The sequence below is a fragment of the Hallerella porci genome, assembly GCF_003148885.1.
GTDB classification, from domain to species: Bacteria; Fibrobacterota; Fibrobacteria; order Fibrobacterales; family Fibrobacteraceae; genus Hallerella; species Hallerella porci.
Window position 1 is genome coordinate 1 of sequence record NZ_QGHD01000004.1, and the last position, 57671, is coordinate 57671.

Genomic DNA, 57671 nt, shown 5'->3' on the forward strand with positions numbered 1-57671 from the left:
CTGTCCGGTAAAAAACGGCCGAACTTTTCGTAGAGCGACTTGTAGACGGCCTCGAAGAACTTGCAGGGGCGTCTGTTGTTCGCGTCGGAAAAAGTGCTCATCTTCAGCGGTCCCGTGAACCCGGCGTGCCACAGGTGCCTCGCTTCCGTGTTCACTCCCGTAAGGATTTCGCGCAGGGACCTGTAATTTTTGAATACAGCGAACAACAGCACGAGCAGGTGCTGGAACCCGTCGAACTTCTTGACATAGCGTTCCCCGCCAACGCTGCGGGATTGCCTCAGAATTTCGCCTTTAGAGAGGTATTTTGTGATTTGTGCGTATATCGGCTGTCCGGTAAAATTTCTACTTTCCATGGTGCTTTTGAGCTTGTTTTTGATTGCAAACTGAACAATAGTCAAAAGTGGCGACTCCCGGAAACGGAAGTCGCCTTTTTTTGTTAGATTTCAGGTTGAATTAAAAAGTTTTACCGGACACTAATAATTCATAACAAATTCTCTTTCGCATAACATCAAACGAATCAGAATCTTCTATGAGTTTTTTTTCTAGTCCCTCGTTAACTATATAAGTAAAAGCTTTTTTTGTATAACAAGTTTCTCCATTAGCGATAATATATTTTTCAATTGTTCTAGACTTAGCCAATAAGCAGCACAATTGATAATCTGGATTGATAGTATTAAAATTGCTATTTACATGAGCTCGTTGACGATGTTGGCTACTTGTTAAAAGAATCAAATTTTCTAAATACGCAGCAAGAAGGGGATATTTTGACTTCGGAAAAATGTGATGAACCTCTGTAGCTTTTCCTGCAGCAAGATCATCATTAACTTCACTAATTTCACCATGCATCTGTTTGATTAAACGGATAGCTTTCTTCACTTGATAATCAAGATAAAAATTCTCATTGATATTTTTTATTTTTGTTTTTTCTGATTCTTCTCGTGTTTCTGACTTTTTCTTTCCGGTATCACGCCAATTTAATCGATTATACATTAAATCGTACCAATTCAAAATTTTGCCATTACTTCCAGGAAGACCTTTAGAAAAAGCAAATATATTAAATACTTTATGAAACATTCTATCACAATCTATTTTGGACTGAGAAGGAGTATTTGCCGAAATAAATTTGTGGTATCGAGAGTAGATTGTATCTTTCGCTAAATTTGGATTTTCTTTACACATTGATTCATATTCATCAAAAAATCTTTTTATACCACTTTGTTCAACTACTGCTTTGAAAAAAAAGTAAAGAAATTGAAAAGCGTTTCGTTCTTTGATGGATATAAATTCAAGTACTTTTTGTTCAGCTACTTTAAATATTAGATTACGCCCTTGATTGACAACATTTAACACATGAGCGTATGCTAGCAATTTTAAAGGCTGACTCAAAACCTTATTATATTCATTTCTCGCTTTTGGGTCTGTAGGAGAAGGTTTGCCAAAAACTACTCGGCAATTTTGTTCAAAAAATGTTTCTTCCCATAAATCATTAATCGAAAATGATTTATTTGCACAACTAGTATTAAGAATACAATCTGCAATGAAGCATACAATATCAGGTGTGCATTTTTGATCTACATAACGAGCATCATGATTTATCCGAATATCAAAATCATTAAACCGATTGAAGAATATTTCTAAATCCATTTTTATTCCCCCTGTTTTATTTTCCCAAAAAAGAAAACCGCATTAGAATCAATATTTAGAGATCTAGTTCCAAAATTTCTTGCGATTCTATAAAATTGCGAAAATTCATCTGTAGCAAAATATGCCAAGTCTTTTTTTGTAATGACTATTGTTTTATCTTTTGTTTCAAGAATAGCAACAGAGCCATCTGCAATACAATTTTTAGGCAGAAAACAAGCTCTAGGTTTATATGTAAGGTTTGGAACAAGTATGCAATTATTCTTATTCAAAAAAGAGCCAACAGCAAGACCAGAAACATCATCGATATAACAGTCGTATCCTTCAATATTTTTTATTTCATTATTCCCAATATTTCTCGATTTTAATACACGAATTTTCCCTACATTTTTCGTAATCTTTTTTGTTATCGTTCGATCTCTAAAAGCACTAAATATTCCAAAAGTCATTTTTCTAGCAATTTCATCAAATTCAAGATTACGGTAAAGAAGCCAATATGGGTAAACCTTATCTGTGATATAAGATTGTTTTTGCTGAAAAATTGCATCCGTGATATAAGATTCAATGATTGTATTTTCTGCTATTTGATTATGCCATACTACAAATGCAACCGTTTCAATTTTAACACCCTTAAATCCATGTTCTCCAAAATCAATAACTTTTTCAATTTTATGATTTGCAAGAATTTTTCTCGTTAAATTGAATTCTGGTGCGCTAATTAAACTCTTTGGAACAATAAGCGAAACCAATCTTCCACAGTCTAATGATTTTTCAATAAAGAAAGAAAAAAGATTATTTGTATCCTTGTTTACCACAGTATTCTTATACATGGATAAAAGTTTTGGATTTCCCGTCAATTTTTTATACGGAGGATTTCCTACAATGATGTCGTAGATTTCTTTATTCTGATACGTCAAAAAATCTGCAACAATAAAATTGATATGTACATTTGAAGGAACATCTATAATTTTCAATAATTCTTTAACAATTGAAATACTATTTGAATCAATATCAAAGACATCTATGCAAACGTTTGGAACATCCCTATATTTTTCTATTAAGCCTGGAATAAAATTTCCAACACCTGCAGAAGGCTCCATTATTTTTAGCGATTTAAAATTCTTTGAATCAGGAAGAGATTTTAGTATTGAATAACAAATATTAGATCGTGTATAAAAAGCTTCATTATTTTCACGAAGTGCGTTTGCATATTCCGCAATTTTTGAAAGATTGATAAAGCCAAGAGTATGATGTTTACGAATGTAACACAGAATAGATTCATTATTAGATATGTTTTCATCTTGAATTAAATGAAGAATTTCGCCATCAGAATAAAGATTTTCTATTGCGAATTTGATCTTAAATGCAATCTGTTGAAATATAATTGTGGGGACAGCTTCGCCTAAATTTTGTCGAATATTGATGCTCATCTTGGCGAGATATTCTTCTTTTTCTTGCAATGGCAATGCGTTTAGTTGCACATAAGGAATTCGATTCCATTCAAAATCCTTTGGGACTGACATCATCAACATCACTTCCCTAATGCTGAATACACGATTATCAACTGGATGAATTGTATTCTGACTGGCTAAAATATCATTTCTTGTGTGGATACATGGAGGAACTTTATCCCAAAATTGCCTTGTATATTTATCGCCATTTTTTTCCACATTGAATACTTTCTTTCCATTTTCAATATGATATGGACGACGATTAATTTCTTCATTTTCAAAAGCGCCCTGCCCCTCTTTGAGATTTTCAATCCAAGGTACCATTATGGGATTATATTTTCTAAAAGCGTGATATATATCTTCTTTAGATATTTCACCCATTACCTTTAGCGAAGGTAAATGCCCTATTACTTGGCGTAAAGTTTTTTCCTTTTGACGATTAGGAAAAATATCGTATGGAGAAACATCAAGAATGTCTTTACGAACGCCTAATACCAAAGTGCGAGTTCTGCTAGATGGACAACCATAATCTTTAAAATTAACGACTTTATAAAGAATATTATAGATGCCTTCTAAATTCTGAGAAATCGCGTCAAAGATTGATTTAAAATTTCCATCTACATCTAAGCAAGATGTTCCAAGAAACGCTTTGACATTTTCATATACAAAAAATTTTGGTTTCAAATCCTTAGTCATTTTTATTGATTCTATCACTAAGGAGTTTCGTTTCATTTCCTTTTTTTCATCATTTTTCTTATGATTGATATAAGACATTCCTTGACAAGGAGGAGTTGCAATTAAAACATCTAATTCATCAACATTATGCTTTTTTCTCCAAAAACTAACCTCAGAAAATATTTTTTCCTTGGTTTCATCCAACGTCATATCCCCACAAATGTACCCAGAATCATAGCGACATTTCTGATTACATTTTTGAACCTCCAAACGACGAGCTAACAATTCAACCGTGGCTACGCAATCAAAACCTTCTTTTTTAAAACCGAAGCACCCTACACCTGCACTACTAAATAAACTGATATAGGTTTTAAGTTTTTCAGTCACTCTCGTTCCTCGAGTTGAAGGTGAACGAGTTCACCCTCGGTCGGGAACAAGAAACCGCAATGTCAAAACAAGTCAAGAAAACGCCCGCAAGCGCACGCGTGTACGTGCGCAAATTCCTCTGGGAACTGAATGGCTACAGCATGCCCAGGGTGCACCATGACCTATGCAATCATAAGTCAACGAACGTTTGTCTTATTCTAATGTTCTGAAGTTGTCGAAGTTTCAGGAGCGAACAAGAGCAAACCCAGCAAGAGTTTTTCTTGCCGCATTCCCCACAACGCGATTTAAAATGAAAAAGGCGTGAGGTTGAATGCGCTTACCCACTGAGGCCTTCGACTGCCCGGACATAATAAACGCAAACAACCCACGCCCCATAAGGTCGCAATGCGCACAGGCAGATCTAAAAAAGTATGCATGTAGCAAAACGATGCCGCTAAGTAAAGCTTAGCAACAAGCGTGAGCGTTGCCTTATTCCTTATCCGTGAAATTGTCGAAGTTTCAGTGAGGAACAAGAACAAAACTCTTTATGTACAAAAGGAAATATAGATAATCGCATTTGACGCCAAATGTCAAATTGATTAAAGAATGTGAATTTTTTTGAAAACGGAAAAGGACGATTAAAAAATGAGGGAAAAAGGAACCGCTTGCGCGGTTCTTTCTTACAAGACTTTGATTTCGTTGATAGAGAGGCCGGTGCTTATACGAATGCCCCGTTCAACTCCTCGATGACTTTATCGTCCAAAAACTCTTTCAAATAGAATGAAATTTTTTTCAAAAGGTCTTTGGCCTCGGCGGGCGGCAACTTTTGAAAGCGACTTTTAAATTGCAGCAATGCTTTGAGTAATTTTTCGCGGTCAAATGCATATTTCATCGCGGTCAAGCCCATCGCCGTTGCAACATCGTCGCAGCCGGTGCAATCTTCGTCGGAAATCATTTTCATATCGATGAAACTGCATTGACAAGGCAGCGCAGAACTCAAAAAGTAATCGCTATACCTTTCACGCAAAATTTTCATCGGATCCCACGAACCTTTTCCGTTGTAAAAAACGAAAGCCCATGTCGGCAGCAGTCCATACGGATTATCTTTAGTGTACAATTCCATCCCCATATCATTCTGCACTTCCATCACCATATCGGCATAGCGAGAAATTTGTGCGAATACAGATTTATATGAGCCCGATTTGTGCGCCAAAAGCATCCCGATCAATCCGGGAAGCCCTTTCGCATTTTTCACACGGAAAGCCAAATCGGCTTCGCCCGTTTCGTCTACTTCGGAATACGAATCCGGAATCCGCTCAAGCGAATTCAAATCGAAAAAATTCAAAAACTCAGCACTTTCCGGATTCTGCTTCGCACACAGTTTCAATAACGCTCGCGAATGATTTTCATCGGCAAAAAGCCAGCGGAAAAATGCATCGTGACTGCGATGAGATTTTTGATTTGTCATTTTGTTCTCCATTGGGAACGCCCCCAAAAAAGCGAATAGAAAAATTTTTTTCTATCTAAGAGTATAGACGTTTTTTTTGGGAAAAATATTCTAAAAGTAAAGAAGATTTTACTTAAAATCGAAAAAAGTGGAAAGAAAGATCTTAGAACTTAGATTTTAGAGCTTAGAATTCCTAAGATAATTGATCATTCACAATTCAAAAGTGAGCCGGCGTATACGCCCGCATCCTTTTTTGTCATCCTGAACGGAGCCGCAGACACATCCGCCGTGTCATCCTGAACGGAGCCGAAGGCGAAGTGAACGGATCTAGCTTTTTTTTCGCAATGAGAACAGCTAGATCCTTCACTGCGTTCAGGATGACACGCAGGGCATTGCGAAGGGATGACAAACTCTGTGTCATTCTGAGTGGAGCCGAAGGCGGAGCGATATATGAAACTTGGAACTTTAGTTCCTTAGTTGAATTAAGCCCTTTGGGGTAGAATCTAGCAGTAATTTTCAGCGTTAAAAATTAAAAGAAGATATTTTTCGTTCAAGATTTGCCCAAAAATTTTTAAAGATGACTTCCCGCACTCAAAATATGTCCAAAAATTTTTTAAAATGAGTTCCCGCCGCCCAAATATTGGCAAGAAATTTCATTTGAACCCTCCATCCCAAAAAATATTGGCTAGAAATTTCATTTGAAACCTCCATCTGAAACTTTGGAGGCTAGAAATTTCATTTGCTTAGAGCTTAGAATTTCTAAGTTCAAAGATCTCAGCTCTAAGTTCTCAAAAAAACTCGCGCCTACGCCGCGCCAAATTCTACCTTCCTCATTTAATTCATTTTAAGAAAAGTCCGATTTTTTCAATATCGAGAAATGTGATGAAAACAAATAAAGCGATAAAAAGCGACATGGCGATTTTTTGAATGAGCGCCTGCTTTTCTTGCGAAACGGGTTTACCGCGGATTGCTTCGATCAAAAGGAATAAGAGGATGCCGCCATCGGTAATAGCAAGCGGGAGTAAATTCATCACGCCTAAATTGATGCTGATGAGGGCAAGCATCATCAAAAATTCTTGGAAGCCCGCCATCCAAACATTGCCCATGACAGCGACAATTGTCACCGGTCCCGACATTGCATCAACTTTCACTTGACCTTGGAAGAGACGCTTAAAATAACGGAAAACGCTCGTCGTCAATTTCCAACTTGTCGCACTTGCTTTGACGACTGCATCCGGCAAATTGCGCTTCACAATATGCGTTTCACGGAACATCACATATTGCATCCGAATGCCAATCATGTAGCGTTTATATTCTTCATTGTAAACGGGCGAAACTTCTTTATAAAGGGTATCTGCGCCGCGGTGAATGGTGAGAGTCAGAGGATTCCCTTCGGAGCCGCTGATAAATTTGACGACGCTTTGATAATCGTAAAGCCATTGATGATTGATTTCGGTAATCGTATCGCCTTTTAAGACGCCGACTTTTTCGGCAACGCTTCCGGCGAACGGAGTTTCTGCGACCACAATTCGATGCCGCGGATAAATTCCCGCATCGCCAACTCCCATGTGAATATTTTCGTCCGAAGAATCCTGCGCCGGAATAATCATTTCTTGAGGAATTAACATCGTCGAAATCGTATCGCCGCCGCGAGTGAGTTTAATCGAAACATTCGCTCCGATTCGCACGCCGATTTGTTCCCGAAAATCATCCCAGCCCGCAGTCGCTTTTCCATCGACTTCAAAAATCGTATCGCCCGGTTGAATTCCCGCTTGAGCCGCAGCGCTTTCAGGGACGACGAGTCCGACGATTAACCGCGAAGATTCCGGTTCTTCGACTCCCCACATGTAAAGTCCGACCAAAAGGAAAAACGCAAAAACGATATTGACAAACGGCCCCGCAAAAGCAATCGCCGCCCGAGCGCCCACACTTTTTTTAGCAAATCCACGCGGGTCATCGGATTCGGGCGAGTCCGGATTTTCGCCTTCCATCGCCACATAACCGCCGAAAGGAATGAGCGAAATGCAATATTCCGTTTCCCCTTTTTTGAACCGCAGCAATTTTTTGCCAAAGCCAATGGAAAATGTGTTGACTTTTACCTTATTCCATTTGGCGACGATAAAATGTCCGAGTTCATGTATGAAAACCAAAAAGCTTAAAGCAATCAGCCCAAGCACAAACATCGCCACATTGGAGAAGAGGTGTTCCATAAATTGAATTATAAAAATGAAGAGTTAAAAGTTCGGAATGAGGCTTTGCGCCAACTTTCTTGCTTCGGCATCGGCAGCGAGGATAGTTTCCAAATCGAGTTTGCCCGAAACCGTCGGCGTTTTCGCGATGACTTTTTCGACTCCCGCAGGAATATCCATAAAGCCGATTTTCTTTTCGAGGAAAGCGTTCACCAAAACTTCGTTTGCAGCGTTCATCATCGCGGTATAAAGTCCCGCTTTTTTGCCGCATTCGATAGCGATTGCTAAGCAACGGAATTTTTCTAAATCCGGTTGGAAGAAAGTAAATTTCCCGACTTCGGCGAGATCCAAACGATCCGTTTTGAGCGGGATGCGTTCTGGCCAAGTAAGTGCCACCTGAATAGGAATTTTCATATCCGGAGCACCGAGCTGCGCCATCAAATTGCCATCGCGGAATTGCACAAGAGAATGCACGCGACTTTGCGGATGCACAACGACTTTAATTTGTTCGTAAGGAATGTCAAACAAGAAATGCGCTTCGATGACTTCGAGGCCTTTATTCATCATGCTCGCCGAGTCGATTGTAATTTTTCGACCCATGCTCCAGACAGGATGATTGAGCGCATCTTCAACGCGGATGTCTTTGAATTTTTCGACAGGCCATTCGCGGAAAGGTCCACCCGAAGCGGTAATTTGCAAATTTTCAACTTCGACTTTGGGGCGGTCGGCGAGGCATTGGAAAATCGCATTGTGTTCCGAATCAACCGGAGTCAAATACGCTTTCGGATTTTCGCGAAGCGCTTCTTTGATAACTTCGCCCGCCATCACCAAGGTTTCTTTGTTCGCAAGAGCGATATGCTTTGAAGAACGAATTGCAGAAAGTGTCGGAAGGCATCCGACAGAACCCATTAAAGAATTGAGGACGATATCGGTTTTCGGATCGCTTGCTAATTCGCAGAGTCCGTCCATTCCCGAAAGCACCGGTTTACCGAGTTCTTTTTCAAGAGCCTTGGCTGCGGTTTCGTCAAACATGCAGAAACGTTCCACGTCCATTTCGCGGGCAATTTCCGCCATTTTTTTCCAGTTGCTGTTTGCCGCAATCGCGTAAAGTTTAAAACGATCTGGATGCTGTTTTAAAACGCCGATGGTCGAAGTTCCAATCGAACCCGTTGCTCCCAAAAGACAAACCTGTTTCATCAAATCGCTCCGTTAACAAAATACATCACCAGCACAACTGTCGGCGCCGAAAGGTAGAACGAATCTGCGCGATCGAGAACGCCACCGTGACCGGGGAAAATTTGGCTCGCATCTTTTGTTCCGGACCAACGCTTCAAAGTCGATTCTAACAAATCGCCGACTTGTCCCGAAATCGCAAGAACAATCCCGAGAATCGCTGCGCGCGCATAATCCAAGCCGAAGACAGATGGAGCAAAGAACATGACCCAAGCGACTGCAAAAAGCGTTCCGCAAATCGCGCCTTCCCATGTTTTCTTCGGGCTAATTTCCGGAGCAAATTTATGCTTGCCGAAAAGGCGTCCGCCAAAGTAAGCCATCGTATCGCAGACCCACATCGCTGTCATTACGATGACGAGTTTATAAGAATGTTCAATCGAAAAACTGCCCGAGCCGAGCAAATAAATATTCAAGCCTCCCCATAATCCTAAATAAAGCGGAGCGCCGAGCTGCATCATTAACCACGGAAAAAGATGATCAATTGAAACTTTTGAAAATGCAATTCCGATGTAAATGGCAAAGACGCAGACAAAAACAAGCCCGACTAAATGCGGAACCGGAGCAAGTCCAAAGAAATGTCCCGATTGGAAAATCCACGCAAGAGTTAACGCCACCGCAGTGACAGGCGCCACCACTTGCATCGACGGACCTTTATACATTTTCGAAGCCATCCGTGCCCATTCCCAAGCGCCCGCTCCGCAGAAAAAGCTCATTAAAGCGAGCCGAGAAATATCGTTCAGCCACAAAAGCACAAATGTAACTGGGATAGCAATCGCCGCAAAAAGAATGCGAAGAGTTAAATTACTCATCAAGAACCTTGCCGAAACGGCGTTCGCGCGTATTGTAAAAATCAATCGCTTTTTGAAATTCTTCGTTCGTAAATTCGGGCCAAAGAGTCGGCGTCACATAAAATTCACTGTAAGCAGCTTGCCACAAAAGATAATTCGAAAGGCGGAATTCTCCGCCGGTGCGAATCACCAAATCCGGATCGGGTGCGCCCTTTAAATAAAGATGTTCAGCGAAAACAGATTCGTCAATTGCATCTAACGCAAGAGTTCCCTTTTGCACTTTCTCTGCAATCGCTTTGCAGGCATCGACGATTTCTAAACGTCCGCCGTAAGAAATTGCAAGATTTAATTGCATCCCCGTATTATTCGCAGTTGTATCGATAGCGTGCTGCAGTTGCTTGCGCGGAGCATCGGGCAAACGGTTAATGTTTCCGATGACCACGAGCTTTACATTTTTTTCCATCAAATCTGGAAGTTCCTTGTGAACCATTTCCACAAGGAGCTTCATCAAATAATCCACTTCTTTCGAAGGGCGTTGCCAGTTCTCGGAGCTGAACACATACAAGGTCAAATGTTCCAAGTGCAAATCACACCCGAATTTTACCGCATCAATAGTCGCCTGAGTTCCTTTGCGGTGTCCCAGAAAACGTTCTAAGCCGCGGCTCTTTGCCCAGCGACCGTTGCCATCCATAATGATGGCAACATGTTTCAGCCCGTTCGCCATACCGACTACACCTCGAGCAAGTCAGCTTCTTTGACTTTCAGAATTTCATCGATTTTTGCAATGTAGCTGTCGGTGATTTTCTGAATTTGATCCTGACGCTTTTTGGATTCGTCTTCGCCGAGTTCTTTATTTTTCTTAATCGCATCGTTGGCGTCGCGGCGAATGTTGCGAATTGCGACCTTGCCTTCTTCGGCATGTTTGCGCGCAATTTTTGCGAGTTCAGCACGACGTTCCGATGTGAGAATTGGAATCGAAACGCGGATGCCGTTTCCTTCCATAATCGGCGACACACCGATATTTGCCATTTGAATGGCGCGATTAATCGGTTCGACCATTTGCTTTTCCCACGGGGTCACGAGAAGCATACGCGGTTCCGGCACAGTGACCTTTGCCACCTGCGGAATCGGAGTCGGCGTTCCGTAATAGTCCACGCGGATGTTGTTCAAAATAGCGGGAGTTGCAACGCTTGTGCGGATTTTGGAAAATTCGCGTTCGGTTGCTTCGATCGCCTTTTGCATTTTTACTTCATATTCTTCAGCCATGAAATCCTCTTTCAAATTCGGTACAAGCGATTAGCAATGTACAAGTGTACCTAAATTACCTTCAACAGTCGCCTTGGTCAAGTTCCCTTTTTCCATTTTAAAGACCAAAATCGGCATTTTCTGTTCTAAGCAAAGCGCAACTGCAGCAGTGTCCATCACTTTTAAGCCGCGGTTAATCACTTCGGTGTAGGTAATGTCGTCAAAACGTGTTGCCGCCGGATTTTTCACCGGGTCATCTGTATAAATTCCATCGACTTTAGTCGCCTTCATAATCACATCGCATTCCGATTCAATCGCACGAAGTGCTGCGGCGCTATCTGTCGTAAAGTAAGGGTTTCCGGTTCCTGCGGAGAAAATCACAACAGTTCCCGAAGAAAGGAGAGACAGAGCCCGTCTGCGATTAAAGAATTCGCAGATAGGTTCCATCCGAATTGCAGACATCACGACGCACGGAATGCCCTGCTTATCGAGAGCATCCTGCATCGCAAGTCCATTCATGACAGTTCCGAGCATTCCCATGGCATCGCCTTGAGCACGATTCATGCCGCCAGCCGATGCCGAGATGCCGCGCACCAAGTTTCCGCCGCCGATCACCAACGCCACTTGAACTCCCGACTTCACAACGGATGCGATTTCGGAAGCCATCGTAGTGAGGATTTCGGAGTCGATGCCGTGACCTTTTTCCCCAGCGAGAGCTTCGCCAGAAAGTTTTAAAAGAATACGGTTAAACTTGGTGCTTGCCATAATTAGTTACCTCTTTCGAAACGAACGAAGTCAACGACCTTCAAAGAAGAAAGACCGAATTCGGCGGCCTTGCTCTGGAGGTAATCCTTCACATTGAGTTTCTGCGGGTTCTTGTCGCTCATGAAGAATTCTTGATCTTCGAGGACGAGTTCCTTCAGAACCTTTGCCACGCGGCCATCGATCTGACGTTCCACGAATTCCGGCTTTGTCTTCTTGCCGGTTTCCGCAGCTTGACGTTCGATCTGTTCGCGAGCAATTTCGCGTTCCTTTGCAATGCGATCTGCTGGGATAGCAGCGTTATTCACCGCTTCCGGAGCAAATGCGGAAGTCTGCATGGCGATGTCTTTTGCGACAGCCTTCAAACCTTCTTCATTGTTCAAAGAACCTTCGAATGCGAGCTTCACGATCACGCCGACCTTACCATTCATGTGATTGTAAGAGCCGAGGATTTCGTTTGCACCGCAAGTAATGACGCGGAGTTTGCGGAAGTCGATGTTTTCCTGGATCTTCACGAGAACATCCTGGAGCTTGTCACCGATTTTCACACCGTCAACGACAGCGTTCTTCAAGTCATCCACCGAGTTGATGTCTTGAGTTTCGCAAGCCTTCACTGCGAGATTTGCAAGAGCGACGAAGTCTTGGTTCTGAGAAACCGGTTCGGTTTCGCAGCCGAGTTCGAATGCGACAGCGCGATTTGCAGCCATCACGAGGAACACGCGACCTTCTTTCGCAGCCTTGTCCGCACGCTTTGCAGCGACAGCAGCACCCTGCTTACGGAGAAGTTCGAATGCCTTTTCCTGATCGCCTTCAGCTTCGGTCAAAGCCTTCTTGCATTGCATCATACCCACGCCAGTCTTCTGACGGAGTTCGTTTACCATTGCGGCAGTAATTGTAATCGCCATTGTTACTTTTCCTCAGCGGTTTCGGACTTTTCTTCGGACTTCGGAGCAGCCTTGCGCGGCTTGAAATTGCGCTTGCGCGGAGCGTCATCAAACTTCTTTGCTGCAGATTCTGCATCCGCAGTCTTTGCCACTTCAGAACGAGTCGTCACGTTTGCTGCGATGTAGTCCACGATGAGCTTGATAGACTTCACAGCGTCATCGTTTGCCGGAACCGGATAATCCACGAGGGTCGGATCCACGTTCGTGTCGCAAATGCCGATGATAGGAATGTGCAAACGACGAGCTTCAGCCACAGCGATGTGTTCGTGATGGAGGTCGGTGACAACGACGAGACCCGGAAGGGTTGCCATTTCACGGATACCGCCGAACACGCCGAGCATCTTTTCGCGGAGACGAGTCTTGTCGAGAACTTCCTTCTTGGAGAGTTCTTTGAAGAGTCCGTCAGCTTCCATTTGATCAATCTTATCGATTTGCTTAATGGACTTGCGAACAGTCTGGAAGTTGGTGAGCATACCACCGAGCCAGCGGTTCGAAACGAAGAAATGATTCGTCTTCTGAGCAGCTTCTTCCACGATTGCGCGTGCCGTGGGCTTTGTACCGACGAAGAGAACGCTCTTGCCTTCGCTCGAAATACGAGCAGCGACCTTGCCTGCTTCTTCAAGCATCTTGATCGTCTTGTCGAGATTGATGACGTAGATGTCATTCTTCTTCGCCAAGATATACGGCTTCATTTTCGGGTTCCAGCGCTGAGCCTGGTGACCAAAGTGAGCGCCAGCAGAGAGGAGTTCTTCAACGGAAGGCAGATTAGCCATGATAATTTTCCTTTTTTCGGTTGTTCTTCCCGGCGGAAAAATCGCAAAGCCCAAAGGCCACCGAAGCGATTTTTTGAATAGGCCGGTGCTTGTTATGCCCAAACGAAATTATTTGAGCGCGGAAAATTTAGAAAAATTCATCTTTCTAAGAAAAAATGCAAACGCAAATTGCCCCCAAAAACCATTCCGATTCCCGTGAAAATGAAGCACAAAAAAAGCCCCCGAAAACGGGAGCTTTTTTGCAAATTTCTTTGCCAAGCGATTAACGCTTGCTGAACTGGAAGTGCTTACGAGCCTTCTTGCGGCCGAACTTCTTACGTTCCACAGCACGAGAATCACGGGTCATGAGACCTTCTTTCTTGAGAGCGGACTTGTCTTCGGCGTTGTTTGCAACGAGAGCGCGAGCAATGCCCAAGCGAACTGCACCCATCTGGCCAGCGATTCCACCGCCATGAGCGTTCACTTCAACATCCCACTGGTCTGCATTGTTGAGAACTGCAAACGGAAGGTTTGCAATCATATCTTGCACGTCAGAGTGGAAATATTCCTTAAAATCGCGACCATTGATGGTACGCTTGCCGGAACCCGGCTTCAAGATAACAGCAGCGATGGCGTTCTTGCGACGACCGGTGCCACGGTAGATCTTCTTAGATTTTGCGGTAGTAATAGAGATATCCTCCGTCCTAGAAATCGATGCTTACGGTTTCGAGGTGTTGGGCCGCGTGCGGCTGTTCCGCACCAGCGTAGATTTTAAGTTTCTTCAGCATCTTCTTGCCGAGAGAGCTGTGCGGGAGCATGCCCCAGATCGCTTCCATAAGCGGTTCTGTCGGGTGCTTTTCCATCAAAGCTTCGTAAGAAATCCAGCGTTCACCGCCAATGTGACCGGTGTGGTGGAAGTACTGCTTCTGTTGAGCTTTCTTGCCGGTGGTTGCAACCTTGCCAGCATTGATAATCACCACGAAGTCGCCAGTATCGACGTTCGGGGAATAGATAGCCTTGTGCTTGCCCATCAAAAGGCGGGCAGCAGCGGTGGCGACGCGACCGAGAGGCTTGCCTTCGGCGTCGATGAGCTTCCACTGACGAGTGACCGTCTTGGGGTTCACCATAATGGTTTTCATGTAATCCTCTAAAAGTTGCTGCAGACACAGAACCGCGCCGCAGTGCGAAGCAAAATTAGAAAGTCCAATACAAAAATCAAGGGCAAAAAAGGAAATTTTTTCCATTTTCCGCGTCATTTTTGACTTTTTTATTCTATCAATTATAATAATTAAAACAATTAACACAATCAAATTGATGAAAGAATCGTGCGCATTCTAGAAAAATTCAAAAATTGAAGGCGTTAGAATTCGCGCTGAGAAATTCCTTGAGCCATTTTCTCATTTTCCATTTTTTGCAATAATTATACATAGAAAATCGTCAATTATTTTATTAGATTTACACAAAAATTTACAAGGAATCGTAATTTATGGATTACAAAAAACTTTTTGGAGTTGCAATTTCTAGCGCATTTTTGATGAATGCGTGTTCCGATGATTCTTCGTCTAGTTCGCAAGGTCCATCGAATCCCGATATCGATATTTCGGCTTGCGTGGATATTGAAGACGCAAACCTCCGCGCGCAAATTGACGATGCGAACAAAACCGTTTTGCAAGCAATTGAAAATAGAAACAATTACGAAAATCTCAAATTCTACGTCGCCAATGCCGAAGAGACTTTTCACAAAGCGCTGAACGCTTACCCGAATAGTTGCGAAGCGCAATTTGGTTTAGCAGTTACTCTTCTCGCCAATACAATCAACAATTCCTTAGTCGATTCGATTTACAGAGTTTATGAGTCCGGCGATGAAAATTTAAAACTCAATTTATTCAATGTCGATGTTGGAAATTACGCGGGTGCAATCGTCAATTTGTCGGCAAACAAATACGGCTTGATCAATGACCGCGTTCAATCCACGGTGGTAAATACTTTTATCCCGAAAACCGATTCGGCCATTGCCCTTTTGCAAAATGTGAAAAGCGCGGGCAATTTCTTGTATTCGTTGGATAACGACGGCGAACGTTTGGATATTGATGAAGGCGATTTAGATGTCGCCATCGGCGCGGTTCAAGCGGTTAATGCACTTTTAACGGCTGTCGCTTCTTTTAATTTAGATGCTTCTTTAGATGACTCTTATAATTGGGTTAAAACAGCTGATAGCGTTGATCGCTACCGCTACTCTTTTGAAAATTTAAACGCCAACGAACAAAAAGCCATCAAGCAAGCCATTTCACTTCTTGAAAAAAGCAGTCCTTTTACAACAGTCAAAAACAGCTGGAAAGACCGCTATAAAAAAATTCCCGAAGCTCTCGATTCCGCCGTAGAAAATGTCAAAGCAGGCCTTACTTTTAAAATGCTAAACGCGGGCAAAAATCCGTATTCCGCTTTCAATGTCGGCTTTGACGAAGAATCGGATATTTCGGCAAATGATATTCAAAAATCCATTGATATTTGCGATTCCATTCAAAAAGGTTTACACGGAATTGTAAAAGTGCAAATTCACGATTCTCTTCTTGCCGTCAATATTCAAAAATTCTTTGAAATTACCGAAGGCATTCAAGATTATTATCCGTATCATAAAATCAAGCCCATTGAAACTTGGACAAAATTTCCCAAAACCGGATTTGATTGGCGCAGCGAAAATTGGGACGATATCGATGATGAAGATTCTACGATTCTTGCAGAATATGAAATCATGAGCAAGTTTAGATCTTTGAGTAATCATCAATATGGTAGATTTTATATTTATGCACGGCAGTCTTACACTTCTGATACTGTAGAATATTTTTTAGATTATTATAGCGATGACGGTTGGGAATCAATTAAGGTTTATTTGTCTAGTTGTAATTATGCGTTTGAAACCGATGAATTCGCCAATACAAATTCCGCAGAAATTTACACATTCTCTGACGAAGTTTGCCAAGTTAAAAATGGCGATGCTTATTATAAAGTCATGGATATTTCCGTGCTTTCTGATGTTTGTATGTTTACCGATAAAAACGGGAACAAGACTGCAAACGCACTTGAAATTATCCGTCACGAAAATAAAACGCCAGATTATTATGCAAGAACCGTCATCTTCCCAGACCCCACATTTGGCGGCGTTTTCCCGGAAATGACGCAAGAAAAATTAGGAAAACTGATTTATTATATTTACGATTTTGACGAAGAGGAAGATGACGAATCTATTTTTGATTAAACGCTAATTAAAAATTGAAATTATCACTTTTCATTTGTTTGCTATTTGCGCTCTCATCGTTTGTGATGGGAGCATCAAATTCGTTTGAAGCTCGCGGCCGCGGGCTTTTTTTATGGAATACAAATGAAGCTTCTGCCAATGCGTCCGAATTAAAAATCGAAGACTCAGTTAATGTCGGCGTGTTTTCGGCAAGTGCAAATATTCACGCTTATAAAGCGCGGATTTCGTGGACGAATTTTTGGACAATTGCGACCAGCTTAAAAAAAATTGAAGCGACGACAAATTTATATGGCAGATTTTCTTATCTCGATTTAGAATCCGAAATTTTAGGAAATGATGATGACGCAAGGGCTTTCGTCAAAAGTACTTTTCATCAAAGAGATTCGCTTTACTTCGTTTCGTTTTTACTCGGCGGTGGAACTTTTAGCGGGATGAAAGCGACGTGGACTTCCGAAGAACCCAATGGACTTTTGGACACTTTGCGCATGTATCAAGAAAGTGAATTTTTTAGAAAAGGAATTGCCGTCGGAACAAAATTAAACAAGCATCTTTTTGCTTTGGATTTGGAATATTTTTACACGAGACGCGCTCCGTTAAATGATGAGCATTATGAACTTCGCGATTCGTTGGATTTATATTTTTCGAAATTTTCATATCGCTATAAAAGTGGAAATTTTTCCGATCAATTTCAGCTGATGTATTTGTATTCAAATGCGACTTTTTTTGGAATTAGAACCGACCAAGAAAACGCAAAACGGTTTATGTATCAAAATGGAAAATCGCATATTTTATTGGCGGAAAATAAACTAACAAATCTCAACTGGTCACTTCGTTTGGGCGTTTCTTTCATTCATTTAAGACTCCCGAAAGAAATGTCAAAATACAAAGAAAGTTTAGCGCCCAATCGAGCGCTCGATCCATCGCTTTTGCAAACTCTTTCGTTCAGTTTTTACAAAACAAATTTTAGACTTTTTGGCGAATCTAAAAATGCAATTTTTTATTCTAACATCAAACGCGAATTTCATTGCCTGTTAGGAAATTTTCATTTTAGTCCGCAAGTTTCCATGTATTTGTTGTATGCACAAGGCGAACTCGATATGACTCTTGTCAATGAGACGACAAAAGCTTTGCTCATTAAAACAAAAAAGAACGCTTTGTATCATGGAGAATTTCAACTCGCAGGTTCCATTCTGAATTTAGGATTTTTATTGGAAAGTCCACAAAGAAATTATTTTTTGCAAGCAACTGCAAGTCAAATTATTCCTTTTTATGTTCATAAAGAACTTGGCCGCATTCATCCAAAAAGTTCGCAAGTCGTTCCACAAAATCCTGAAATGGAAAAAGAGCCTTCAAAAGAGAATCACAAAATTTCAAAGACTGAGCATCTTTCGCCTTTTAAAACCGGTTTCGGAATAGATGTCCGAATGGGATTTTATTTTTAATTGAATATTTCTAAATTTACCGCATGCCTGTTAATTTAACGCAAGGAAGTATTTTAAAAAATATTGCGGTCTTTTCGATTCCGTATTTGGCGGCGTATTTTTTGCAAACTCTTTATGGCCTCGCGGACCTTTTTATTATCGGACAATACGAAGGCGCCAAATCGATTACCGCAGTTGCCGTCGGAAGCCAAGCGATGCATTTTTTGACCGTGATGATTGTCGGGCTTGCGATGGGCGTGACGGTTTTAATTAGCAAAGCGGTGGGCGCAAAAAATTTTCGAAGCATTTCTCGCATCACAGGAAATACGATTTTATTGTTTAGCGCTGTCGCATGTATTTCGACTGTTGTGCTTTTGTTTTTTTGTTCAAGCATTGTGTCCATTTTACAAACGCCAACCGAAGCGGTAGAAGAAACAAAAAATTATTTGAAAATTTGCTTTGCCGGAATTCCATTCATCATTGCATACAACTTAATCGCTGCAATTTTCCGCGGGCTAGGCGATTCAAAACATCCGATGTACTTTATTGCGTTTGCGTGCATTTTAAATATTTTTCTCGATTTTATTTTTATGGGCGTTTTAAAATGGGGCGCGAAGGGCGCTGCATTGGCAACGATTATTGCGCAAGCGTTAAGCGTTTTCATTTCGTTAATCGCCGCAAAAAAATTGCACCTTGGAATTCCTTTAACCCGCAGAGATTTTCGAATTCACAAAAAAATTCTTCAAGCTATTTGGAGCATTGGTTCGCCGATTGCGTTACAAGACGGATTTATTCAAGTTTCGTTTTTGTTCATCACGATGATTGCGAATAGTCGCGGTTTAGAAATTGCAGCCGCCGTAGGAATTGTCGAAAAAATTATTTGCTTTTTATTCTTAGTGCCGTCTGCGATGCTTTCAACAATTTCTGCCATCGCTGCGCAAAATTTAGGTGCGGGATTTCACGAACGAGCCAAGAAAACTCTTTGGGCGGGCACAAGTATTGCTGTGGGAATCGGAATTATTTTTGCCGTTTTATTTCAATTTATTTCAGAGCCTTCGCTCAAACTTTTTACAAGCGAAACAGCAGTCATTTTATTTGGCGTGCAATATTTGCGCACGTATGTAATCGATTGCTTTTTTGCTTCCATTCATTTTTGCTTTAGCGGATATTTTACTGCGTGCGGCTATTCGATTATTTCGTTTGTTCACAATTTATTTTCAATTATTTTATTTCGCATTCCGGGCACATGGCTCGCTGCAAAATATTTTCCCGATTCGCTTTATGCGATGGGACTTGCCGCTCCTTTGGGCTCTTTATTTTCCGTTATCGTTTGCGTCGCCGTATTTATTTGGCTTCAAAAAAGAATTGCCAAAAAATCGATTATGCACTAGCTAAAAAATTTACACTTCGGAATTTGAATTTTCCAAGTGACGAGTTTTAATTGCTTATTCGCAAACATTTCTTCGGGATCGATGAGCGCTGTCGCAGGCTTCCCCGCAAATTCTAGAGGCGTTCCGCCAAAGTCCACCACTTTGAGAGCATTTTGCGCAAGCGCTTGCTTTAATAATTTATCGCCGAAGAAAATTACCGTCGTCGGCTGCATCAATGCGATTTCTTTTTCAAGCATTTTTTTGAATACAGCAGCAACTTGCGGAAGCACCATTCGCGAAATGACTTTTTTGCAAAAATAGGTGACAGCGATTTCTTCGGGCGTTACATGCAAACTTTTGAACATGCGCAAAATCATTTGTCCCACATCCGAATTCACATAACCATTTGTCAAATATTTTTCTAGCGGAGAATACACGACGAGCAAAAATCGCGGGGCGTTTAATTTTCCTTCGCCGCGGATAAATTGCGTTTTCGCATACAATTTTTCGGCTGCAACCAAACTGTAAAATTCTTCCAAAGTTTTGGCGTTTTCATACGCCGAAGGCACTGCTGATTTTGCTGATTCGGGAATGATAATTTTTGCGGGCGCGGGATTAAAGACGCGCGGTTTTGCAGGAGCAGGCGCGGGCGTAGAAAAAGAAGAACGTTGCGGCTGTGAAAACGGAGCGGGCGATGGCGCAGAAATTGGCTGCGGAGCATTCACCGGCTGAGACATTCGAACGGGCGAAAGAGTCCACGGTTCATCTAAAATAACAGAACTTTCCCCGATGTCAATTTGTTCGGCGAGATATTTCGCAAGTTCCGAAAAATCAGGCATGAGAAGACTCCAACAAGCAAGTTACTTTATCTGCAATTTTTTGTGCTAATTCCGATTTTGTGTGCATTTGCAATTCGGGAATCGGCGCATTTTTTTCGAGAATCGCAAACGGAACGCGGTCAAATCCAAAGCCCGCATTTTGCATTACAGGCGTATTGAGTACGAGTAAATCGGCGCCACTTTTTTCAAATTTTTCTGCGCCATGATTTTTTACATCATCCGTTTCGAGCCCAAAGCCTACGATGATTTGACCTGCAGATTTATTCTTCACCGAGTCCCGCAAAATATTCGGATTCGGTTCCAATTCCAAATTAAGTTGACTGCGACTATCTTTGATTTTCGTTTGAGAAACATGCTTCGGACGATAATCGGCAACGGCTGCGCAATGCACGATTGCGTTTACTTCCGATTCTCTTTGCATCACCGCTTGATACATTTCGAGCGAATTTTTTATGCGGACATTTTCAGCAAAAGTTGGCGCAGAAATATCCATCGGGCCGTGCACAAAAACGACGCGATAACCCGCATTCCAAAATGCTTCAGCGAGAGCGACTGCAGTTTTTCCACTCGAACGATTTGAAATATAACGCACCGGGTCAATTGCTTCTTCGGTTCTGCCCGCGGTAATTAAAACAGTTTTTCCATTTTCTTTTTCACGAAAATTTTTGAGAGCGCGCACAATTTCTGCGGGCTCCATAAATCGTCCCGGTCCATTTTCTCCGCAAGCGAGTTCTCCGCTCGGCGATTCTAAAATTTGCGTATCCGAAAAAGAACGGAGAGTTATCAAATTGCGCTTTACCGCCGGCGATAAAAACATCGTCGTATTCATCGCGGGCGCAATCCATTTTGGGCAAGCGCTCGACATATAGCAAAGCGAAACCGGATCGTCGGCAATTCCATTCGCCATTTTTCCAATGCAATCCGCCGAGGCGGGCGCCGCTAAAAAAAGATCTGCCCAACGCGGAAAGTCGATGTGTTGAAACGGACGTCCTTCGGGATTTCCATCTTTTGTATAAACCGGACATTTAGAAAGCGAAGCAAAAGTTAAAGGTGCGACAAATTTCGTCGCCGCTTCCGTCATCGCCACGCGGACTTCGGCACCTTCTTTTTGAAGTAAGCGCAAAAGTTCGCAAGCTTTATACGCCGCGATGCTTCCGGTAACGCCCAAAAGAATTTTCTTTCCCGAAAGATTCATTTCGATTCCTTTGCTTTGAGATTTCGCACAAATTCAATCGCCCCGAGGCCCGCTTTTGCACCGTCGCCAACAGCAACCGCTACTTGCAAAATTCCTCCGAGGCAATCGCCCGCCGCAAAAAGTCCCGGCACTGTTGTCATGCGTTTTTCGTCAACGGCGAGTTTATTTTTCTGCACAGCAGCTCCGGTTTTGCGCGCCAAATCGGCGGCACTCGCCGTTCCAATCGCCACAAAAATTCCATCAACCGCAATTTCTTTTCCGCTTTCAAAGCGAATTTTTTGCACTTTGCCTTCGCCTTCTACTGCGACAATTTTTTCGGTTTCAAGCGCATAATCTGCGGGAATTTCCACCGTCGTTTTTTCGCCTAATGTGCAAATTGAAACCGATGCGGCGAGCGGTAAAAGTTCACTCGCTTCAGCGAGCGCATACGCGCCGCTGCCGAGAACTGCCACATTTTTTTTGCGATAAAAAAATCCATCGCACACGGCGCAGTAACTAACACCTTTTCCTTCGAACGCGTCCAAGCCGGGAACCGGAGCTTTCGAACGCACAGAACCTGCTGCGATAATTACCGACTTCGCCAAAAATTCTGTTTCCGCATTTTCGTATTTCACGCGCACATGAAATTTTTCGGCAAACATTAAATCGATGACTTCTCCCGTGAAAAATTCTGCGCCTAATTTCTTCGCTTGATCTTCACCGCGTTGCGCAAGTTCCTTGCCCGTGATGGCGCTTTCTAAGCCGTAATAATTGGCGATGGCATGTGCCCGAGAAAGTGCGCCCGCATCTTTTGCGACGATTAAAACCGAAAGCCCTGCGCGCAAAGCATAAAGTGCTGCAGAAATTCCAGCGGGACCTTTCCCGATAATCAAGACATCAAAATCATTCTGCATTTTTCACCTCTTGATAACGCACATCTGCGGATTCAATAGGAAGTTCTTTTCCCGCGTCCATCGCTGCATTTAACGCTTCGGATTTTTCCGTAGAAAGCCACCAATAAATCGGAATGCTTTCGTCTTCGCGTCCAAATTTTGCATAAACATTTTGCGGCATTCCGAAACGATTCCAGTAAAGAATCCGATGAAAATCGCATTGCCACATAAGTACATACGGCACAATTTCGGTTAAACGTAAATCTAACGCCCGCAAAATTTCTTGGCGCTTTTTCAAATCAAATTCTGTCTTTTGCAATTTTACAAGACTATCGACAATCGCATCTTGTAAACCGGTAACATTATTGGTTCCGGGATCATTTGCCGTTGCACTCGACCACGATGCTTCGGGATCATTTAACCGAGAGCTTCCCCAAGCAATCCAATACATATCAAAGTCCGCTTCATCCAAACGTTTGCGGAGAGTACTTTGCGAAATTTGTTCGATGGAAACTTGAATGCCCGCTTTTTGCAACGCTTCTTGATAAAGAGTCAAATGCCGCATATCTTCGCTCGCCGTGATAAACGAAATCGTAAACGGCTTCCCTTCTTTTTCAAGCATTCCTTTGGCGCCAGGAACGTAACCCGCTTCGGCGAAAAGTTTTCGCGCTTGATCCATATCAAACGGATAATTTAACGCTTTCGGATTTTCATGCGATTCCCATAAATCCGGATAATAACTGTTGAGCAAAAAATATTGATCGTACATATATTTTTCGTTCATCAATTTTCGATTCATCAAATACGAAAGCGCTTTGCGCACGCGGACATCTTGAAATTTTTCGCGGCGTAAATTCATCGCCATTCCTTGGAAGCCAATCGGTTCGCGATTGAAAATGCGCTGTTTTACCGCCCAACCTTTTTTCACAGCATCGAAATCGGTTTGCTTCATCCAAATCGATGAGGTGTAAACTGCGTAAGCGTCCAAGTCGCCTTTTTTGAAAGCTTCGAGCGCTTTCGTGCGATCTTCCATAAAACGGTAACGGATTTTTTCGAAATTATATTTTCCGTGATTCCATTTTTTATGATAGCCCCACCAATCTGCGTTTCGAGAAAGTTCTACGTAGCGATCTTCGCGAAAATCTGAAATTTTATACGGGCCTTCGACCACCGGAAATTTGTAACGAATTTGATTAAAGTCTGCGTCTTTCCAAATATGTTTGGGGAATGCGACAAGTCCTGCGGCTTCCCAAAAATTCGCCCAATGCACATCTTTTGCTGTAATCGCAATCGTGAGAGAATCCACAATTTCGGGGCGCGAGAAACGCGATAATCCGACTTTAAAAATCGGCGTTAAATTTTTCGGATTCATGATGACGTCGTAATAAAACTGCACATCTTCGGCGGTAATGGATTTGCCATCGCTCCACTTTGCCCGCGGATCCAAATGAAATGTAAATGTCATGCTGTCCGCAGAAATTTCCCAACGATCAGCGAGAATTCCCACCGGACGATCTTCGGTTGTATGCAACGAAACGAGAGGCTCAAACATTAAATTCATCAAGCCCGCGCTAAAGCTGTTATAATCTTCCCACATGTTGAAAGACTTCGGCATCGCAGAGCCCCAAAGGCGAATATTTCCGCAAGGAACTGCCGCGAGATTTGCCATCGGATCGTATTCACCATCCGCATCCGCAGGATATTGTGCTGCAGCTGGACACTGCGTTTTTGCAGCCGTTTTCGGCGAATCTTTTTCTTGGCAAGCGGTGAATGCGATGAGAATTCCGAGAATTCCTAAAAATTTTATTTTCCCGTTCATTTCTTTTTTCCTTTTGCAGCTTCGCGCGCCGCTTTTTCGGTGCGGGCGATGGAACGCTTTGTCACTTTTTGCGGTTTCGTATTGAGAAGAGCTTCGTTTGTTTTGGCAGCTTCTTCCGCTTGAAATTTTGCAAGAGCTTCTTTGGCAGCTTCTTGTTCTGCTTTCTTTTTGGAAGCGCCTTTTCCGCGACCATATTCGTGGCCATCGTACATCACCGTCATCTCAAAAATTTTGCAGTGCTCCGGCCCGGATTCCGAAACGACTTCATAATCGGGCGCAGGCAATGAACGCGCTTGCATATATTCCAAAAGGGCGCTTTTATAATTGATAAAATCCGATTCGGAGACAACTTCTTGCACATTCGGGAAAATGTGTTTCTCCAAAAATTTTCGGCATTGTTTAATGTCGCTATCCAAATAAATAGCACCGAGAATCGCTTCGAACGCATCTTCCAAAACGCTATCGCGATCACGGCCACCGTTTTTCGCTTCGCCTTTTCCGACGCGCAAATACGAGCCCAAATTCCAACTGCGGGCAATTTTCGTAAGCGCTTGTCCCGAAACGATGACGCTTTTCATCTTCGAAAGATCGCCTTCGGGTAAATGCGGATAAGTTTTATAAAGGTATTCTGTGACGAGCATATTCAAAACAGAATCGCCCAAAAATTCCAAGCGTTCATTATTTTCCCAATAAGGCATTTCTTTGCCCGAAAGCCAAGAACGATGCACCAACGCATGCGCTAAATATTCGGGATTTTTAAATTCATAACCCAAACTTTTTTCGAGGTCATTTCCCGATTTTTTGCGGAACCACAAAAATATGCGGCGAATCACATTTTTACCTTGTTTTTCTTCCATACGAGGAATTTAGAAATTTTAAGTTCGCTTGTTATTCCGTCAAAAGGATAAACGGAAGCATTCAAATCGTCGCAGAATAAAAATTACCAAGAAGCCTTGTAAATAAAGGCATGCAGACGATAGCGCATACTTCTCCGAGGAGATTAAATTTCAACCGCCTTTAAAACGAAAACAGCCCTTTCGTCACTTGACCTCAACCGAGATCTGTTGACGAAAGGACTGCTTCAGAAACCGAGTTCGATTACTTGTTCAGCTTGTTCTGAATGTAAGAGAGAACGTCGGAAACCTTGATGAACTTTTCAGCATCTTCGTCGAGGATTTCGATGTCGAATTCGTCTTCGAGAGCCATCACGAGTTCAACGCGGTCGAGGGAATCAGCGCCGAGATCGTTCACGAAGGAAGCGTCGCGGGTCACGTCTTCCGGCTTGACACCGAGCTTTTCGACGACAACAGCCGTAATTTTTTTGAGAAGTTCTTCTTCAGTCATTTTTAACTCCGTTTGAGGTTTTGTGAAAATTTAGAAATTTTTGTCAAAATATCAAGTCACGCACCGAGACCACCGTCTACGCCAAGGACTTGACCTGTGATGTAACTCGCTTCGTCCGAAACGAGGAATGCAACAGCATTAGCCACATCTTTCGGTTGACCAATTCTCTGTTCCGGAATGGCATTTTGGAACTTTTCAAGCATTTCCGGAGAAAGTTTCGCCGTCATATCCGTTCCGATAAAGCCCGGAGCGACTGCGTTCACCGTAATGCCGCGAGCAGCAAATTCCATCGCATTCGTCTTGGTGAGGCCGATAATGCCCGCTTTCGAAGCGGCATAATTCGATTGTCCCGCCTGAGCGCGGATGCCGTTAATGCTCGCCATATTCACAATGCGACCCGAACGACGACCCATCATATGACGAGCGACCGCACGCGTGCAAAGGAAAGCCGAACGCAGATTTGTCCGAATCACATCGTCAAAGTCGGCATCTTTCATGCGCATCATCAAACCATCGCGGGTAATGCCCGCATTGTTCACCAAAATATCGATTTGGCCAAATGCTTCGAGAATTGCTTTGAATGTCGCCGCCACTTGTTCCGAATCCGAAACATCGCAAGCGTAGCTTTTCGCTTCGGAACCCGTTTCGGTAGAAATCTGTTCTGCAATTTCCGGACGTTCTTTCGTCGAAATCACGGCCACTCGCGCGCCTTGAGCAGCAAGAGTTTTGGCAATTTCCAAACCGATACCGCGAGAAGCTCCCGTGACCACTGCGACTTTGCCTTTCAAATCCAGCATAAAATCTCCTTAAGCCTTGAGAGCCTGAACCGCTTCCACCGATTCCACGGCGGTAAACTTCACCGAGCGGTCAATTTTACGTTGCAAGCCCGAAAGCACATGACCAACGCCCACTTCAACGCCCGAAGTCATGCCGAGTTCTTTTTGCGCGTAAAGCATTGACTGACTCCAGCGAACCGGACTCACCAACTGACGCACAAGCAAATCCTTGATTTCATTGCAATCGGTTACTTCTTTTGCAGTCACATTCGCAATGAGCGGCTTTTGCAAATTGTGGAATTCTGTTTTGGCAATCGCTTCGGCAAGTCCCGGCTGCGCACTTTGAATTAACGGGCTGTGGAATGCACCGGACACGGCGAGAGGCACAGCCTTCACGCCTGCAGCAGCACAATTTTCAACGAGTTTCTTCACCGCAGCGACTTCGCCCGAGACGACGATTTGGCCAGGGCAATTATAGTTTGCCGGCACCACAATGCCTGCGCTCTTTGCTTCGTCGCAAAGTTCTTGCACTTTCTGATCGTCCACGCCGATTACCGCAGCCATCGAGCCCGGATTTTTCACACCGGCTTCTGCCATCAGAGTGCCGCGGATACGGACGAGTTTCAAACCATCTTCAAAAGAGAATCCGCCAGCAGCGCAAATTGCGGAATATTCGCCGAGAGAATGTCCAGCAACCATATCAAATGCAATGCCTTCGGCTTTTAATACTTCGAGAACCATCATCGAAGAAACGAACAAAGCCGGCTGCGTATTCGCAGTGACTTTCAATTCGTCTTCAGTACCTTCGAACATCACTTTCGAGAGCGAGAATCCGAGAACGTCATCTGCTTTCTGCAAAAGTTCCTTTGCCGGAGCGAAGGATTCCGAAAGAGCCTTGCCCATGCCCACATACTGAGCACCTTGACCGGGAAAAACAAAAATGGTCTTAGACATAGTTTACTCCAAGATAAATTAAAATTCGCCGAAACAGATACCCCAAGAAGAATAAAAAATCGCCCGAAAATGCGAGAATTCGGACGAGATTCTAAACTTTCGTTCAATAAATTTTACATTCCATCCCTGCACCGGAGCGTATGCAGCAGTCAAGGACGGAATTTTCATCATTAAGCTTCGATACCTGCGAGCTTCTGTCCCACTTTTTCGGGGACTTGGTTAGCAGCAAATGTATATGCCACCTTAATCGCTTGTTCGATAGCCTTTTCATCGGAACGGCCATGAGCAATAATGCCCGTGCCCTTGAGTCCGAGAAGCAATGCACCGCCGGCATTGCGGTAATCAAATGCTTCGTTAAACTTTTTGCCCGCTTCGGAATCAATTTTTCCGAACATTTTGTTGTGCAATTCGTAGAAGCCTTCGTACATCTTGAGCACGACATTGCCGACAAAGCCCGAGCAAACAATCACATCGGCTTTACCGAGAACGACATCGCGACCTTCAATGTTTCCGATGAAGTTCACCGGAGCATTTTTCAAAAGCTGATGCGCTTCTTGAACGGCTGCAGGGCCTTTCTTTTCTTCTTCGCCCATATTCAAAAGTCCGACTTTCGGATTTTGAATGCCCAAATGGCATTCGGCAAAGACAGAACCCGCGAGAGCAAAATCGCGGAGAACCACCGGCTTTTCGTCTACGTTTGCACCAGCATCCACCAAGATGCTTTGACCTGCTGCGGTCGGGAGAATGCAACCGATAGGCGGACGAGCAAAGTTTTCACTCGTACGGCCGAGGAGCATCAAGCACGATGCCATCATCGCACCCGAGTTGCCTGCGGAAACACTTGCTTGGACGAGGCCTTTCTTTTGAAGGGCAACGCACATCACCAAACCGGACTTCTGCTTTTTGCGGAGAACTTCGGTCGGATGTTCGTCCATCGCAACGAGTTCAGGAGCGTCCACCACCTGAATCAGCTTGCCTTCGTAACCGAACTGCTTGAGTTTTGCTTTAACTTCGGCCTCTGGACCGCATAAAACAACTGCAAACTTACCTTCGGAACTATTGACTGCGTTAATCGCACCCTGGACAACAACGTCCGGAGCGTAATCACCGCCAAAAGCATCTAATGCAATGCTGATCATAGTGTGTAAACTCCTATAGAAGAGAAATTAGGCTTCCTGAATGTGAACGACTTCTACGCCATTGTAGTAGCCGCAAACCGGGCACACGCGGTGCGGACGCTTTGCAGAACCGCAATGATCGCAAGTAGCCATCGCCGGAGCTTCGAGCTTCCAGTGCGTACGGCGTTTGTCACGACGAGCAGTAGAGGTTTTTCTTTTTGGTACGGCCATTTTGAACTCCTAATCGTTCGGCTCAAATTCTAGGTTCATCCGTTCGGATGTTCCATTTTGTCCTTGAGCGCTTTCAATTTTTCCCAACGAGGATCTTCTTTGGGGTCTTCTGACTTTTCGCCGATTTCCCAAACGAAATCCTTGTCCGGATCATCCTTGACCGGATGAAGAGGCTCCTGGAGAATCACCAGTTGCCGAATGCATTCGGTCACATCCACGTGGTCCTGGACCTGCGGAACCTTAAAACCAAAAGTTTCATCGTCCGAGTCGTCCATTTCCTGCTCTGCAAGACCGGGGGAAAGTTCCACCCAAAAACTGATCGGCGTTTCAAAGGAATGGTCGAACAGTTCTAGCGTGCGAGAGCATTCTAAAACCTGCACCCCGAAAAGAGTTCCCGTAAGAAGCCACTTGTTTGAATCTTCGGCGACGACCGAGAGATCCAGTTGAAGCGGTTCCTTGATCCGGAGTTCTTCAAAAACGTTCGCGTCGGATTCGTCCTTCGCGAAATTCATCTGCAACTGACCGTCGCAAGAGGCAATTTTTGAAAGTTCTATTTTCAAGGCTACGCAAATATACTAGAAAAAAATCATTCAGTCAATAATTGTTGCGGTAAATCGCTTCATTTTTCCGCTTTTGTGCCGTTTTTTGGCAATGTCGGCGGGGTATAAGTGAAGTTTTGCTGCTTTAAGACGGCACCTTCGGGAAGGTTTACGCCGTTTACACCGCGCACATAATCTTCTAATTCGAATTGACCCGCCCGCAAATTGCGCACGACAATTTCATCGCCTGAATAGAAAATCAAATCTTGAACTCCCGAAGGCAAACCCGAAAGTTCGACGCGGTCGCAAGAGCTAACCGTTTTGAAATGACTTGTTCCGCGGATTCCTACGCGGATGCTGTAAGCCCAACAAAGCGTATCTTGGCGCGCAGAAATAGGATCGTTTACAACCAAGAAAGCCGACCCGCTGAGACCAGACGCCGCTGTTAATGCAATGGATTTGACAGAAATCGTATCCGAAGCCGCTTCGAGAGTTGCTTTCGCAATGTATTCCGAGACGCCGGCGAGCGGTTTTCCTAAAGAATCTTTTCCGTTAAATTCTACGCGGAAGCTATCTTCTACCGCTTCCCACGCGGGAGCGAGCACTTGCCAATTTCCATTGGAATCGGTTACCGCTTGCGTGACAAAAGCTGACGAGTCCGCGCCAAAGCCGTAAAGATCGGTGACCACATGCACAGCAACCCCTTTCAGCGGTTTATCCAAATAGGTGACTGTTCCGCGGAGAATTTTTTCTTTTTTGTATCCTTCGCGGGTGGCATTCCAACGGAGATTTCCGACTTCTAATGTATCGCCGGCGGCAAGAGAAACTTGTAAACGGCGGTAAATTGTCGAATCGCTGTAACCCTTTTCGCGCAATTTCGAAACCACACCAGAATCGGCCGGGAGAATTGTTAACGTGTAATCGCCTTCGGGAGTAATGAGCGCAAACGAATCCGGCGCAAAGACATCGGCAAAGAATGTCGTCGATTCTAAGAAAGCGAAGAAATGCGATCCGGCAAGATTTGAAGCCGAGCCCGCATATTCTAATTGTCCGCGCAGAACGGCGACTTGTTCCAATTTGACATTTAAAGTGCCCGCATCTTTTGCGGTAATACCGCGGAGAATTTGAGCTTGCGATAAAGTCGAATCGCTATTCCGATAACGGAATTCCATATTCACGGTATCGGCTAAGGTAGAATCAAATACGAAACTGCCGAGCGAATCCGTCTGCGTTTCGAGGTAAACTGCCGGCGACACTTTGTGTGCGCTCACAACTTGGCGCACGAGAACGCCGTTTGCCGAAGAGCCGTCCGAAAGATGTACAACGCCTGCAATCGTATTTTCGGTATCGGTCGCCGTTCCTGCCACTTGATTTTCGGAACATGCCCAAAAGAAGACGCCAAGGAGCAGCGCGAGAATTCTCACATTAAGTTTCATCGGATTCTCCTTGTGCAGGTTGAGTTGCCGATGACTCCGAAAGATCCAATTCTTTCGAAAGCGGGAAGAATTGAACATTCAATTCGTAAATCATCGATTCATGGTCGTCGGATCGAACGATATCGACAACCTCTTTACGAAAACTATCAATTTTATGGATAATGCGTTCTAGTCCTTGCGCAGAAACACTCATCGTCGTGCACGAAACATTGCGACGTTCTGTGCTGTAATTATCCACGGACGCTTTTCCCAAGTCCATCATTTTCTTTTGGAAGTCGTGGACGATAAACGGCGGAATTTCGCGGCCGCTCGTAATCGTCTTATTGACCGAACGCCAAAAACCGTTTTCTTTTTCGATGAGTCCGAGATTGGCGAGAAGCTTTATCGCTTGCTTTGCCTGCGGCACCGTAATCCGCGGATTGAGGAAAAGCGCCAAATCTTGATAATTATCCGAAATATTCAAAACCGAAAGCGCTTCGCGCACGGCGACGTTATACCAATCTTTGTAATACTCGACTTGCTGCCGAGAAAGAGCCTTCGGCGTCCGCGGAAGAAGAGCGGACATTTGTTCAAAAATTGCCTGCTTGGATTCGGGAGTTTCTGCGTGGGTAAAGTCCACCATCAAACTGAAATAGCGGCCTTCTTTTTCGGAAAGTCCGAGCGCATGGATAAACTTTGGCACCATCTGCGGCGTAAGCGACTTGCGCCCTTTCACCAAATCCAAGTAAAAACCACTCGATGTGTAGCCCGCTTTCTTCGCAAAAGCACGATAAGAAAAATAACGCTGCACCGATTTGCGGTATTCGTAATAATCCTGCAAATATTTTCGGTAGTTGTAATAGGCGAACACATTCATAGTTCCTTAAAGATAGATTTTCCCATTTTTTTGGGAACACTTTTCCCGAAAATTTTTCAAGAAATTGCGAAATTTTTCAAAAAGAACAGTTTGTGAACACTTTTAGTCCTCTACCCTATACCACCCTCTCATTTTTTTGTCTATTTTTGTGAACACCCAATCCCATCCCTAGAATCCCGTTTTCCTCTGAGAACGGGATTCTTTTTTTGCTCAATTTTCCTTCCTAATTTCTAATTTTACTTCATGCAATTTTTCAAGAAATTTCTTTTTAAGCTGCTTCGCTTTGCGGGGATTATCGCCATCGTTTATGCGAGTCTGGTTTTTTACCTCTTGCTTTCGGAACGGCGGCTCGCTTTTCCGCGGGCAGAGAGCGACACCGTTGCCGAGAAATTGCTCGAAAAAAATGCCGTGATTTGTCACGCGGACGATGCACTTTTACAAGGATGGATTTTAAACGATTCCCTTCCCGAAACGGTGCTGTATTTTGCCGATGGCGGCGAAGACGCGGCGACATTTCTCAGCCACGCAAAAAAATTAAACGGATTCCGTTTTGTCGCTTTTAATTACCGCGGTTCCGCAGGAAGCGAAGGACGCCCCGCCGAAAAACATTACGCCGATGATATTTCGGCGATGATCGGTTGCGCAAACGCAGCAAATCCAATTTTCATCGGACACGGCACCGGTTCCATTGCTGCTTACAATGCCTTCGCCGACCGATTAGGAAAAGCCGCAATTCTCGTCGATCCCGCAGAAAGTTTTAACGCGACGCTTTCTTCGCGCTACCGCATTTTCTTCCCCGCTTTTTTGGGACGGACAAAAGCCCGCATGAATTTTCACACGGATATTCCAGAAAAAGCAACCGTTATCACCGACGATCCGCGAAGACAAGAAACCGTCAAAAATTTACTCGCAAAAGAACCCGACAATTTCCGCGTTGTGCCGCGAGAAGGCGCTTCTTTGTTAGAAATTTTGCAGCGGGAAATTTCTGCGATTCATCCGTAAAATTCGCACAAATTAACGGTGAAACTTGTCTGCATTCTCGGATTTTACTAAATTAAAATTAAAATAATCTTGAGGTTTTTTATATGGAAAACATCAAAGCAAGAATGGACATCCGCGGATTTCTCCGCTTTTCCAAAGAACTCATCGAAAAATTTGATTTGAAAAATAAGCCGTACGCCAATGTCATGATCGATAAAATCGGCAGCCGCATAGCAATTATTCCCACGAAAAAATTACAGACAACTTCATTCCGCTTTTTGGAATCCAATGGCGCAATTCTTCTCTATTTACGCGGTGCGATGAACGCTGTAGAAATTCCCGTCGTTTCGGGCGATATCGCTTTAACCTTCGACGGAAACGAACTCGTTCTGCAAAAAAAAGGAATGCGGAAAACGGGCGATTGGACAGTTTTCGCTTGCCGCAATTCTGCGGGACTTCCGATGGTTTCTATCGATCCGCGCGGCACAATGATTCTCGACAAGCGCTGCATCGCTGCATTAAATACAGCGAAAAATTCGGCGATGACTCCCGATTACAACGCCAAAACAAAGACATTTAAATTTATCTTTGGAGAAAGCGGACTCGTTAACGTTCGCACCATTGAAAGTCACGCAAGCCTTTCGATGATGGGAACATTTCATTCCTTTGGCGTTTCTCTGCCCGAATCGCATGTGCGTTACAGCGTGCAAATTTCCGGACAAGAAATGACACTTAAACTCGGGTAATTTATGATTGACGTTTTCAAAGTCTTTTACACGGTGCACTACAACTTCGGCGCATTTTCGCTGTTGCTTTTGCTGCTCATCATTTTTCTTTTGACGAAGAAAAATTTCAAATGGAGTTTGATTTTCCTCGCCATCAATATCGCATTCAACATTTTCATTTGGCAGCGCACCGCAAATCGCGTCTGGGTCATCGACGACACTCCCGAACCGCAAAACGAATGGGACACGCCGTCGCCGGTCACTTACCGTTTTAGCGCGCCCGAACATTGGATTATCGAAAACGATAACGGCGAAAAAATGCACTGGTGCTGGGTTGAAGATTATACGGAAAAATTCCTCGGCTTTGACTTTGTCGATAAACTTTGGGGAACGAATAAAGCGAAGAAATTGCGCAACGCCTCCGAAGAACGCCTGAAATAATTTTTGAAATCACAAACGAAAAAAGCACCGCAAGCGGTGCTTTTTTTATGGCGTCAAAAGTTCGATTTTTCCATTTTCCAATTTCGCATAATGCAATGAGAAAAGCCATTGCCCCGTGGAGACGACCGTGCCCTCGGGCACTTGCCAAATTCCCGGAATATGATGATGCCCGTGCACGCAAATGTCGCAATGATTTTCGCGCATTTTTTTGGATGCCGCAGCGAGATATTCTTCGATTTGAATTTCTCGGGAAGCGCCCGCTTTGCGACTGTTCCTTCCGACAAATTGCGCAATATCCATTCCCAAATCCGGATGAATTTTTCGGAAGAGGAACCGCGCCCATTTGGCATCGATGAGTTTTCGCGCGAGTCGGTAACCGCGGTCACTTTTCGGAATGCCGTCGCCGTGCATTAAATAAATGCGATGCCCTTGCGTTTCGAAGACAAACGAAGAATGCACTTGAACTCCGAGTTCTTTCGGAAAGAAATCGTCTAAGGCAAAATCGTGATTGCCGCGGATCAAATGCACGCTTACGCCCGAATCCACTAAATCGCCGAGAATACGGTAAAGCGGGAAATGTTTCCGCGCTACATAATGCCGATATTCATACCAAAATTCAAACAAATCGCCGACAAAAAATACATGCGACGCTTTCCCTTTTAGCGCTTCTAAAAAACGCACCAGAGTTTCTTCGCGACTTTCAATCGCCCCCGGCGGATTCACGCCCAAATGCGCATCGGAGATAAAGTAAGCAGGAAAATTTTGCATAAACGAAATTTAATTAGGAATTAGGAGTTGCGTTCCGGAGAACCTAAAAACGGGCGTCGCTACCTTCTTCGGAGTGTCGGAGAACCTAGAGACGAGAGAAAATGAGGAATTAGTAATGAGGAATGAGGAATTTAGATAGTGGTCAGTGGTTAGTGGGCAGTGGCCAGAGGTTAAAAATTTGCAAAATATTATCTCCGAAGTTCCGATGAGCAAATTTTGCGGGTAAAATGTTATCGCCGGAGTTCCAACGGACAAATTTTGCAAAAATTAGAAGTCTTCGCACGAAAACTTTTCAAATTAACCGCTAAAAAATTCGCACTTCCCTTGCGCGGCTTCGCCACGCCAAATTCTACATTTGTCATTCCTAATTTCTAACTTGTTGTCGTGAAATTTTTCGTTTTTATTTTTTCGCTTTTGCTTGTCGCTTGTGCGCCTGCGCTTTATCATGAAAAGGCGCTCGGCGAAGTTTCGCAAAGGGAAAATTCACCGATTTCATTTTTCGCAACCGAAAATGGCGACTCCATTTTATTTCCGCAAGAATTGAAAAATGCTTACGCAGAAAAACTCCAAGAAGCGATTCCTGCGGGCTGCAATTTACAGCTGCATTTTCAAGGCGATGTCGAAGAACATTATCTGAGTCCGTGGTACTTGGGAATTTTTATTCTCGCTCCGCTTTGGCCCGCGATGCCGCGAGAAGATGATATTGTAATAAATCTTTCGGCGGAACTTGTCTGCGAAAATGTCACCGTGCAAAGCGCAAAACTTTTGGAAGAAGAACATCCAAAACTTTTTTGGTATGGCGCTTACCGCCGCAGAGCAATTCAAAAACACGCGGATTTAATTCACGAAAAATTAGCGGTTCGATTGAAACAAATTTTAATGCAAAATAATCCCGTCGATGAATCCATTTACTTTGCATTTTAATCCGTAACGCTATCCCACAATTTTCTACTTTCTTTTTATGCATACTCTTTACGTTGTCGCCACTCCCATTGGAAATTTAGAAGATATGACCTTCCGCGCGGTGCGCACTTTGAAAGAAGTTTCGCTCGTGCTCGCCGAAGATACTCGGCATTCTCGCTTGTTAATGGACCATTACGACATTCACACGCCGATGGAAAGTTATCACGATTTCAACAAAGAAGAAGTCACGCCGAAATATGTTGAATATTTGAAAAATGAAGGCGACATTGCAATTGTAAGCGATGCAGGAACGCCGGGAATTGCAGACCCCGCTTTCAATTTGGTGCGGGAATGTGTCCGCGAAGGCATTGAAGTTCGTAGTATTCCAGGCGCATGTGCGATGATTAACGCTCTCGTTTCGAGCGGACTTCCGACGGATCGTTTTCGCTTCGAAAATTTTTCGCCGAAGAAAAGTGCGCAGCGTTTGCATCTTTTAGAAAAGCTGAAAGAGTCCGCGGATTCGACTCTCATCTTTTACGCGAGTCCGCACAACCTCGTCAAATTCTTAGACGAAATTCGCCAAGTCTTTGGAGAAATTCCCATTGCGTTAATGCGCGAACTCACTAAAAAATTTGAAGAACATTTGGTGGATACGCCGACGAAACTTTTGGAACATTATAAGAATCGCGAGCCCAAAGGCGAATACGTTTTGCTGTTCCATCCGCAAGGAAAAGGCGGACTATGATCGGCTTTCTGTTTGTTCAATTTGTTTTGAACGCAGCGCTTGTTCCCGCCGCTCCAGCTCTCAACGGTTTTTACATTTTCATTCCGCAGCTTTTTCCGATTATCGCTGCGATTCCGTTTTTCTTTCGCAAAAAATTTCGTCAAAATTTTCAGCGGATTCTTCTTGCCTTTTCGGCGATTGGATTTCTTTCTCTTGCATGCGATTATACGTTGCATTCGCACGTCGGAGTCATCCAACTGATTTCCGTTTTTGTTCCGCTGATTCTTCTCGGGCTTTTTCATTTTGTCAAATGGAATTTTAAGCGCCTTTGCGAAAAAGAATCCCGCTTAGCTCTTGCGCTTTCGTCAATCGGCTGGGGATTTTATGCGTTTGCGTTTCCGCCGCTTCCGCTTGGACCGGGCGCATTTGTTTTTTTAGTGCCGTGGTTCATTATCCTTTTGCGTTCAAATTTACAGACGGCGATTTTCGCTTCATTCTGGTCGGGATTTTTATATAACATCATCAATTATTATTGGATTTATAATGTGATGAATGTCGGGCCCGCTTTTTTAATTCTTCTCGGGCTCGTGCTGCTTATCGCGTATTTCAGTTTATACAATCTCATCGCGGCAGCGGTTTTCGTCAAAGCGCGCGATTTAAAATGCAAAGGTTTTCCGATTTTTCTGATTCTCTTTCCGCTGTTTTATGCGGGGCTTGAGATGACGCGGAGCATCGGCGATTTCAGTTTTCCGTGGAGTCATTTGGGTTATGCGCTCGGCGATCAACTGCCGCTTTTGCAAGCGCTTTCGCTCATCGGTGTTTTCGGTTACACAGCTCTCATTATCGCGAGTAATCTCGCAGTCGCAATCGCTTTCCGCGGGCACAAAAAATTTCTTTTTGCGTTGCCCATTTTAATTTTTGCGTCTCTTTGGATTTACGGTTCGGTGAGACTTTCGAAGCCCGAAGCAGAACCTTTCCGCATTGAAAATTCGGAAGAAGCGCCGAAGGTCGCTATTGTGCAACCGAATATTCCGCAGACGAATAAATGGAGCAAAGCTTACTACGATTCTGTCGTCTATAAAACTTGGCAAATTACAAGCGATAGCATTGACTGGGAAGCGGATGACATCGATTTGGTCGTTCTCCCCGAAACCGCAATTCCCGACTTTTTAAGAAAGCGGATGCGCGAACGCCTCTGGCTCGAAAAACGCATTCGTCGCACAAAAGCAAGTCTTTTCATCGGCACTCTCGATTACGACCGAAACGGCAAAGAACCGCGCCCGAATAATCTTTACAACAGCGGATTTTTATTTCGCCCCAACGAAAGCGAATACACGCGTTATGTGAAAACGCATCTCGTTCCGTTTAGCGAAAGATTGCCTTTCGACGATATTTTCCCGATTTTAAATTACGTCGATGTGGGACAAAGCAATTTTATTCCCGGAACATCGCGGCCCGTTTTTGAACCGTTTTCGTGGAGCCCGTACATTTGCTACGAAACCATTTACGGAGCCGAAGGCCGCAGGTCGATTCGCGAAGGTTCGCGTTTAATGGTGGACATTACAAACGACGGTTGGTTTGGAAAAAGCACCGCCGCGGCGCAGCATTTGAATCAACTGCGTTATCGTGCAATTGAAAATAGTTATCCGATTGTCCGCTGCACCAATACAGGAATTTCTGCGTTCATCGATCAATTCGGACACGAAGATTTGCGAACCGAGATGTTTACGGAACGCGTTATTATTCGCCGCATTCCGCTGCGTTCTTGCGATACTCTTTACACGCACATCGGCGACGCTGTAGAATACGGACTTTTGATTTTCTTCTTCGTCTATGTCGCTGCGGTCTTTTCGTTATTACGAATCCGCAAAGGCGCACACGCTTAATTTCTGTGCAAGCAATTTCCGAAAGAATCGGCTGGATTGACGAATGCAAAGGTTTCATTCTTTTGCTCGTTTGCCTTTTTCATTTGGAGCAATCGTTTGTGCACATTCAGCTCGGCATGTTGCACGGTGCTGCGCTTCGAATGTCTGCGTTCTTTTTTCTTTCGGGAATGCTTTTTAGCAATCGGCGATTTTCCACTTGGAAAAGTTATGCGCAACACAAGACAAAAGTTTTGCTCGTTCCCTACATTCTTCTTTCTCTTTTTTTCTTAGCGCTCGATCCGGTGCTGTATCAATTCGATGCATTTTTCCCGTTATCGCCGAAGATGAATATTCTCGGAATTTATCCCGACATTCAAAATGCCTTCCAATATCTCGGTTGGAATTTGGTAAAAATTTTCATCGCCGGAAAATCTTCAATCGGTTCGGGACCGCTTTGGTTTGTGTTTAATTTATACGCGATTAGCCTTCTCTTTTTTGCGATTCATCAATTCACTTCGGGACGAAAAATTTTCCTTTTTCTTTTCGCTCTTCTTTGCCTTGGCTTCGGATTTTTCTTGAACCGTTTTCATTTGCATTTTCCCTTTGGATTTGAACGCATTTGCACGACATTTTTCTTTTTTGCGCTCGGCAATTTGTGCAAAAATTTTCTTCTCCGTTTTGAGAAACAAAAACTTTTCGTTCTGCTTTTGGCATTTTTCTTCGCAGCGATTTTTTACGCTATTTTCGAAAAGCCCGATCCGAATTTTAGCATCATGAACAATGATCTCGGAAAAAATTTCGGCGTTTTTATTCTCAGTTCTCTTTCGGGAATTTTTGCGCTGCTCGCGTTATTTTTAATTTTAAATCGTATGCCATCTTGGAAAATCATTCTCGTATTCAAAGGAATTCTGCGGAACATTTCGCGAAACGGAATGATTATTCTCGCAACGCATTGGTGGATTCTTCTCGTGCTGCGCATCGTTTTTAAATCGGAATTGGATAAACCTTTTTGGGCGTGGATTTCTCTTCCCATCGTTTTCCTCGGCATGATTTTTTTCATTCCGCTTTTTCGTTCCAAGTTGAATCGACTCATCGCCAAAGAAAAAATTTCTTGGCGAGAAAGTTTATCTATTCGTTAACCCATGAAACGTTCGCACAAAATTTTTCTCGGCGGATGCAGCTTACTCGCAGTTACTTTGTTAACCGCTTGCTTGTGGAATTTTAATTCGCCGTCTTCGTCGGATGAAGACGACGCTTTTGTTTATTTGCCTTTGGACGATTCCGAATATCCTTACGCCAATTTACAGCGTCTCGTAATTCAAACGGAAAACGCAGCCGATGTGCGCAACCGCGAAACAAAAGTGCCCGCGAAACTTCAAATTTATGGAAAAGATTCGCCCGAAAGTTTTATTCTCGATTTGGAAATTCGCGGACGCGGAAATTCTTCTTGGCAACTTTCGAAATACGGTTACCGTTTGGAATTTGAACACAAAGTTTCGCTCTTTGGAATGCCCGCTGACAAAAGTTGGAATTTACTTTCGAATCAACGGGACAAAAGTCTTGTCCGCAATTATATCACAAATCAACTTGCCGAAAATCTCGGAGACGAATATGTTCCGCGTTCTGTTTTCGTCGAAGTTTTTTTGAATAAAAATTACCGCGGCATTTTTCAGCTCATCGAAAGCGTCAAAGTTTCTCCCGATCGCGTCGATATTCCCGAAAGCAATCAATCCTTTCTTTTGGAAAAATCTTCGGAAGATGATCAAGATAAAAAGCACGCTGAATTTTACACCGAAGCGGGAAATCGTTTTTTCATCAAATCGCCGAAGAAACCTTCTTTGGGTGACATCGACAACGTAAAAAATCATCTGGACGATTTTGAAAAATTCATTTTAAGCGATGCGGCAAAAAATCCCGATTCTCTCTCCAAATGGATTGACTTCGAAAGTCTTGTCCGTTATTATTTAATTCAAGAATTTACCAAAAATATCGACGGTAATTTTCACAAAAGCATTTATCTTTCTTGGGTAAAAAATTCTCCGATTCATCTCGGACCCGTTTGGGATTTCGATTTGGCTTACGGACTTTCTTTGGGCGAAAAACTTTCTGCCGAAGATTATTATGCGGGAAATGCGGGCTGGTTTGCGGCACTCTTTAACAGCGAAGAAAATTTTTCCCACGTGCGTCAATTTTGGAAAGATCATCACCGAGAATTTGAAGCCGTCGCCGATTCGGCAAGAGAAACGATTCGCCGTTTAACGCCAGCGGCAAAAAATGAATATAAACGTTGGCCGATTTTAAATGAAAAATTTTGGGTCTTCGCCGAAAGTTTTAAGCGTTACGAAGACACCGCGGATTCGCTTACGGATTGGATTCAAAAACGGATTGCATGGCTGGATGCAGAATTACTTTCCCCAATTTCCGAGTCTGCTTCATATCGATAATTCGTTGATTTTCGGAACCGCGAAAACGTAATCCGATATTGCGCAATTCAATTTTAAAAGGACCGTCCACGAGGACGTCAATTGTATTTAAGATTTCATCGGTATTTTCGGTGTAACGTTTCCCGCCCGGAATTAAATCGCAGTCGTAAACATAACCCGAAAACATCCAGATGCTTTTTGTCGGCAATTCTTTTTTGATGCGACGCACCAATTTTACGAGAACTTCTTGATTCGACGGTTCAAAAGGTTCGCCGCCGAGAATCGTAATGCCCTCGTAAAAATCGCGACTGAGTTCGTGCAAAATGAAATTTTCCATTTTTTCGTCGTAGGGAACGCCAAAATGGAAATCCCATGTTTGCGAATTAAAGCAGCCTTTACAATGAATTGTACAGCCCGAAACGAAGAGCGAAATGCGAATGCCTGTTCCGTTCGCACAATCCGCTTTGTAAATCTGCCCGACGTTCATTAGCGCGCCACCGAATTCGGATTGGATTCTGTAGGAATTTCACCGATGCCGACATGCAAAACGCGGTCTGCAATTTCGGCGGTGCGGCCTTGGTTCCAGTATTGTGTGCCAATGTAGCCGCAAGTTCTCCGCGCTACGTGCATTTTAATCTGGTCACGGTTGCCGCAGTTCGGGCATTCCCAAACGAGTTTTCCCGTCGAATCTTTGATCACGCGAATTTCTCCCGTGTAACCGCAGACGTCGCAGAGATCCGATTTCGTATTCAATTCCGCATAGAGAATTGAATTATAAATGTGCTTCATGATGGCGAGAACAGCGGGAATATTGTTCTGCATATTCGGCACTTCGACGTAGCTAATCGCACCGCCCGGAGAAAGACGCTGGAATTCTGCTTCTTTCGAAAGCTTGTCAAATGCATCGATTTCTTCGGTCACGTGAATGTGATAACTGTTCGTGATATAATTCTTGTCGGTCACATGCGGGATTTTGCCGAAACGTTTCTGCAAGCCCTTGGCAAATTTATACGTCGTGCTTTCGAGCGGTGTGCCGTAAACGGAATAGTCCACGTTTTCTGCGGCTTTCCACGCTGCGCAAGAATCATTCAAAAGTTGCATCACTTTTAAGCCGAATGCTTCGCCTTCTTCACTTGTGTGCGAAACGCCTTTCATATAGTAAACGCATTCGGCAAGGCCTGCGTAGCCGAGGGAAATCGTCGAATAACCATCGAAAAGTAAGCGGTCAATCACTTCGCCCGGTTTGAGTCTTGCCAAAGCGCCGTCTTGCCAAAGAATCGGAGCCACATCCGACGGCGTTCCGAGAAGACGTTCGTGACGCAAACGCAACGCCTTGTGGCAAAGCGCGAGACGTTCCTTCATGATTTCCCAGAATTTTTTTTCATCGCCGCCCGAAGAACATGCTGCATCGACCAAATTGATGGTGACGACGCCTTGGTTAAAGCGACCGTAATATTTATGCTTGCCTTCGACGTAATTTTTTGCATTGCCCAAATTGCCTTTGCCCGCGTCCGTAAAACGATCCGGCGTGAGGAAGGAGCGGCAACCCATACACGGATAGCAGTCGCCCTTGAGCGAAAGCGCCATCTTTTCGGAAATGTAATCCGGAACCATACGCTGCGCAGTGCATTCGGCAGCGAGTTTCGTCAAATAGAAATACGGAGTGCCTTCCGAAACATTGTCGTCTTGGAGAACATAGATGAGCTTCGGGAAAGCCGGCGTAATGAAATATCCGCGGTTATCTTTGACGCCGAGGATTCTCTGCTTGAGCATCACTTCGATAATGAGCGCTAAATCGTCGCGGATTTGACCTTCCGGAACTTCGTGCAAATACAAGAAGACGGTGACAAACGGCGCTTGACCATTCGTCGATTGCAAAGTAATCAGCTGATACTGAATGGTTTGGCAACCCGATTCCACTTCGCGGCGTACTTCATCTTCGACGATTTTTTTGAGCTTTTCGTCGGCGATATCCACGCCCGCTTCCGCAAATTCCGCTTTCAAACGCTTCGAAATTTTCTTCCGGCTAATGTCCACGTAACGTGCGAGATGCGACATCGTAATCGTTTGTCCACCGTATTGGCTCGAAGCCACTTGGGCAACAATCTGCGACGCTACCGTGCAAGCGGTATTAAAACTGCGCGGAGAATCGATATGAGTCCCGCTAATGCAAGTCCCGTTATCGAGCATATCGCCCAAATTGACGAGGCAGCAGTTATGCATGTGCTGCGCAAAATAATCCGCATCGTGGAAATGGATAAGGCCTTCTTTGTGCGCATTCACCACATCTTCGGGGAGCAAATAACGGCTCGTATAATAGCGGCTCCATTCGCCCGCCATATAATCGCGCTGCACCGAAAGCACCGTCGGATTTTTATTGGAATTTTCTTGCTTGACTTCTTCGTTATCGCGTTCCACAATGCCAGAAATTTTCTGGTCGATATTGCTCATCTTGCGCAATTCATTGTGTTTGTAGCGGTAAGTAATGTAAAGGCGAGCCACATTAAAACGGCCCGTTGCCATCAAGGAATTTTCCACTTTATCTTGGATTTCTTCCACCGAAAGATCGCGGCTCGCATTGCGGGCGTCTTTTTCAATGCCTTTCACAATGGAAACGATTTGTTCTTCGGTTAATTTGTCCGAGAGAATTCCTTCTTCTCCATTTGCCTTGCGAATTGCATTGGCAATTTTTTCGCCGTCAAACAAAACACGTTCACCCGAACGCTTCATGATATAAATCTGCGGCTGTTCCACATCCATGTTGCCATCTAAGCTTTCATCGTAGACCATAACTCAATACTCCTTTTGTACGCCCTCAACATTAGCAAAAAAATTCAACTGGCTGTGGCAGTTCGACGATTTTTCCACAACATGTTGTGTTTCGTCACACAAACTGCCCCAATTTCATCAAAATCGCCACTTTGCGAACCAGCACTGCCAGACCCCATTTTGCAACTTCTTTCTACACTGTTTATAAGTTGTGAACAAAAAGAAAATTAGAAATTAGAAATGAAATGGCGCGCCATAGGCGCGCGGGGGAATCCTCTAAGTTTAAATGCGGTTAATTTGCGAAAAATGCGTGTGCGAAGTTCCTAAAAATCGCAGGGAAGCTAGAAGAGGCCTCGGACTGCTCCATTCGATTTGCTGAGATGCTAGAAGAGCCCTCGGACAGCGCCATTTAATTTGCTGGCATACTAGATGAGGCCTCGGACTGCTTCATTCGATTTGCTGGCATACTAGATGAGGCCTCGGACAGTTCCATTCGATTTGCTGGCATGCTAGAAGAGGCCTCGGACAGGGCATTTCTTTATCACGAATTCACCATTTCATTTTCCATCAAACGCTTTTTCTTATTCCTTTTTGCTAAGAGCACTTGATAGCCCGAGCATAATCCCACAACGACTAAGCCAATGCCATCGGTAATCATCGCTGGGTGAATAAGCAATAAACCGCCGGCCGCTAAAATCACGCGGACCGGTGCCGAAATTTTTCCGTAGAAATATCCTTGTAAAGCGGCGGTGATGCCAAAGACTCCGACAAAAGAAGTAATCGCAATTTGCACAATTTCTACCCACGAAGCATCGATTAAAAGCATTTTCGGGTTAAAGCAGAACATATAAGGAACAATGAATGCGGCGATTGCAAGTTTTGAAGCGTTGAAGGCGGTTTTCATCGGTTTTCCTTTTGCAATGGCTGCGGCGGCGTAAGCGGCTAAGGCGACAGGCGGCGTAATGTCTGCGATGATTCCAAAGTAAAACACAAAGAAATGCGCTGCAATCGTCGGCACTCCCATGTGAATTAAAATGGGCGCAGTCGTTGCTGCCATAATGCAATAATTTGCCGTTGTAGGAACTCCCATTCCAAGCACAATGCAGCAAACCATCGTAAGCACGAGGGCGACAATCAGCTGACTTCCGGCGATTCCCACAATGCCGTTAATGAGTTCATTAGCAAGGCCTGTCATCGTAATGGAGCCTGCGATGATTCCTGCCATCCCGCAAGCAGCGCCAACGGTAATCGTACTTTTACTGCCCGCCACAAGAGCGTCTAAAAATTTCTTCGGATTGATGCGATTTTCTTTGTTAAAAAGGCTCACGATAATGGACAAAATAATCGCATAGGCGGCAGCCCTTTGAAGGGTCATGAAATTTCCAGAAACCCAAACGACTAACATCACAAGCGGCAAAAGCAAATAAAGTTTTTTCGCAAGAACGCGCATCTTCGGGAGTTCTTCTTTCGGAATTCCTTTAAGCTTTAAACGACGCGCTTCTAAATGCACACAAATAAAAATTCCTACGAAATATAAAATCGCCGGCAGAATGGACATTTCCACAATATTGGAATACGGAATGCCGATAAAATCCGCCATTAAAAACGCAGCAGCTCCCATAATCGGCGGCATAATTTGCCCGCCCGTTGAAGAAGCCGCTTCGACTGCGCCCGCAAATTCTTTTTTGTAGCCCGTCTTTTTCATCATCGGAATTGTCACAGAACCCGTCGTCACCGTGTTTCCGACAGACGAGCCCGAAACCATACCGCAAAGCGCCGAAGAAATCACAGAAACTTTCGCAGGGCCACCGGAAAAGCGCCCCGCCACGCGATTCGCAAGTTCAATGAAAAAAATCGAAATGCCAATTCTTTCGAGGAATGCGCCAAAGATAATGAACACGACAATGTATTTCGAGCACACGTTTAATGGCGTCGAAAAAATGCCTTCTTTTGTATAAAATAAATTGCGGACAAAATAGCGAAGCTTCAAAAAGAAATCGGGATTGGTGAGCCCATAAATTAAAGCGTAAAGAGTGAAAAAACCGGCGACATATAAAATCGGTTTTCCAACACATCTTCTTGTGACTTCGACAAGTCCGATGATTCCTACGATGCCGATGACAATTTGATGCGCAGCAAAACGCGTTCCTTGATTCACAATTTCCGAAGCGTTCCAAGCAAAGTAAAAGAATGCGCTCGAAGTCGATACCATCAAAAGCAAATCATACCACGGAATATGATTCACTTTTTGTTCGCCTCTTTTTGCAGGGTAAATGATAAATCCCATCAAGACAATCATGCCCATGAAACAAGTCAAGCGAATTTCTTCTAAGAAGGTCGCAAACAAAGTCACATAAATGCACCAAATCGCAAAAAATGCTAAAACGAGTTCGATGGCAACTTTGTATTTCCCGACCCAAATGCGAACATTCGATTGCTTATCATATTTTCGCATGACCGCATCGATATCTTCGTGAATAGAATTATCGCTTTTATCGACGAAGTTATCGTAATGTTCGAGTTTTTTCTCTTCTTCTTGCTCGAATTTGAGTTCGCGCTGAATGAGTTCTTCTTCTAGTTTTTCGCGGTTGTCGTTCATAAAAATTCCTAATCGTTAAAATTCAAAGTTTAGTCAAGAGTTTCGACGTTTACGCCGTGTTCTTGGTAATATTTTGCAGAACCTTTGTGATAAGGCACGGACTTTGTGCAAGTCGCATTTTCTATCGAAAGTTCTTTGCCTTTTGCATTTTCTTTTGTAATCTCTTCGCGATGATCAAAAAGTGCAGAAGTCAATTTGTAAACCGTTTCTTCGTTTGCATTTGCCGAAACGATTAAGACCGCTTTTACCGCAATCGTTTGCATCGGTTCCGTTTGCCCGGGGTAAGTATTTGCCGCAAGTTCTTTGGTCGTGTAATACGGACATTTTTCCATAATTTGTGCGCGGACATCGCCTTCGATATTGATTAAATAAACGCCGTTTGTCGTCGCAAGTTCTGTAATCGCCGAAGTGGGAGCTCCCGCGACAATGAAAGCGGCATCAATGCGTCCATCTTTTAACGCTTCCTTTGAATCGCCGAAAGATTGAAATTGCGGTTTGATATCGTCAAGAGTTAAACCGGCGGCAGTTAAAACATCGATGGCGTTAAAGTAAACGCCCGAACCGCTTGCGCCAACGGAAACTTTTTTCCCTTTTAAATCTTGAACCGTTTTAATGTCTTTGTTCATCGTGAAAAGTTGCACCGTTTCGTCATACAAAGAACCGAGCACTCGAAAATCGTGAGTCGCACCGTCCTTTTCAAAAGCGCGCGTTCCGTTCCACGCATAAGTCATCACATCGGATTGCGCAAATCCAAGTTGATAATCGCCATCTTGAATGCTTTGCACATTCACTTTAGAGCCGCCCGTCGAAACAGCGGTGACTTTTACATTCGCAAAATTTCTCATATACTGCGCAAGAACTCCGCCGTAAGCATAATAAGTGCCCGCAGTTCCGCCCGTTCCAAACATCATACGCGCATCGTAACTTTTGCAGCCGCTTAGGGAAAAGACAAATCCTAAAGCAAGCAAAAAGAATAACGAAATTCTTTTACCAAGAAAATCCATTTTGAGTCCTTTTTGTAAAAATTTTCCCCGTAAAATTAGAAATAATAATGAAAATTTCGCACAAATTCTCTAAAAATGAAAAACGCATTTTGGGGAAAAGAACTTGCACTTCCTTGAAACTTCTAAATTTTCTCTTTCATTTTCTCGCTTTTATTTATATTATCATTGTTTCCATCCAAAGGGAGCGTTTTTATATGGCCGCAAACGATAAACTCAGCGAAGAAGACATAAAAAACAGGTTCATTACGCCTGCAATCGAATCAAAAGGTTGGAATAAAAATGCCATTCGGATGGAATTCAAACTAACCGATGGCAAAATCAACATTCGCGGAAACAAGGCCCAGCGCGAAAAGGCAAAATTCGCCGATTATGTTTTGTTTTTAAATCCGGGGAACCCCATCGCAATTGTCGAAGCAAAAGACGAAACTTACGGCATCGCTCACGGTTTACAGCAAGCAATTGCCTACGCCCAAATGCTCGAAGTTCCATTTGCATACAGTTCAAACGGGCACGGCTTTGTCGAGCACGACTTTTTGACAGGCAAAGAACGCGAACTTAAAATGGATGAATTTCCCACTTACGACGAACTTTGCAAAAGATTCAAAGGTGAAATTCATGACGGAAAAGGCCTAGCAAAACTCGAAGAAAAAATCATCGACGAACCTTACTGCACAGGACAAGGCATCAATTCGCCACGTTATTACCAGCGAAACGCCATAAACAAAACTCTTGCCGCAATCGCCCAAGGCAAAAACCGCGCCCTTTTAGTTATGGCGACAGGAACCGGAAAAACATACACCGCATTTCAAATCGTCTATCGTTTACTCAAAAGCGGATTAAAGAAAAAGATTCTTTATTTGGCCGACCGCAATATCTTAGTCGATCAATCGATTGTTCAAGATTTTAAGCCGCTCGAAAAAGTCATTTGGAAAGTCCAACTAAACAAAGCGGACATTTCTAAAGCCTCATCGTATCAAGTTTACTTTGCGCTTTACCAACAACTTTTAGGCATCAAGGAAACGGACGACGATATTGAAAACGAGAAATATTCGGAGCGTTACAAGGAATTTTTTGCGCCCGACTTTTTTGATTTCATTATCGTTGACGAATGCCACAGGGGTTCTGCCAAAGCCGACAGCAACTGGCGAAAAATTTTGGAATACTTTTCAAAGGCAACGCAGCTCGGCATGACGGCAACTTCCAAAGAAACTGCGTACCAATCCAACATCGGCTATTTTGGTGAACCCGTTTACACTTACAGCCTAAACGATGGAATCGAAGACGGCTTTTTAGCGCCCTTTAAATTTATCAATCTAAGCTTAAACATAAGCGATGGCTGGCGCCCGTGCAAAGGACAATTAGACGCAAACGGAAACGAAATCCCCGACAGAATTTACAACAACAAAGACTTTGATTACGGCATCGTCATCGAAGATCGCACAAGAGAAGTCGCCAAAACGATTACGGATTATTTAAAATTCACGGGCGATAGATTTGCAAAAACCATTGTCTTTTGCGCAAACGAAGACCATGCCGACCGCATGCGAAAAGAACTTGTAAACGAAAACGCCGACCAGTGCAAAATCAATTCCGATTATGTCGTGCGCATTACCGGTTCGGATGCCGAAGGAAAATCAAAACTCAAAGAATTTATTTCGGTGACTCAAAAGTATCCAGTCATCGCCACCACAAGCAAATTGCTTTCGACAGGCGTCGATTGCAAAATGGTAAAGTTGATTGTGCTTGACCAAAATATTTCTTCGATGACGGAATTCAAGCAAATCGTCGGCCGCGGCACGCGCATCCGCGAAGCCGAAGGCAAATTGTCTTTTGCTATTATGGATTTGCGCAACATGCGCTCAATGTTTTTAGACCCCAAGTGGGACGGTCCCGCAGAACAAGACGAAAACTTTTCAAATGAACCCTGCCCGAAATGCGGCAAATATCCGTGCGAATGCCCAAAAGAGAACGAAAACGAACCTTGCAAAGTGTGCGGAAAATTCCCGTGTGAATGCAACAACCCAAAGCCTTACCAATGGATTGTCGATAAAAACGGATGCAAAGCTCAAGTTGTAAACGAAGAAGTAGCCACCTACGATTCGAACGGCAGTTTATTAAGAACAGAAACCATTATCGATTACACCAAGCGCAACATTTTAAATGAATTTGCAAACCTGAACTTTTTCGAAAAAGAATGGAAATCCAAAAAGCGCAAAAAAGAAATCATCGACATGTTTAAAGAAAAAGGCATTGATTTATTTGCGTTAAAAGAACAGCAAAATATGCAGGACATCGACATTTACGATTTCATGTGCCACCTCGCATTTAATAAAAAAACGCTCACGCGAAAAGAGCGCGCAAACCATGTGAAAAAGAAAGATTTCTTTAGCAAATACGGCGACAAGGCCCGCGAAGTATTGGAAGCCCTGCTTGAACGCTACATAAATTACAACATTACAGAAATTGAAGATTTGAAAATTTTGGACAACGACCCATTTAGAAAATTCGGATCGAAAAAAGCAATCGTCAATCTGTTCGGTTCAAAAGATGGTTATCTTTTAGCTGTCAAAGAACTCGAAGATTTAATTTACGAAGCCGCGTAGGTTTTTATGCTTTTATACCATGGAAGTGATTGTAAAATTGAATTCCCTGAAATTCGAAAGACGAAATATTCAAAAGATTTCTCATGGGGATTTTATTGTACCAATAATTATGAGCAGGCATGCAGGTGGGCAGAACGAAAGCTTATCAATGCATTTATCAATGTTTATGAATATTCAGAAAATCAAGAATTAAAAATTTTGAAATTCTCAGACATGAATGATGAATGGTTAAACTTTATTGCCAAATGCCGCAAAGGAATTTTACACGATTATGATATTGTAGAAGGTCCAATGGCAGATGATACCATTTGGAATTTTGTAAACGATTATTTAGAAGGTAATATTTCTAAAGAAGTTTTTTTTGAATATGCAAAATTTAAACACCCTACGCATCAAATAAGTTTTCATAGCATTCGCGCTTTAGATTGTCTGAAGTTTGTAAAAGGAGAATCATTATGCTCAAAGAAATAAAAGATGATGTGTTTTATGTATGCACAATGATTGAATTTGTAGCACGAGCAACCCACAATAAAGTAGGCGATGTTATTAAATACATTTCAGATGATGATTTAGCACATGAATTAAAAGCGGCTCCTATAAATCACTGCTTAACTTTTGAACAAGTTTGTGATGAATGGATAGAAAAGTATAAAATTGCAAATGGAGTCTTTGACAACATTTCAACATGCAAATATCAAGTTCCAACTGTCACATCCATTGGACGACTCTACCAACAGCTGATTTATAACGTCATCAAAGACGAAACCAAATTGATTCAAACGATTCGAGAAGTTTTTACCTCTTTTTTAAGCGAAGAAATTGCCAACTATAATTCGAGCCTTTATTACAGCAACCCCGATTACTTGCGCTGTTCCTATTTAGAAGGAACATTACTTGCGTAGATAAAAAGGAGGTTTTTATGCGAGCCTATAGCGAAGCTTATTTAGATGAAGTTGTAGAAACTCAAGGGCATCTTTTTGATTTTGTGGCACAAAATTTCAAAGATTTTGATACAGAGGATTTTATTTGTGCATACATGAATAGCAACACGCGAAAATACATCGATGAATCGCAGGCGTATGTAAACACGATGAGCGCAAAGGAACTTTGGGAATATTTTACGACAAATGAGCATTACACTTTAAAAAATGGAAAATCGATGCAAGGTTTTATGCCCGACTGGATAGGCGAATTTTATGCGTATTACCAGTGGTATACAAACATTCCTAGCGCCGAAGTGATAAAGAAAGTCCCTTTGGAATTTTTGAAAAAAGCCTACCCCGCTTTGCATGATTTAGACTTGAAACTCGCAGTCGAAAAAACTTTACAACAATAAGGAATTTTATGAATTTATCGAATTTTGTCAAACGAATCCGCGACATCATGCGTAACGACGCAGGCATTAACGGCGACGCTCAACGCATCGAACAAATCGCCTGGATGTTGTTTTTAAAAGTCTACGACGAAAAAGAAAACGACTGGGAACTAGACGACGATTACGAATCGATTATCCCCGAAAAATTGCGCTGGCGAAACTGGGCAAAAAATGCAAACCTAACCGGCGACGAACTTTTGGACTTTGTCAACCTCAAATTATTTGTCGGATTAAAAAAGTTAAATGTCGACACAAACACGCCCATGAAAAAGGCAATCGTCAAATCGACATTCACCGATGCGAATAACTACATGAAAGACGGCGTTTTGCTTCGCCAAATTATAAACGTCATCGATGAACTCGATTTATCAAACTACGAAGAAAGCCACGCCTTTGGAGAAATTTACGAATCGATTTTAAAAGAAATGCAAAGCGCAGGCTCTTCGGGCGAATTTTACACCCCGCGTGCCGTCACCGACTTTATGGCAAAAGTCATCAAGCCCAAAGTGGGCGAAGTGATGGCCGACTTCGCTTGCGGAACAGGCGGCTTTATCACAAGCTGGCTAAACGAACTCGATGCAAAAGTCAAAACCGCAAGCGACCGCGAAGATTTTAACAATTCCATTTACGGCATCGAAAAAAAGCAATTCCCTTACATGCTGTGCGTCACCAACATGCTTTTGCACAACATCGACATGCCGCGCATTTACCACGATAATTCGCTCACCAAAAACATTTTAGACTACACCGAAAAAGATAAATTCGACGTCATTTTAATGAACCCGCCCTACGGCGGCGCCGAAAAAGAAAGCATCAAACAAAATTTCCCCGACGATTTAGCCTCGAGCGAAACCGCCGACTTGTTTGTCTCTTTAATCATGTACCGCTTAAAACAAGACGGACGCTGCGCCATCATTTTACCCGACGGATTTTTATTCGGCACCGACAACGCCAAAGTTTCCATCAAGCAAAAACTCTTCAACGAATTTAACCTGCACACGATTATCCGCTTGCCCCACAGCGTCTTTGCGCCCTACACAAGCATTACCACCAACATTTTGTTCTTCGATAAAACAGGCCCCACCAAAAAGACTTGGTTTTACCGCCTCGACATGCCCGAAGGCTACAAGAATTTTTCGAAAACAAAACCGATGAAACTCGAACATTTCGCCCCCGCTTTAGACTGGTGGAAAAACCGAAAAGCAATTACCCAAGACGGCTTTGACAAATCCAAATGCTACACCGTAAAAGAACTCGCCGAGCGCGGATTAAACATTGACCTTTGCGGCTACCCGCACGAAGAAGAAGAAATTTTAGAACCCAAAGATTTAATCCAGCAATTCAAAGAAAAACGCGAAAGCCTCAACGCTCAAATGGATAAAACGCTAGAAAAAATTGAAAAAATGATTGCAATGTAAAAGTTGGGAGGGACAATGAGTAAAAAAGAAATGAAAAAGCCAATACAAAACCACGAATTTCAATTCGGTGAAGTATTAAATATTATTCAAACTCATCAAAAGAAAGCCGCTTCTGTTGTAAATGAACAGATGATTTTAACAGCATGGGCAGTGGGTGAATATGTTTCTAACAAGCTTAAAAACAAGGCTTGGGGCAGCAAAGTTGTAACGGAACTTTCAGAATACATATGCACAAAGCAGCCTGACTTAAAAGGTTTTGGAAAGCGGCATATTTATAACATGGTAAAGTTCTACGATGAATATTCTTCGCCATCATTTTACGAAACAGTTTGCAGGTATCTGCCCAAAACAATGGCACAGAATCAGAGTGTTTTAATTGAAGATAAATCAAATACAAGCAAAAATCAAATAATACAGCAACATGTTGAACAAATACAGCCAACTGAAATTGTGCAATCACTGATTGCACAATTAGGAAAAATTTTATCTCTTACAACCTTTACAAACCATTTAATTATTTTAACCAACTGCAAAACATACGAAGAACGTTTGTTTTATATCCTTTATGCGAATAAAGAGCGTTTATCCACAAGAGAACTACGCCGTTGCATAGAAAACCAAACCTATTCATCACTTCTTTCTGACAAGAAATCCCTTTCAAAAGGAATGCTTGAAGCATACCCCAATGCAAACTTTTTACTTAAAGACACATTGTTTGTAGACTTTTTGGGGTTGCCGCAAAAGCACAGCGAATCAAAACTTAAAAAAGGTTTGCTTGAACACATGAAAGAATTTATTCTTGAACTGGGTAAAGATTTTATCTTTATGGATCAGGAATATAATTTGCAAGTAGGTTCATCTACTTACAAGGCAGATTTACTTTTCTATCACAGAGGTTTGCAGGCTCTTGTTGCTGTCGAACTTAAAAAGACAAAATTTAATCCTAGAGATTTAGGTCAATTGGAATTTTATTTAGAAGCCCTTGACCGAGATGTAAAACGTTCAAATGAAAATCCATCTATTGGAATTTTATTGTGCCCAAGTGCAGATAAAGTTGTTGTTGAATATGCCATGAGCCGAAGTATGTCTCCTACGATGATTGCCGAATACAAGCGCATTTTAATTCCACAGGAACAAATGCAGCGCATGTTGAATGAATTCTGCTCTTTCTATGAAAAAGAAGAAAAATCTACCCCAAGAAACTTAAACCCATGACAGAAAACCAGAACACAGAATACAAGCTCATATTAACCGATAAATTTGAGCGCGCTGCTGTTTCTTTTTTGAACAGCAAAATGGGTGGTGTGCTTTATATTGGAATTGACGATGACGGAAAATTTAATATCCTTGCATATCTTTTTGCAGACCAAAACGGCACTGTAAATGCAAATGGCGGAATAAATGGCTCTGTAAATGACACTAAAAACGGCACTGTAAATCTTTTAGAATCAGAACGCCTTGTTTTAGAAGAAATAAAAAGAAATCCCCACGTTACAATGAATGAAATTGTTATTGTAACAGATATTTCCAGACGAACAGTTGCAAGGGCTTTAAAAACCTTGCAGGAAAAGCAAATTATTTGCCGAATTGGAGCCGATAAAAACGGACATTGGAAAATCATTAACGAATAAACAAATTTATAACAGGACGCCTCATGACCCACACCCAACTCAAAAACTCGATTTTACAACTCGCCGTAAGCGGCCGATTTGAAGAATTTAGGAGATGAAATGAGCGAAAACAAAAATGAACTAACAGAATTCGCACCGCTTGTAGAAGATATTAAAAGCGTCATTTTTACAGGCAGGGATTTAGCCTATAACGCTACAAACCGTGCCATTGTGCTCACTTACTGGAATGTGGGCAAACGCATTGTTTTGCAGGAACAAAAAGGAAATGCCCGAGCAGAATACGGCACCGCTTTAATTGAGCTTTTAGCATCTGAACTTACTAAGGAATTTGGCCCAAGTTACTCAAAGCGAAATTTGCAATATTTCCGCAAATTTTATTTAGCCTTTGAAGATGAGCAAATTGTGAACACATGTGTTCACAATTTAAATTGGTCGCACTTTAGAACTCTTTTACGTATAACAGATGAAAATGCACGCCTCTGGTATTTAAAAGAAGCTTGTTCAGAAAACTGGAGCGTGCGTACATTGGATAGAAATATTTCAACACAATATTACTACAGGCTTTTACAATCTCCAAAGAAAAATGAAGTCATAAATGAAATGCTTGCAAAAACCGCTCAAACAAAAAAACAGCCTTTGGAACTGATTAAAAATCCTATCGTTGCAGAGTTTTTAGGATTTAAACTTGAAAGTTCTAGTATAGAAAGCGACTTAGAAAGTGCAATTCTTAATCATATCCGCGATTTTTTAATGGAAATGGGCAAAGGTTTTGCATTTGTTGCCCGCCAGCAGCACATTGTAACCCAAACCGAAGATTATTACATTGACCTGGTTTTTTATAACATTGAACTTAAATGCTATGTGATAATCGATTTGAAAATGGGGAAAATCACTCATCAAGATGTAGGGCAAATTGATATGTATGTGCGTATGTATGATGACCTGAAGCGCAAAGAAGGTGACAATCCGACACTAGGAATTTTGCTTTGTTCAGAAACCGATGAAGACATAGCCCGCTATTCTGTGCTGCACGATAACGACCGCCTTTTTATGTCAAAATATCTAACATTTTTGCCGACCAAAGAACAATTAAAAGCAGAAATAGAGCGTCAGAAAGAAATCTTTTATGCCCAACACCCGCAAAAGAATATGAACTAATTTCAAGGACGCCCCATGACCCACACCCAACTCAAGAACTCAATTTTACAACTTGCCGTAAGCGGCCGCCTAGTAAACCAAATCGCAAGCGAAGGAAACGCAAACGACTTGCTTACCCAAATCCAAAAAGAAAAACAAAAACTCATCGCCCAAGGCAAAATCAAAAAAAGCAAAACTCAAAGCAGCATCTACAAAAAAGAAGGCCGCTGGTTCGAAAAATCCGGCAAAGAAGAAAAAGACATTACCGACGAACTCCCCTTTGAAATCCCCGGAAACTGGACATGGGCAAGACTCGGGGAAATTGGAGAATTTACTGGCGGAAAAACTCCAAGTTCAGAGAGTTTAAGAGCAGAAGGAAATATTCCTTACTATAAAGTTTCTGATATGAATAGAATTGAAAATCAAAAGTTTATGATAAAAACAGAGGCATATTTAGATTCTTCTTATACTGGCAAATTGTTCAAAAAGAATACTATTATTTTCCCCAAAAATGGCGGTGCGGTTTTTACAAATAAAAAACGAATTTTAACAACGGACTCATTGATAGATTTAAATACAGGAGCCTTTTCTTTTTCAAATCAATTGGATTTAGAATTTGTTTATCTAATGTTTCAAACAATTGATTTTAGAAAACATTACAAAGGTACAGCTTTACCAACGGTAGATACTGAAGAAGTCAAAAATATATTGTGGGGAATCCCCCCGCTAGCGGAGCAAAAGCGCATCGTCCAAAAAATTGAGGAACTCTTTAATACAATTAACAGTTGATAATTCACCGTTGATAATGGAGAGCTTCAGATTTCTAAGATCAAAGCTCTCCGCTCTAAGTTCTTAAAACCTTGTGCATAATTCGCCGAAGGCGGAGCACGGCTATGCCGTGCGCGCTCATTACTCATAAAAAATGTCATTTCCAGAAACTGGAAGACAAATTTCTCCTCTAATTTCTTGCGGACTTATTTCCCCTGGGAAATTTCTTCTCTAATTTCTTGCGGAATTATTTCCTCCGGGAAATGTCTTCTCTAATTTCTTGCGGAATTATTTCCCCCGCGAAATGTCTTCTCTAATTTCTTGCGGAATTATTTCCCCCGGGAAATGTCTTCTCTAATTTCTTGCGGAATTATTTCCCCCGCGAAATGTCTTCTCTAATTTCTTGCGGAATTATTTCCTCCGGGAAATTTCTTCTCTAATTTCTTGCGGAATTATTTCCCCTGGGAAATGTCTTCTCTAATTTCTTGCGGAATTATTTCCTCCGGGAAATTTCTTCTCTAATTTCTTGCGGAATTATTTCCCCTGGGAAATGTCTTCTCTAATTTCTTGCGGAATTATTTCCTCCGGGAAATGTCTTCTCTAATTTCTTGCGGAATTATTTCCCCCGGGAAATTTCTCCTCTAATTTAATCGTGTAACTTATAGGTTACAATATAGACTTGAATACAAATTTTTACAAATATTTTGTAGTAAAATAAAAAGTTGCAGTTTATATTCATTACCACTTTCGCATGGGGCGAAAGTTTCAAATACTCATGGAGGCTTTATGGCTCAAATTGAATCATTCAAAGTATCAGGGATTAACAATTCCGCTCACTTTATTTTTATGAAAGAAATTGCAACGCGTGCTCTTGCCGACGAAGCAGTTTCAAAAAATTGTGCAGCGCAAGTTTCTGCCTTTGACTCTGCTTTAAAAGCAGAAGATGAATGTTATTCTATTTCGCGTAAAAGTCTTGCAACCGATAAAATTTTATTCAATTAACAATTGACAATTGATAATGAACAATTATAGGGGATTTGAATTGAAAAACGATAATGTGATTGTTGAAAAAAGTGAAAATTTTGCAGTGCGAATTGTTCGATTATATCAATTTTTATGCGATGAAAAAAAAGAGTTTATTCTTTCAAAGCAACTGCTTCGCTGTGGCACAAGTATTGGTGCAAATATTCACGAAGCAACTCATGGCGAAAGCAAACTGGACTTTATTCATAAATTAAGCATTGCGTTAAAAGAAGCAAATGAAACATCTTACTGGCTTAGACTTTTATACAAAACCCAATACTTAACGCAAACACAATTCAAAAGTATCAACACAGACTGCAAAGAATTCCTAAAACTTTTAACATCAATTATCAAAACGGCTAAGAAAAATCTTGATAATTGACAATTTTATAGCAAGCATATTTTTGCAACTCTCATCTTGCAAATAATTGTGCATTGTTAATTTTTAATTATGCATTGGCTTACGCTTTTATAAATACGCAAATTGCGCAATTTAAACAAAATGTGGTGAACAAAAGGAAATCGAAAACGGAATCCCCCGCCGAAATTTCTCCCCTGGAATAAACTCCAACACTAAACGCAGAAAGCCGCCCGAAAGGGCGGCTTTCTTTCTACTTCTCCTAAAAAAGCCGCTCAATGAGCGGCTTTTTTCTTAAAGTCCTTTCTTGAATTTTTTAATCATCGAAGAAAGTTTGTTTTGCGGTTGGGCGCTCTTCGCTTGGTTTGCGTTTCCGCCACCGAGGCGCGCCTTCAAATCGGCGATGGTTGCATGCGGGCGAATGCCTTCGTGACGCTGCGGGCGACCGCCGCGAGAATTGCCGCGCGGAGCGCGTCCGGCACCGGCAACACCGTCGGTCTGTTCTTGCTTCATCGAAAGGCTAATGCGCTTTTGTCCTGCATCGACACCGAGCACGCGGACTTTCACCACATCGCCCACGGTCAGAACCGTTTTTGCGTCTTCTACGAATTTGTCGCTGATTTCCGAAACGTGCACC

General features: G+C 42.9%; 55 protein-coding genes (1 of these 55 running past the window's edge). 22 read left to right on the forward strand and 33 right to left on the reverse strand.

Annotated elements, in window-relative coordinates; translation table 11 throughout:
• The 14 genes from B0H50_RS03100 to rplM form a co-directional block, all read right to left on the reverse strand.
• Positions 1-398: DUF4372 domain-containing protein (locus B0H50_RS03100; protein ID WP_199219604.1), on the reverse strand; the 398-nt coding region annotated here is incomplete at its 3' end.
• 55 nt (positions 399-453) lie between these two features.
• On the reverse strand, positions 454-1644 hold the full coding sequence (locus B0H50_RS03105) for a hypothetical protein (protein WP_109587235.1): 1191 nt from the start codon (positions 1642-1644) through the stop codon (positions 454-456).
• A 2-nt stretch (positions 1645-1646) separates the two neighbouring features.
• Entirely contained in the window at positions 1647-4154 is a 2508-nt protein-coding gene (locus B0H50_RS03110) for a DNA cytosine methyltransferase (RefSeq protein WP_109587236.1), read from the reverse strand.
• Between the two features lie 697 nt (positions 4155-4851).
• Positions 4852-5601, reverse strand: a complete 750-nt coding sequence (locus B0H50_RS03115; RefSeq protein ID WP_158256547.1) for an Rpn family recombination-promoting nuclease/putative transposase — start codon at positions 5599-5601, stop codon at positions 4852-4854.
• Positions 5602-6419: 818 nt separating this feature from the next.
• Positions 6420-7790: an RIP metalloprotease RseP gene (gene rseP, locus B0H50_RS03120; protein ID WP_106200138.1), complete on the reverse strand. Its 1371-nt coding sequence runs from the start codon at positions 7788-7790 to the stop codon at positions 6420-6422.
• Between the two features lie 24 nt (positions 7791-7814).
• A complete protein-coding gene (locus tag B0H50_RS03125; protein ID WP_106200136.1) occupies positions 7815-8966 on the reverse strand; it encodes a 1-deoxy-D-xylulose-5-phosphate reductoisomerase in 1152 nt (383 codons plus the stop codon).
• The gene (locus B0H50_RS03130; protein ID WP_106200150.1) at positions 8966-9811 is read right to left on the reverse strand and encodes a phosphatidate cytidylyltransferase; all 846 of its coding nucleotides are present in this window, start codon (positions 9809-9811) and stop codon (positions 8966-8968) included. Before B0H50_RS03130 ends, B0H50_RS03125 begins: the two co-directional genes overlap by 1 nt.
• On the reverse strand, positions 9804-10514 hold the full coding sequence (locus tag B0H50_RS03135; RefSeq protein WP_106200134.1) for an isoprenyl transferase: 711 nt from the start codon (positions 10512-10514) through the stop codon (positions 9804-9806). Before B0H50_RS03135 ends, B0H50_RS03130 begins: the two co-directional genes overlap by 8 nt.
• Before the next feature lie 5 nt (positions 10515-10519).
• The gene (gene frr, locus B0H50_RS03140) at positions 10520-11056 is read right to left on the reverse strand and encodes a ribosome recycling factor (protein WP_106200132.1); all 537 of its coding nucleotides are present in this window, start codon (positions 11054-11056) and stop codon (positions 10520-10522) included.
• 30 nt (positions 11057-11086) lie between these two features.
• Positions 11087-11800 (reverse strand): UMP kinase, encoded by a 714-nt coding sequence (gene pyrH / locus B0H50_RS03145; RefSeq protein ID WP_106200130.1) that lies wholly within the window; start codon positions 11798-11800, stop codon positions 11087-11089.
• A gap of 2 nt (positions 11801-11802) precedes the next feature.
• Positions 11803-12702, reverse strand: a complete 900-nt coding sequence (gene tsf, locus B0H50_RS03150) for a translation elongation factor Ts (protein WP_233244486.1) — start codon at positions 12700-12702, stop codon at positions 11803-11805.
• A 2-nt stretch (positions 12703-12704) separates the two neighbouring features.
• Positions 12705-13514 carry a 30S ribosomal protein S2 gene (rpsB, locus tag B0H50_RS03155; RefSeq protein ID WP_106200146.1) on the reverse strand — a complete coding sequence of 270 codons (810 nt, stop codon included), beginning with the start codon at positions 13512-13514 and terminating at the stop codon, positions 12705-12707.
• A gap of 262 nt (positions 13515-13776) precedes the next feature.
• The gene (gene rpsI, locus B0H50_RS03160) at positions 13777-14181 is read right to left on the reverse strand and encodes a 30S ribosomal protein S9 (protein ID WP_106200128.1); all 405 of its coding nucleotides are present in this window, start codon (positions 14179-14181) and stop codon (positions 13777-13779) included.
• A 16-nt stretch (positions 14182-14197) separates the two neighbouring features.
• Positions 14198-14632 (reverse strand): 50S ribosomal protein L13, encoded by a 435-nt coding sequence (rplM, locus tag B0H50_RS03165; RefSeq protein WP_106200144.1) that lies wholly within the window; start codon positions 14630-14632, stop codon positions 14198-14200.
• 347 nt (positions 14633-14979) lie between these two features.
• Between rplM and B0H50_RS03170 the strand changes: the two genes are divergently transcribed.
• From B0H50_RS03170 to B0H50_RS03180, 3 genes are all read left to right on the forward strand, one after another.
• A complete protein-coding gene (locus tag B0H50_RS03170; protein WP_109587237.1) occupies positions 14980-16749 on the forward strand; it encodes a hypothetical protein in 1770 nt (589 codons plus the stop codon).
• A gap of 62 nt (positions 16750-16811) precedes the next feature.
• Positions 16812-18191 carry a hypothetical protein gene (locus B0H50_RS03175; RefSeq protein WP_146193665.1) on the forward strand — a complete coding sequence of 460 codons (1380 nt, stop codon included), beginning with the start codon at positions 16812-16814 and terminating at the stop codon, positions 18189-18191.
• Between the two features lie 23 nt (positions 18192-18214).
• The gene (locus B0H50_RS03180) at positions 18215-19561 is read left to right on the forward strand and encodes an MATE family efflux transporter (protein WP_106200164.1); all 1347 of its coding nucleotides are present in this window, start codon (positions 18215-18217) and stop codon (positions 19559-19561) included.
• Here the strand turns inward: B0H50_RS03180 and B0H50_RS03185 are convergent.
• The 13 genes from B0H50_RS03185 to B0H50_RS03245 form a co-directional block, all read right to left on the reverse strand.
• Positions 19558-20379: a hypothetical protein gene (locus B0H50_RS03185; RefSeq protein ID WP_109587239.1), complete on the reverse strand. Its 822-nt coding sequence runs from the start codon at positions 20377-20379 to the stop codon at positions 19558-19560. The genes B0H50_RS03180 and B0H50_RS03185 overlap by 4 nt on opposite strands.
• Positions 20372-21574: a bifunctional phosphopantothenoylcysteine decarboxylase/phosphopantothenate--cysteine ligase CoaBC gene (gene coaBC / locus B0H50_RS03190; RefSeq protein WP_106200160.1), complete on the reverse strand. Its 1203-nt coding sequence runs from the start codon at positions 21572-21574 to the stop codon at positions 20372-20374. The genes B0H50_RS03185 and coaBC overlap by 8 nt, the downstream gene beginning before the upstream one ends.
• Positions 21571-22467 carry an NAD(P)/FAD-dependent oxidoreductase gene (locus B0H50_RS03195; RefSeq protein ID WP_106200158.1) on the reverse strand — a complete coding sequence of 299 codons (897 nt, stop codon included), beginning with the start codon at positions 22465-22467 and terminating at the stop codon, positions 21571-21573. The genes coaBC and B0H50_RS03195 overlap by 4 nt, the downstream gene beginning before the upstream one ends.
• A complete protein-coding gene (locus B0H50_RS03200; protein ID WP_106200156.1) occupies positions 22457-24265 on the reverse strand; it encodes an extracellular solute-binding protein in 1809 nt (602 codons plus the stop codon). The genes B0H50_RS03195 and B0H50_RS03200 overlap by 11 nt, the downstream gene beginning before the upstream one ends.
• Positions 24262-25122, reverse strand: a complete 861-nt coding sequence (gene rnc / locus B0H50_RS03205; RefSeq protein WP_106200154.1) for a ribonuclease III — start codon at positions 25120-25122, stop codon at positions 24262-24264. Before rnc ends, B0H50_RS03200 begins: the two co-directional genes overlap by 4 nt.
• 241 nt (positions 25123-25363) lie before the next feature.
• Positions 25364-25609 (reverse strand): acyl carrier protein, encoded by a 246-nt coding sequence (gene acpP, locus B0H50_RS03210; protein WP_106197815.1) that lies wholly within the window; start codon positions 25607-25609, stop codon positions 25364-25366.
• Between the two features lie 56 nt (positions 25610-25665).
• A complete protein-coding gene (gene fabG, locus B0H50_RS03215; RefSeq protein ID WP_106197816.1) occupies positions 25666-26406 on the reverse strand; it encodes a 3-oxoacyl-[acyl-carrier-protein] reductase in 741 nt (246 codons plus the stop codon).
• 9 nt (positions 26407-26415) lie between these two features.
• Complete coding sequence (fabD, locus tag B0H50_RS03220; RefSeq protein ID WP_109587240.1) at positions 26416-27339, reverse strand: ACP S-malonyltransferase; 924 nt, start codon at positions 27337-27339, stop codon at positions 26416-26418.
• Positions 27340-27509: 170 nt separating this feature from the next.
• Entirely contained in the window at positions 27510-28478 is a 969-nt protein-coding gene (gene plsX, locus B0H50_RS03225; RefSeq protein WP_106197818.1) for a phosphate acyltransferase PlsX, read from the reverse strand.
• 27 nt (positions 28479-28505) lie between these two features.
• Complete coding sequence (gene rpmF, locus B0H50_RS03230; protein ID WP_106197819.1) at positions 28506-28688, reverse strand: 50S ribosomal protein L32; 183 nt, start codon at positions 28686-28688, stop codon at positions 28506-28508.
• Between the two features lie 35 nt (positions 28689-28723).
• Complete coding sequence (locus B0H50_RS03235; protein ID WP_233244487.1) at positions 28724-29248, reverse strand: YceD family protein; 525 nt, start codon at positions 29246-29248, stop codon at positions 28724-28726.
• A gap of 59 nt (positions 29249-29307) precedes the next feature.
• Complete coding sequence (locus B0H50_RS03240; protein ID WP_106197820.1) at positions 29308-30663, reverse strand: hypothetical protein; 1356 nt, start codon at positions 30661-30663, stop codon at positions 29308-29310.
• Complete coding sequence (locus tag B0H50_RS03245; RefSeq protein WP_106197821.1) at positions 30653-31519, reverse strand: TIGR02147 family protein; 867 nt, start codon at positions 31517-31519, stop codon at positions 30653-30655. The genes B0H50_RS03240 and B0H50_RS03245 overlap by 11 nt, the downstream gene beginning before the upstream one ends.
• 243 nt (positions 31520-31762) lie before the next feature.
• Here B0H50_RS03245 and B0H50_RS03250 point away from each other — a divergent pair, with 243 nt between their 5' ends.
• From B0H50_RS03250 to B0H50_RS03260, 3 genes are all read left to right on the forward strand, one after another.
• Positions 31763-32521: an alpha/beta hydrolase gene (locus B0H50_RS03250; protein ID WP_109587241.1), complete on the forward strand. Its 759-nt coding sequence runs from the start codon at positions 31763-31765 to the stop codon at positions 32519-32521.
• Between the two features lie 83 nt (positions 32522-32604).
• Positions 32605-33246 carry a hypothetical protein gene (locus B0H50_RS03255; protein ID WP_106197823.1) on the forward strand — a complete coding sequence of 214 codons (642 nt, stop codon included), beginning with the start codon at positions 32605-32607 and terminating at the stop codon, positions 33244-33246.
• A gap of 3 nt (positions 33247-33249) precedes the next feature.
• Positions 33250-33666, forward strand: a complete 417-nt coding sequence (locus B0H50_RS03260) for a hypothetical protein (protein ID WP_109587242.1) — start codon at positions 33250-33252, stop codon at positions 33664-33666.
• 45 nt (positions 33667-33711) lie between these two features.
• Here B0H50_RS03260 and B0H50_RS03265 read toward each other — a convergent pair whose 3' ends face one another.
• Positions 33712-34434, reverse strand: a complete 723-nt coding sequence (locus B0H50_RS03265) for a UDP-2,3-diacylglucosamine diphosphatase (RefSeq protein WP_106197825.1) — start codon at positions 34432-34434, stop codon at positions 33712-33714.
• 384 nt (positions 34435-34818) lie between these two features.
• Here B0H50_RS03265 and B0H50_RS03270 point away from each other — a divergent pair, with 384 nt between their 5' ends.
• Genes B0H50_RS03270 through B0H50_RS03290 form a run of 5 tightly spaced genes read left to right on the forward strand, consistent with a single transcriptional unit; the run spans position 34819 to position 40370 of the window.
• A complete protein-coding gene (locus B0H50_RS03270) occupies positions 34819-35358 on the forward strand; it encodes a hypothetical protein (RefSeq protein WP_106197826.1) in 540 nt (179 codons plus the stop codon).
• 37 nt (positions 35359-35395) lie between these two features.
• Positions 35396-36082, forward strand: a complete 687-nt coding sequence (gene rsmI / locus B0H50_RS03275) for a 16S rRNA (cytidine(1402)-2'-O)-methyltransferase (RefSeq protein WP_106197827.1) — start codon at positions 35396-35398, stop codon at positions 36080-36082.
• Positions 36079-37947 carry an apolipoprotein N-acyltransferase gene (gene lnt, locus B0H50_RS03280; RefSeq protein WP_106197828.1) on the forward strand — a complete coding sequence of 623 codons (1869 nt, stop codon included), beginning with the start codon at positions 36079-36081 and terminating at the stop codon, positions 37945-37947. Before rsmI ends, lnt begins: the two co-directional genes overlap by 4 nt.
• A 5-nt stretch (positions 37948-37952) precedes the next feature.
• On the forward strand, positions 37953-39065 hold the full coding sequence (locus B0H50_RS03285; RefSeq protein WP_109587243.1) for an acyltransferase family protein: 1113 nt from the start codon (positions 37953-37955) through the stop codon (positions 39063-39065).
• 3 nt (positions 39066-39068) lie between these two features.
• Positions 39069-40370: a CotH kinase family protein gene (locus B0H50_RS03290; protein ID WP_106197830.1), complete on the forward strand. Its 1302-nt coding sequence runs from the start codon at positions 39069-39071 to the stop codon at positions 40368-40370.
• Here B0H50_RS03290 and nrdG read toward each other — a convergent pair.
• The 4 genes from nrdG to B0H50_RS03310 all read right to left on the reverse strand — a co-directional run bounded on the left by nrdG (position 40288) and on the right by B0H50_RS03310 (position 46721).
• The gene (gene nrdG, locus B0H50_RS03295) at positions 40288-40836 is read right to left on the reverse strand and encodes an anaerobic ribonucleoside-triphosphate reductase activating protein (protein WP_106197831.1); all 549 of its coding nucleotides are present in this window, start codon (positions 40834-40836) and stop codon (positions 40288-40290) included. The two genes, B0H50_RS03290 and nrdG, sit on opposite strands and share 83 nt — an antisense overlap.
• A complete protein-coding gene (gene nrdD / locus B0H50_RS03300; protein WP_199219605.1) occupies positions 40836-43139 on the reverse strand; it encodes an anaerobic ribonucleoside-triphosphate reductase in 2304 nt (767 codons plus the stop codon). Before nrdD ends, nrdG begins: the two co-directional genes overlap by 1 nt.
• A 520-nt stretch (positions 43140-43659) precedes the next feature.
• The gene (locus tag B0H50_RS03305) at positions 43660-45717 is read right to left on the reverse strand and encodes a TRAP transporter permease (protein WP_109587244.1); all 2058 of its coding nucleotides are present in this window, start codon (positions 45715-45717) and stop codon (positions 43660-43662) included.
• A gap of 29 nt (positions 45718-45746) precedes the next feature.
• Positions 45747-46721 (reverse strand): TAXI family TRAP transporter solute-binding subunit, encoded by a 975-nt coding sequence (locus tag B0H50_RS03310; protein ID WP_106197833.1) that lies wholly within the window; start codon positions 46719-46721, stop codon positions 45747-45749.
• Positions 46722-46915: 194 nt separating this feature from the next.
• On the opposite strand from B0H50_RS03310, the gene hsdR reads away from it, so the two are divergent.
• The 11 genes from hsdR to B0H50_RS03365 all read left to right on the forward strand — a co-directional run bounded on the left by hsdR (position 46916) and on the right by B0H50_RS03365 (position 57058).
• Positions 46916-49324, forward strand: a complete 2409-nt coding sequence (gene hsdR, locus B0H50_RS03315) for an EcoAI/FtnUII family type I restriction enzme subunit R (RefSeq protein WP_109587270.1) — start codon at positions 46916-46918, stop codon at positions 49322-49324.
• A 6-nt stretch (positions 49325-49330) separates the two neighbouring features.
• The gene (locus tag B0H50_RS03320; protein ID WP_106197834.1) at positions 49331-49795 is read left to right on the forward strand and encodes a DUF3990 domain-containing protein; all 465 of its coding nucleotides are present in this window, start codon (positions 49331-49333) and stop codon (positions 49793-49795) included.
• Positions 49780-50226: a hypothetical protein gene (locus B0H50_RS03325; RefSeq protein WP_106197835.1), complete on the forward strand. Its 447-nt coding sequence runs from the start codon at positions 49780-49782 to the stop codon at positions 50224-50226. Before B0H50_RS03320 ends, B0H50_RS03325 begins: the two co-directional genes overlap by 16 nt.
• A gap of 17 nt (positions 50227-50243) precedes the next feature.
• Positions 50244-50660: a hypothetical protein gene (locus tag B0H50_RS03330; protein WP_106197836.1), complete on the forward strand. Its 417-nt coding sequence runs from the start codon at positions 50244-50246 to the stop codon at positions 50658-50660.
• Between the two features lie 8 nt (positions 50661-50668).
• Positions 50669-52117, forward strand: a complete 1449-nt coding sequence (locus tag B0H50_RS03335; protein WP_106197837.1) for a type I restriction-modification system subunit M — start codon at positions 50669-50671, stop codon at positions 52115-52117.
• A 15-nt stretch (positions 52118-52132) separates the two neighbouring features.
• Positions 52133-53332 (forward strand): PDDEXK nuclease domain-containing protein, encoded by a 1200-nt coding sequence (locus tag B0H50_RS03340; protein WP_199191853.1) that lies wholly within the window; start codon positions 52133-52135, stop codon positions 53330-53332.
• Positions 53329-53748, forward strand: coding sequence for a winged helix-turn-helix transcriptional regulator (locus B0H50_RS03345; protein ID WP_109587245.1), 420 nt, complete (start codon positions 53329-53331; stop codon positions 53746-53748). The genes B0H50_RS03340 and B0H50_RS03345 overlap by 4 nt, the downstream gene beginning before the upstream one ends.
• A gap of 99 nt (positions 53749-53847) precedes the next feature.
• Positions 53848-54906, forward strand: a complete 1059-nt coding sequence (locus tag B0H50_RS03350; protein ID WP_106197931.1) for a PDDEXK nuclease domain-containing protein — start codon at positions 53848-53850, stop codon at positions 54904-54906.
• 15 nt (positions 54907-54921) lie between these two features.
• Positions 54922-55674, forward strand: a complete 753-nt coding sequence (locus tag B0H50_RS03355) for a restriction endonuclease subunit S (RefSeq protein ID WP_106197840.1) — start codon at positions 54922-54924, stop codon at positions 55672-55674.
• A 765-nt stretch (positions 55675-56439) separates the two neighbouring features.
• Complete coding sequence (locus tag B0H50_RS03360; protein WP_109587246.1) at positions 56440-56655, forward strand: hypothetical protein; 216 nt, start codon at positions 56440-56442, stop codon at positions 56653-56655.
• 16 nt (positions 56656-56671) lie between these two features.
• Positions 56672-57058, forward strand: a complete 387-nt coding sequence (locus B0H50_RS03365; protein ID WP_106197841.1) for a four helix bundle protein — start codon at positions 56672-56674, stop codon at positions 57056-57058.
• Between the two features lie 270 nt (positions 57059-57328).
• Here B0H50_RS03365 and B0H50_RS03370 read toward each other — a convergent pair whose 3' ends face one another.
• On the reverse strand, positions 57329-57671 hold the 3' portion of the coding sequence (locus tag B0H50_RS03370; RefSeq protein ID WP_106197842.1) for a Tex family protein. It continues 2003 nt past the right edge of the window; the window shows 343 of its 2346 coding nt (coding positions 2004-2346); its start codon lies off the right edge, out of view; it ends in the stop codon at positions 57329-57331.

Coding starts and splice junctions, on each gene's coding strand:
- B0H50_RS03105 (WP_109587235.1), bottom strand. CDS start 1,644: ATGGATTTAGAAATATTCTTCAATCGGTTTAATGATTTTGATATTCGG.
- B0H50_RS03115 (WP_158256547.1), bottom strand. CDS start 5,601: ATGACAAATCAAAAATCTCATCGCAGTCACGATGCATTTTTCCGCTGG.
- rseP (WP_106200138.1), bottom strand. CDS start 7,790: ATGGAACACCTCTTCTCCAATGTGGCGATGTTTGTGCTTGGGCTGATT.
- B0H50_RS03125 (WP_106200136.1), bottom strand. CDS start 8,966: ATGAAACAGGTTTGTCTTTTGGGAGCAACGGGTTCGATTGGAACTTCG.
- B0H50_RS03130 (WP_106200150.1), bottom strand. CDS start 9,811: ATGAGTAATTTAACTCTTCGCATTCTTTTTGCGGCGATTGCTATCCCA.
- B0H50_RS03135 (WP_106200134.1), bottom strand. CDS start 10,514: ATGGCGAACGGGCTGAAACATGTTGCCATCATTATGGATGGCAACGGT.
- frr (WP_106200132.1), bottom strand. CDS start 11,056: ATGGCTGAAGAATATGAAGTAAAAATGCAAAAGGCGATCGAAGCAACC.
- pyrH (WP_106200130.1), bottom strand. CDS start 11,800: ATGGCAAGCACCAAGTTTAACCGTATTCTTTTAAAACTTTCTGGCGAA.
- tsf (WP_233244486.1), bottom strand. CDS start 12,702: ATGGCGATTACAATTACTGCCGCAATGGTAAACGAACTCCGTCAGAAG.
- rpsB (WP_106200146.1), bottom strand. CDS start 13,514: ATGGCTAATCTGCCTTCCGTTGAAGAACTCCTCTCTGCTGGCGCTCAC.
- rplM (WP_106200144.1), bottom strand. CDS start 14,632: ATGAAAACCATTATGGTGAACCCCAAGACGGTCACTCGTCAGTGGAAG.
- B0H50_RS03170 (WP_109587237.1), top strand. CDS start 14,980: ATGGATTACAAAAAACTTTTTGGAGTTGCAATTTCTAGCGCATTTTTG.
- B0H50_RS03180 (WP_106200164.1), top strand. CDS start 18,215: ATGCCTGTTAATTTAACGCAAGGAAGTATTTTAAAAAATATTGCGGTC.
- B0H50_RS03185 (WP_109587239.1), bottom strand. CDS start 20,379: ATGCCTGATTTTTCGGAACTTGCGAAATATCTCGCCGAACAAATTGAC.
- coaBC (WP_106200160.1), bottom strand. CDS start 21,574: ATGAATCTTTCGGGAAAGAAAATTCTTTTGGGCGTTACCGGAAGCATC.
- B0H50_RS03195 (WP_106200158.1), bottom strand. CDS start 22,467: ATGCAGAATGATTTTGATGTCTTGATTATCGGGAAAGGTCCCGCTGGA.
- B0H50_RS03200 (WP_106200156.1), bottom strand. CDS start 24,265: ATGAACGGGAAAATAAAATTTTTAGGAATTCTCGGAATTCTCATCGCA.
- rnc (WP_106200154.1), bottom strand. CDS start 25,122: ATGGAAGAAAAACAAGGTAAAAATGTGATTCGCCGCATATTTTTGTGG.
- acpP (WP_106197815.1), bottom strand. CDS start 25,609: ATGACTGAAGAAGAACTTCTCAAAAAAATTACGGCTGTTGTCGTCGAA.
- fabG (WP_106197816.1), bottom strand. CDS start 26,406: ATGCTGGATTTGAAAGGCAAAGTCGCAGTGGTCACGGGAGCTTCTCGC.
- fabD (WP_109587240.1), bottom strand. CDS start 27,339: ATGTCTAAGACCATTTTTGTTTTTCCCGGTCAAGGTGCTCAGTATGTG.
- plsX (WP_106197818.1), bottom strand. CDS start 28,478: ATGATCAGCATTGCATTAGATGCTTTTGGCGGTGATTACGCTCCGGAC.
- rpmF (WP_106197819.1), bottom strand. CDS start 28,688: ATGGCCGTACCAAAAAGAAAAACCTCTACTGCTCGTCGTGACAAACGC.
- B0H50_RS03240 (WP_106197820.1), bottom strand. CDS start 30,663: ATGAAACTTAATGTGAGAATTCTCGCGCTGCTCCTTGGCGTCTTCTTT.
- B0H50_RS03245 (WP_106197821.1), bottom strand. CDS start 31,519: ATGAATGTGTTCGCCTATTACAACTACCGAAAATATTTGCAGGATTAT.
- B0H50_RS03250 (WP_109587241.1), top strand. CDS start 31,763: ATGCAATTTTTCAAGAAATTTCTTTTTAAGCTGCTTCGCTTTGCGGGG.
- B0H50_RS03255 (WP_106197823.1), top strand. CDS start 32,605: ATGGAAAACATCAAAGCAAGAATGGACATCCGCGGATTTCTCCGCTTT.
- B0H50_RS03260 (WP_109587242.1), top strand. CDS start 33,250: ATGATTGACGTTTTCAAAGTCTTTTACACGGTGCACTACAACTTCGGC.
- B0H50_RS03265 (WP_106197825.1), bottom strand. CDS start 34,434: ATGCAAAATTTTCCTGCTTACTTTATCTCCGATGCGCATTTGGGCGTG.
- rsmI (WP_106197827.1), top strand. CDS start 35,396: ATGCATACTCTTTACGTTGTCGCCACTCCCATTGGAAATTTAGAAGAT.
- lnt (WP_106197828.1), top strand. CDS start 36,079: ATGATCGGCTTTCTGTTTGTTCAATTTGTTTTGAACGCAGCGCTTGTT.
- B0H50_RS03290 (WP_106197830.1), top strand. CDS start 39,069: ATGAAACGTTCGCACAAAATTTTTCTCGGCGGATGCAGCTTACTCGCA.
- nrdG (WP_106197831.1), bottom strand. CDS start 40,836: ATGAACGTCGGGCAGATTTACAAAGCGGATTGTGCGAACGGAACAGGC.
- nrdD (WP_199219605.1), bottom strand. CDS start 43,139: ATGGTCTACGATGAAAGCTTAGATGGCAACATGGATGTGGAACAGCCG.
- B0H50_RS03305 (WP_109587244.1), bottom strand. CDS start 45,717: ATGAACGACAACCGCGAAAAACTAGAAGAAGAACTCATTCAGCGCGAA.
- B0H50_RS03310 (WP_106197833.1), bottom strand. CDS start 46,721: ATGGATTTTCTTGGTAAAAGAATTTCGTTATTCTTTTTGCTTGCTTTA.
- hsdR (WP_109587270.1), top strand. CDS start 46,916: ATGGCCGCAAACGATAAACTCAGCGAAGAAGACATAAAAAACAGGTTC.
- B0H50_RS03320 (WP_106197834.1), top strand. CDS start 49,331: ATGCTTTTATACCATGGAAGTGATTGTAAAATTGAATTCCCTGAAATT.
- B0H50_RS03325 (WP_106197835.1), top strand. CDS start 49,780: ATGCTCAAAGAAATAAAAGATGATGTGTTTTATGTATGCACAATGATT.
- B0H50_RS03330 (WP_106197836.1), top strand. CDS start 50,244: ATGCGAGCCTATAGCGAAGCTTATTTAGATGAAGTTGTAGAAACTCAA.
- B0H50_RS03335 (WP_106197837.1), top strand. CDS start 50,669: ATGAATTTATCGAATTTTGTCAAACGAATCCGCGACATCATGCGTAAC.
- B0H50_RS03340 (WP_199191853.1), top strand. CDS start 52,133: ATGAGTAAAAAAGAAATGAAAAAGCCAATACAAAACCACGAATTTCAA.
- B0H50_RS03345 (WP_109587245.1), top strand. CDS start 53,329: ATGACAGAAAACCAGAACACAGAATACAAGCTCATATTAACCGATAAA.
- B0H50_RS03350 (WP_106197931.1), top strand. CDS start 53,848: ATGAGCGAAAACAAAAATGAACTAACAGAATTCGCACCGCTTGTAGAA.
- B0H50_RS03355 (WP_106197840.1), top strand. CDS start 54,922: ATGACCCACACCCAACTCAAGAACTCAATTTTACAACTTGCCGTAAGC.
- B0H50_RS03360 (WP_109587246.1), top strand. CDS start 56,440: ATGGCTCAAATTGAATCATTCAAAGTATCAGGGATTAACAATTCCGCT.
- B0H50_RS03365 (WP_106197841.1), top strand. CDS start 56,672: ATGAACAATTATAGGGGATTTGAATTGAAAAACGATAATGTGATTGTT.